Annotated in this window: 52 protein-coding genes (2 of these 52 running past the window's edge); 15 read left to right on the forward strand and 37 right to left on the reverse strand. The window is 69.8% G+C overall.

The genetic code is table 11. The features are described from left to right. The 3 genes in view from IG98_RS0116225 to IG98_RS0116235 are tightly spaced (each overlapping or abutting the next) and all read right to left on the reverse strand, a layout consistent with a single transcriptional unit that may run on beyond the window. On the reverse strand, nt 1-796 hold the 5' portion of the coding sequence (locus IG98_RS0116225; RefSeq protein WP_030912439.1) for a ferredoxin--NADP reductase. Its footprint begins 239 nt before the window's first position; the window shows 796 of its 1035 coding nt (coding positions 1-796); it begins with the start codon at nt 794-796; its stop codon lies off the left edge, out of view. Continuing rightward, complete coding sequence (locus IG98_RS0116230; RefSeq protein WP_030912442.1) at nt 793-2481, reverse strand: FAD-binding protein; 1689 nt, start codon at nt 2479-2481, stop codon at nt 793-795. Before IG98_RS0116230 ends, IG98_RS0116225 begins: the two co-directional genes overlap by 4 nt. Then, the gene (locus IG98_RS0116235) at nt 2478-3347 is read right to left on the reverse strand and encodes an alpha/beta fold hydrolase (RefSeq protein WP_030912445.1); all 870 of its coding nucleotides are present in this window, start codon (nt 3345-3347) and stop codon (nt 2478-2480) included. Before IG98_RS0116235 ends, IG98_RS0116230 begins: the two co-directional genes overlap by 4 nt. A 250-nt stretch (nt 3348-3597) precedes the next feature. Between IG98_RS0116235 and IG98_RS0116240 the strand changes: the two genes are divergently transcribed. After that, entirely contained in the window at nt 3598-4194 is a 597-nt protein-coding gene (locus IG98_RS0116240; protein ID WP_030912447.1) for a flavin reductase family protein, read from the forward strand. A 16-nt stretch (nt 4195-4210) separates the two neighbouring features. Here the strand turns inward: IG98_RS0116240 and IG98_RS0116245 are convergent, their stop codons facing one another. After that, a complete protein-coding gene (locus IG98_RS0116245) occupies nt 4211-5101 on the reverse strand; it encodes an IclR family transcriptional regulator (protein WP_030912449.1) in 891 nt (296 codons plus the stop codon). Nucleotides 5102-5602: 501 nt separating this feature from the next. Between IG98_RS0116245 and IG98_RS46930 the strand changes: the two genes are divergently transcribed. The 3 genes from IG98_RS46930 to IG98_RS0116260 all read left to right on the forward strand — a co-directional run bounded on the left by IG98_RS46930 (nt 5603) and on the right by IG98_RS0116260 (nt 8566). Continuing rightward, nucleotides 5603-6799 (forward strand): pentapeptide repeat-containing protein, encoded by a 1197-nt coding sequence (locus IG98_RS46930; RefSeq protein ID WP_051752203.1) that lies wholly within the window; start codon nt 5603-5605, stop codon nt 6797-6799. 118 nt (nt 6800-6917) lie between these two features. Beyond that, the gene (locus IG98_RS0116255) at nt 6918-7433 is read left to right on the forward strand and encodes a SigE family RNA polymerase sigma factor (RefSeq protein WP_030912453.1); all 516 of its coding nucleotides are present in this window, start codon (nt 6918-6920) and stop codon (nt 7431-7433) included. Continuing rightward, nucleotides 7430-8566: a hypothetical protein gene (locus IG98_RS0116260; protein WP_030912456.1), complete on the forward strand. Its 1137-nt coding sequence runs from the start codon at nt 7430-7432 to the stop codon at nt 8564-8566. The genes IG98_RS0116255 and IG98_RS0116260 overlap by 4 nt, the downstream gene beginning before the upstream one ends. 30 nt (nt 8567-8596) lie before the next feature. On the opposite strand, the gene IG98_RS0116265 is transcribed toward IG98_RS0116260, so the two are convergent. Together IG98_RS0116265 and IG98_RS0116270 are read right to left on the reverse strand one after the other, a co-directional pair. After that, nucleotides 8597-9904 carry a hypothetical protein gene (locus IG98_RS0116265; protein WP_051752204.1) on the reverse strand — a complete coding sequence of 436 codons (1308 nt, stop codon included), beginning with the start codon at nt 9902-9904 and terminating at the stop codon, nt 8597-8599. A 158-nt stretch (nt 9905-10062) separates the two neighbouring features. Next, nucleotides 10063-11457 carry an NAD(P)H-quinone dehydrogenase gene (locus IG98_RS0116270; protein WP_030912461.1) on the reverse strand — a complete coding sequence of 465 codons (1395 nt, stop codon included), beginning with the start codon at nt 11455-11457 and terminating at the stop codon, nt 10063-10065. A 153-nt stretch (nt 11458-11610) separates the two neighbouring features. Between IG98_RS0116270 and IG98_RS0116275 the strand changes: the two genes are divergently transcribed. Further along, entirely contained in the window at nt 11611-12063 is a 453-nt protein-coding gene (locus IG98_RS0116275; protein ID WP_030912463.1) for a gamma-glutamylcyclotransferase family protein, read from the forward strand. A 67-nt stretch (nt 12064-12130) separates the two neighbouring features. Here the strand turns inward: IG98_RS0116275 and IG98_RS0116280 are convergent, their stop codons facing one another. Together IG98_RS0116280 and ccmA are read right to left on the reverse strand one after the other, a co-directional pair. Then, nucleotides 12131-13714, reverse strand: a complete 1584-nt coding sequence (locus tag IG98_RS0116280; RefSeq protein WP_051752205.1) for a DUF6297 family protein — start codon at nt 13712-13714, stop codon at nt 12131-12133. Beyond that, nucleotides 13711-14337 carry a heme ABC exporter ATP-binding protein CcmA gene (gene ccmA, locus IG98_RS0116285; protein ID WP_037970587.1) on the reverse strand — a complete coding sequence of 209 codons (627 nt, stop codon included), beginning with the start codon at nt 14335-14337 and terminating at the stop codon, nt 13711-13713. Before ccmA ends, IG98_RS0116280 begins: the two co-directional genes overlap by 4 nt. Before the next feature lie 702 nt (nt 14338-15039). Between ccmA and IG98_RS0116290 the strand changes: the two genes are divergently transcribed. From IG98_RS0116290 to IG98_RS0116305, 4 genes are all read left to right on the forward strand, one after another. Next, nucleotides 15040-16380 carry a glycoside hydrolase family 43 protein gene (locus IG98_RS0116290; protein WP_030912469.1) on the forward strand — a complete coding sequence of 447 codons (1341 nt, stop codon included), beginning with the start codon at nt 15040-15042 and terminating at the stop codon, nt 16378-16380. Nucleotides 16381-16398: 18 nt separating this feature from the next. Next, the gene (locus tag IG98_RS0116295; RefSeq protein WP_030912471.1) at nt 16399-17778 is read left to right on the forward strand and encodes a glycoside hydrolase family 43 protein; all 1380 of its coding nucleotides are present in this window, start codon (nt 16399-16401) and stop codon (nt 17776-17778) included. Nucleotides 17779-17881: 103 nt separating this feature from the next. Continuing rightward, nucleotides 17882-18685, forward strand: a complete 804-nt coding sequence (locus IG98_RS0116300) for a purine-nucleoside phosphorylase (protein WP_030912479.1) — start codon at nt 17882-17884, stop codon at nt 18683-18685. A 270-nt stretch (nt 18686-18955) separates the two neighbouring features. Beyond that, the gene (locus IG98_RS0116305) at nt 18956-20599 is read left to right on the forward strand and encodes a phospho-sugar mutase (RefSeq protein WP_030912484.1); all 1644 of its coding nucleotides are present in this window, start codon (nt 18956-18958) and stop codon (nt 20597-20599) included. Between the two features lie 96 nt (nt 20600-20695). On the opposite strand, the gene IG98_RS46935 is transcribed toward IG98_RS0116305, so the two are convergent. From IG98_RS46935 to IG98_RS0116370, 12 genes are all read right to left on the reverse strand, one after another. Then, nucleotides 20696-21379, reverse strand: coding sequence for a PH domain-containing protein (locus tag IG98_RS46935; RefSeq protein ID WP_051752207.1), 684 nt, complete (start codon nt 21377-21379; stop codon nt 20696-20698). Between the two features lie 33 nt (nt 21380-21412). Further along, nucleotides 21413-22492: an adenosine deaminase gene (locus tag IG98_RS0116315; RefSeq protein WP_030912490.1), complete on the reverse strand. Its 1080-nt coding sequence runs from the start codon at nt 22490-22492 to the stop codon at nt 21413-21415. A gap of 113 nt (nt 22493-22605) precedes the next feature. Further along, nucleotides 22606-22959: a cupin domain-containing protein gene (locus IG98_RS0116320; protein ID WP_030912492.1), complete on the reverse strand. Its 354-nt coding sequence runs from the start codon at nt 22957-22959 to the stop codon at nt 22606-22608. Nucleotides 22960-22994: 35 nt separating this feature from the next. Next, nucleotides 22995-23588 carry an AMIN-like domain-containing (lipo)protein gene (locus tag IG98_RS0116325; protein WP_030912497.1) on the reverse strand — a complete coding sequence of 198 codons (594 nt, stop codon included), beginning with the start codon at nt 23586-23588 and terminating at the stop codon, nt 22995-22997. 429 nt (nt 23589-24017) lie between these two features. Continuing rightward, the gene (locus IG98_RS0116335) at nt 24018-24308 is read right to left on the reverse strand and encodes a hypothetical protein (RefSeq protein WP_030912498.1); all 291 of its coding nucleotides are present in this window, start codon (nt 24306-24308) and stop codon (nt 24018-24020) included. A gap of 365 nt (nt 24309-24673) precedes the next feature. Next, nucleotides 24674-25954, reverse strand: coding sequence for a thymidine phosphorylase (locus IG98_RS0116340; protein WP_030912499.1), 1281 nt, complete (start codon nt 25952-25954; stop codon nt 24674-24676). Nucleotides 25955-25956: 2 nt separating this feature from the next. Then, nucleotides 25957-26355: a cytidine deaminase gene (locus IG98_RS0116345; RefSeq protein ID WP_037970518.1), complete on the reverse strand. Its 399-nt coding sequence runs from the start codon at nt 26353-26355 to the stop codon at nt 25957-25959. Then, entirely contained in the window at nt 26355-27644 is a 1290-nt protein-coding gene (locus IG98_RS0116350) for an ABC transporter permease (protein WP_030912509.1), read from the reverse strand. The genes IG98_RS0116345 and IG98_RS0116350 overlap by 1 nt, the downstream gene beginning before the upstream one ends. Next, nucleotides 27641-28780: an ABC transporter permease gene (locus IG98_RS0116355; protein ID WP_030912511.1), complete on the reverse strand. Its 1140-nt coding sequence runs from the start codon at nt 28778-28780 to the stop codon at nt 27641-27643. Before IG98_RS0116355 ends, IG98_RS0116350 begins: the two co-directional genes overlap by 4 nt. Next, nucleotides 28777-30327 (reverse strand): ABC transporter ATP-binding protein, encoded by a 1551-nt coding sequence (locus tag IG98_RS0116360; RefSeq protein ID WP_030912514.1) that lies wholly within the window; start codon nt 30325-30327, stop codon nt 28777-28779. The genes IG98_RS0116355 and IG98_RS0116360 overlap by 4 nt, the downstream gene beginning before the upstream one ends. Before the next feature lie 126 nt (nt 30328-30453). Continuing rightward, nucleotides 30454-31521 carry a BMP family lipoprotein gene (locus tag IG98_RS0116365; protein ID WP_211264001.1) on the reverse strand — a complete coding sequence of 356 codons (1068 nt, stop codon included), beginning with the start codon at nt 31519-31521 and terminating at the stop codon, nt 30454-30456. 345 nt (nt 31522-31866) lie between these two features. Next, a complete protein-coding gene (locus IG98_RS0116370) occupies nt 31867-33108 on the reverse strand; it encodes a M20 family metallopeptidase (RefSeq protein WP_030912519.1) in 1242 nt (413 codons plus the stop codon). Nucleotides 33109-33642: 534 nt separating this feature from the next. Here IG98_RS0116370 and IG98_RS0116375 point away from each other — a divergent pair. Next, on the forward strand, nt 33643-35040 hold the full coding sequence (locus IG98_RS0116375; protein WP_245651585.1) for a peptide ligase PGM1-related protein: 1398 nt from the start codon (nt 33643-33645) through the stop codon (nt 35038-35040). On the opposite strand, the gene IG98_RS0116380 is transcribed toward IG98_RS0116375, so the two are convergent. Continuing rightward, the gene (locus tag IG98_RS0116380; RefSeq protein WP_030912524.1) at nt 34999-35217 is read right to left on the reverse strand and encodes an SCO4848 family membrane protein; all 219 of its coding nucleotides are present in this window, start codon (nt 35215-35217) and stop codon (nt 34999-35001) included. The two genes, IG98_RS0116375 and IG98_RS0116380, sit on opposite strands and share 42 nt — an antisense overlap. An 87-nt stretch (nt 35218-35304) precedes the next feature. On the opposite strand from IG98_RS0116380, the gene IG98_RS0116385 reads away from it, so the two are divergent. Further along, on the forward strand, nt 35305-36519 hold the full coding sequence (locus IG98_RS0116385) for a D-alanyl-D-alanine carboxypeptidase family protein (protein ID WP_037970521.1): 1215 nt from the start codon (nt 35305-35307) through the stop codon (nt 36517-36519). 27 nt (nt 36520-36546) lie between these two features. Here the strand turns inward: IG98_RS0116385 and IG98_RS0116390 are convergent, their stop codons facing one another. The 5 genes from IG98_RS0116390 to IG98_RS0116410 all read right to left on the reverse strand — a co-directional run bounded on the left by IG98_RS0116390 (nt 36547) and on the right by IG98_RS0116410 (nt 41510). Further along, the gene (locus IG98_RS0116390) at nt 36547-37677 is read right to left on the reverse strand and encodes a hypothetical protein (RefSeq protein WP_030912528.1); all 1131 of its coding nucleotides are present in this window, start codon (nt 37675-37677) and stop codon (nt 36547-36549) included. Between the two features lie 64 nt (nt 37678-37741). Then, a complete protein-coding gene (locus IG98_RS0116395) occupies nt 37742-38095 on the reverse strand; it encodes a PadR family transcriptional regulator (protein ID WP_245651586.1) in 354 nt (117 codons plus the stop codon). 75 nt (nt 38096-38170) lie between these two features. Next, nucleotides 38171-39091 (reverse strand): YihY/virulence factor BrkB family protein, encoded by a 921-nt coding sequence (locus IG98_RS0116400; protein ID WP_051752217.1) that lies wholly within the window; start codon nt 39089-39091, stop codon nt 38171-38173. Between the two features lie 86 nt (nt 39092-39177). Further along, on the reverse strand, nt 39178-40182 hold the full coding sequence (trpS, locus tag IG98_RS0116405) for a tryptophan--tRNA ligase (protein ID WP_211264002.1): 1005 nt from the start codon (nt 40180-40182) through the stop codon (nt 39178-39180). Between the two features lie 14 nt (nt 40183-40196). Continuing rightward, nucleotides 40197-41510 (reverse strand): hemolysin family protein, encoded by a 1314-nt coding sequence (locus IG98_RS0116410; RefSeq protein ID WP_030912537.1) that lies wholly within the window; start codon nt 41508-41510, stop codon nt 40197-40199. A gap of 121 nt (nt 41511-41631) precedes the next feature. On the opposite strand from IG98_RS0116410, the gene galE reads away from it, so the two are divergent. After that, the gene (gene galE / locus IG98_RS0116415) at nt 41632-42591 is read left to right on the forward strand and encodes a UDP-glucose 4-epimerase GalE (RefSeq protein ID WP_030912539.1); all 960 of its coding nucleotides are present in this window, start codon (nt 41632-41634) and stop codon (nt 42589-42591) included. Between the two features lie 47 nt (nt 42592-42638). Here galE and IG98_RS0116420 read toward each other — a convergent pair whose 3' ends face one another. The 4 genes from IG98_RS0116420 to IG98_RS46940 form a co-directional block, all read right to left on the reverse strand. Continuing rightward, on the reverse strand, nt 42639-43478 hold the full coding sequence (locus IG98_RS0116420; RefSeq protein ID WP_030912541.1) for a DUF11 domain-containing protein: 840 nt from the start codon (nt 43476-43478) through the stop codon (nt 42639-42641). A gap of 168 nt (nt 43479-43646) precedes the next feature. Beyond that, nucleotides 43647-44624 (reverse strand): malate dehydrogenase, encoded by a 978-nt coding sequence (locus IG98_RS0116425; RefSeq protein ID WP_030912545.1) that lies wholly within the window; start codon nt 44622-44624, stop codon nt 43647-43649. Between the two features lie 41 nt (nt 44625-44665). After that, on the reverse strand, nt 44666-44800 hold the full coding sequence (locus tag IG98_RS54300; RefSeq protein ID WP_281178486.1) for a hypothetical protein: 135 nt from the start codon (nt 44798-44800) through the stop codon (nt 44666-44668). A 9-nt stretch (nt 44801-44809) separates the two neighbouring features. After that, entirely contained in the window at nt 44810-47098 is a 2289-nt protein-coding gene (locus IG98_RS46940; RefSeq protein WP_051752219.1) for a protein kinase domain-containing protein, read from the reverse strand. Between the two features lie 244 nt (nt 47099-47342). Here IG98_RS46940 and IG98_RS50555 point away from each other — a divergent pair, with 244 nt between their 5' ends. Beyond that, complete coding sequence (locus IG98_RS50555; RefSeq protein WP_030912551.1) at nt 47343-48902, forward strand: sigma factor-like helix-turn-helix DNA-binding protein; 1560 nt, start codon at nt 47343-47345, stop codon at nt 48900-48902. A 169-nt stretch (nt 48903-49071) separates the two neighbouring features. On the opposite strand, the gene IG98_RS0116440 is transcribed toward IG98_RS50555, so the two are convergent. From IG98_RS0116440 to IG98_RS0116450, 3 genes are all read right to left on the reverse strand, one after another. Next, nucleotides 49072-50286 carry an NADP-dependent isocitrate dehydrogenase gene (locus IG98_RS0116440; protein WP_030912555.1) on the reverse strand — a complete coding sequence of 405 codons (1215 nt, stop codon included), beginning with the start codon at nt 50284-50286 and terminating at the stop codon, nt 49072-49074. A 113-nt stretch (nt 50287-50399) separates the two neighbouring features. Continuing rightward, the gene (locus IG98_RS0116445) at nt 50400-50690 is read right to left on the reverse strand and encodes a DUF3017 domain-containing protein (RefSeq protein WP_030912558.1); all 291 of its coding nucleotides are present in this window, start codon (nt 50688-50690) and stop codon (nt 50400-50402) included. 34 nt (nt 50691-50724) lie between these two features. Continuing rightward, complete coding sequence (locus IG98_RS0116450) at nt 50725-51846, reverse strand: citrate/2-methylcitrate synthase (RefSeq protein WP_030912561.1); 1122 nt, start codon at nt 51844-51846, stop codon at nt 50725-50727. A 181-nt stretch (nt 51847-52027) separates the two neighbouring features. Between IG98_RS0116450 and IG98_RS0116455 the strand changes: the two genes are divergently transcribed. Then, nucleotides 52028-52681 (forward strand): FHA domain-containing protein, encoded by a 654-nt coding sequence (locus IG98_RS0116455; protein ID WP_037970528.1) that lies wholly within the window; start codon nt 52028-52030, stop codon nt 52679-52681. Between the two features lie 174 nt (nt 52682-52855). On the opposite strand, the gene IG98_RS0116460 is transcribed toward IG98_RS0116455, so the two are convergent. The 4 genes from IG98_RS0116460 to purN form a co-directional block, all read right to left on the reverse strand. After that, the gene (locus IG98_RS0116460; RefSeq protein ID WP_030912569.1) at nt 52856-53716 is read right to left on the reverse strand and encodes a bifunctional methylenetetrahydrofolate dehydrogenase/methenyltetrahydrofolate cyclohydrolase; all 861 of its coding nucleotides are present in this window, start codon (nt 53714-53716) and stop codon (nt 52856-52858) included. A gap of 13 nt (nt 53717-53729) precedes the next feature. Further along, nucleotides 53730-53912, reverse strand: coding sequence for a hypothetical protein (locus tag IG98_RS0116465; RefSeq protein ID WP_030912572.1), 183 nt, complete (start codon nt 53910-53912; stop codon nt 53730-53732). A gap of 151 nt (nt 53913-54063) precedes the next feature. Beyond that, entirely contained in the window at nt 54064-55608 is a 1545-nt protein-coding gene (purH, locus tag IG98_RS0116470) for a bifunctional phosphoribosylaminoimidazolecarboxamide formyltransferase/IMP cyclohydrolase (RefSeq protein ID WP_030912575.1), read from the reverse strand. Nucleotides 55609-55653: 45 nt separating this feature from the next. Further along, nucleotides 55654-56241: a phosphoribosylglycinamide formyltransferase gene (gene purN / locus IG98_RS0116475; protein ID WP_245651587.1), complete on the reverse strand. Its 588-nt coding sequence runs from the start codon at nt 56239-56241 to the stop codon at nt 55654-55656. A gap of 112 nt (nt 56242-56353) precedes the next feature. On the opposite strand from purN, the gene IG98_RS0116480 reads away from it, so the two are divergent. After that, nucleotides 56354-56744, forward strand: the 5' portion of a protein-coding gene (locus IG98_RS0116480) for a hypothetical protein (protein ID WP_030912579.1). The gene runs 20 nt beyond the window's last position; the window shows 391 of its 411 coding nt (coding positions 1-391); it begins with the start codon at nt 56354-56356; the stop codon falls past the right edge of the window.

Below are 56744 nucleotides of genomic sequence, written 5' to 3' on the forward strand. Positions count from 1 at the left end.
TCTTCTCACCGTCCAGCTCGATCTCGACCGTGCTGCCGGGGCCCGAGGAGTCGACCGCGACACCGGGCCCGGCGAAGGGGTCGGTGGCCAGCGATTCGAAACGCTCGACGTTGATCCGCCGCCTCGGGACACCCAGATCGGCGAGGACCTTCACGGCGAGGTCCATGAACGGGCCGGGGCCGCAGACGAACGCCTCCCGGTCGGTGTACGGCCGGGTCAGCGCGGCCAGGCCGGCCACGCTGGGCAGGCCCTGCACCGACTCCAGCCAGTGGACGACGGTCAGCCGCTCACCGTACTCGGCGGTCAGCGCGACCAGTTCGTCGCGGAAGATCACCGAGTTCTCGTCGCGGTTGGCGTACAGGAGGGAGACGGCGCCGGCGCCTCCGCGCAGGCACGATTTGAGGATCGACATGACCGGTGTGATGCCGCTGCCGCCGGCGAGCAACAGCAGGTCCTCGTCGAGCGAGGCGGGGACGAACGTGCCCGCCGGCCGCAGCACCTCCAGCACGTCCCCTTCGGTGACGTGATCGCAGATCCAGTTCGACCCGTAGCCGCCCCGGGTGCGCTTCACCGTCACCTTGAGCTTCTCGTCGCACACCGGTGAGCTGCTCAGGGAGTAGCAGCGCGCCGCGCCCTCCGGGCGGGTGGTGGGCACCCGGATGGTGAGGAACTGGCCTGGCCGGTAGCCGAACCGGGTGTGGTCTCCATCGGCGGGCTCCAGCACCAGCGAGTGCGCGTCGGAGGTCTCCCGGATGACCTCGACGACCCGCGCCTTCAGCGGTCCCGGCTGGGTCATGCTCCCCACTCCTCCCTGGTCACGGAAACAGCCGGCTGGAGTCGCCCCGCCGCGTGCCGGGCGGCGATGTACCCGAAGACGATCGAGGGGCCGATGGTGGCGCCGGGACCCGCGTACTCGTTGCCCATGACCGATGCGGAGGTGTTCCCGGTGGCGTACAGCCCTTCGATCACCGAGTCGTCGGGGCGCAGCACCCGGCTGTGCTCGTCGCAGACCAGCCCGCCCTTGGTGCCGAGGTCGCCGGCCTCGACGCGGAAGGCGTAGTACGGCGCCTTGTCGATCACGTCGAGGTTCGGATTCCTCAGCGTGGGATCACCGTAGTAACGGTCGTAGGCACTGTCGCCCCGGCCGAAGTCCTCGTCCTTGCCGGCCCTGGCGAACCGGTTGAAGCGCTCGACGGTCTCGGTCAGCGCGTCGGCGGGCATGCCGACCTTCACCGCCAGCTCGGCGAGCGTGTCGGCGCGGAACGCCACGCCCTGCTCGTAGAACGCCTCCGGTATCGGCATCCCGGGAAGGATCTGCGCGAACGGGTACCGTGCCCGGGCCTTGGCGTCCATCACGAACCACACGGGCACGTGCCCGCCGGCCAGCTGGTCGTGCACGAAGTTGACGTACGGGGCGGACTCGTTGGTGAACCGCCGCCCCTGCTGCGACACGATGACCGACGGCGGGATGCACCGCTCGGACACCAGCGGGATGGTCGCCCCCGCCGGGTGCCGTACGGCCGGCATCCACCAGGCGTCGTCCATCAGGTCGAGGGCCGCACCGAGCCGCTCTCCCGCCAGGATGCCGTCGCCGGTGTTCTCCGTGGCGCCCATGCCGAAGTCGGTTCGGCCGCCACCGGGCAGGTACTTGTCGCGCATTTCCTGGTTGTGGTCGAAACCACCGGTCGCCAGCAGCACCCCGTACCTGCCGCGGATCCGGACGGTCTTCCCGTCGCGCCGAGCGACGATGCCGGTGACGGCGCCGCTTTCGTCGGTGACGAGTTCGGTCATCGGCGTCCGCAGCCACAACGGGATCCGCGCGTCCTTCAGCGCCATCCGCAGCCGGGCGACGAGCGCGCGCCCGCCGGTGGACATGTGGCGGCGGCGGAACAGGTTCGACGAGACCCGCCAGGCGGCGACGATCGACGCCCGGCGACCGCTCCAGGTGCGCTTGACCATGGCCAGGTCGTGGTAGTCCTTGCTGGTGACCCACAGGCCCAGCGGGCCCTTCATGCCGTTGGGGCGCTGGTACTTCTCGTCCTCGCCGAGCTTTCGGGTGTCGAACGGGATCGGCTCGATCGACCGGCCCAGCGGCCTGCCGCCTTCGAACTCGGGGTGGTAGTCGGCGTAACCCCTGGTCCAGAAGAACCGGATCCACCTGCTCCTGCCGAGCAGTTCCATCGCGGCCGGGCCGTTGTCCACGAACGCGTCGAGCCGGGCCGCGGGGACCCTGCGCTCGGTCAGCAGATCAAGGTAGCGGCGGATGGACTCGCGGCTGTCGTCGTGCCCCTCGGCCCGCAGGGTGGGATTGTTGGGGATCCAGATGCCGCCACCGGAAATCCCGGTGCTGCCGCCGAACGCCGCGCCCTTCTCGACCACCACCGCGGACAGGCCGCTGTCGTGCGCGGTCAGCGCCGCCGTCATGCCACCGCCGCCGCTGCCCACGATGACCAGGTCGAACTCGTGGTCCCACCCACTCACCGCTCATCCTTCCTACTGAGGAAGGCCAGCACGACGCTCTCCCAGGCGGCTTTCTGCTCGATCATCACCCAGTGACCGCAGTCGGAGAAGATGTGCACCTCGACGTCGGGGATGGTCCGCATCGGCAGGATCGCCATGTCGACCGGGCTGACCCGGTCGTCGCGGCCCCAGGTGATCAGCGTCTTGGCCTTGATCTTGTGCAGCATCGCCCAGTACGGCGGGGTGTCCGAGGCCGCGGCGGCCGCGGCGCCGGCGGCGAACGCCGCCTTGCCGTACATCTGGCGGGCCCCTGCCAGGGTGGCCGGTTCGGTGGCCAGCGCCCAGCGCTCCTCGATCAGCTCCTCGGTGACCAGGGAGCGGTCGTAGACCATGGAGTCCAGCCACTGGATGAGCCGTTCCCTGGTGGGCTCCTCGGTGAAGTCCATGAGCAGCCTGATGCCCTCACCGGGGCCCGGGCTGAACAGGTTCTTGCCGATGCCGCCGATGGTGACCAGCCGGCGCACCCGGTCGGGGTAGGCCATCGCCACCTGGGCGCCGATGGCTCCACCCATGGAGTTCCCGATCACGTCGGCCTGCTGGAGCCCGAGCCCGTCGAGGAAGCGGGTCACCGCCGTCCGCCCTCCCACCATGGGATGTTCGCCGGTGGGGTCGCTCACCCCGAAACCGGGGAACTCCAGGATCAGGCAGCGGAAGTGCTCCGCCAGGACCGCGAGGTTGCCGCGGAAGTTCCGCCATCCGGTGACCCCGGGCCCCGAGCCGTGCAGAAGCAGCAGCGGCGGGCCCTCGCCGGCTTCGTGGTAGCGCAGTACACCCTGGTCGGTCGCAAGTTCCCGCGCCGTCGACTCATAGGTCAGCTCGGTAAGCATTCATCCGTCCCGTTCATCGCGGAGTATCGGCTTCGGGGAAGGTAGCCCGCGAGGGCCGGCGAGCGGGTCGTTCCTCCCGATGAGTGAGACCCGGCCCACCTCCGCCCGGGATCGGCCGGGACACCGGGCCGCGCCCCGTACCCCTTCCGCTCAGCGGGATCCGGCCCCGGTGAAGCCCGCCGGAGGTCCGTAACTTCGTTGCCCGAAGCCGCCGACGGGGCGGCGCCCGACGTTACCCGAGGTGAACCGCATGACAGCCGAGCCCTCACTCACTCCGGACTCCACCGGTGTGGCTCCGCCCGATCCCGCGGAAATGCGGCAGGCGATGGGCATGTTCGCGAGCGGCGTGACGGTCATCACCGGCATCGACGGCGGAGAGCCGGTGGGATTCGCGTGCCAGGCGTTCGCGTCGGTGTCCCTCGAACCGCCGCTGATCCTTTTCTGCGCCGACCACAGCAGCCGCACCTGGCCGAGGATCAGGAAGTCCCGGAGGTTCAGCGTGAACGTGCTGGGCGAAGGGCAGTCCGACCTCTGCAGCCGGTTCGGCTCCAGCAAGGGCAGGAAGTACGACGGGCTCGGCTGGGAGCTGTCCCGGTGGGGCACTCCGGCGCTGCGCGACGTGCTCCTGCGCGTCCACGCCGAGGTCGCCGACGTGCACGTCGCAGGGGATCACGATGTGGTGATCGGCCGGGTGCTGGAGGTGGAGCGGGACGCCGAGCGGCGTCCCATGGTGTTCTTCCGTGGGCGGTTCGGCATCGACCATGAGACGGACGCCGAACAGGCGCTGTTCGCTCCCGGTCTGTGGGGCTGGGCGGATCAGTGGGACTGGGATCGGGCTTGGGAATGACGCCGGGCCGTGCGGATCACAGCCAGCCGTCGTTCCCGCCCATGGTGAGCAATCGGTTCATGGTCTCCGTCGACCAGTTGCGGTCCGGCACCCGGGCGGCTTGACGGGATCGCCCCCGCTGGTTGTCCAGGTCAGGGAAGAGGGCAAGTGAGGCCTGCCGTGCCGCGTCGACCACCAGCGGGGCAACGTTCTCCAGCGGCATGCGGGTGTCGCCGACGAGAGAGATGCTCGCCACCGGGCCCTCGTGGCCTCGGATCGCCGCGGCAGCACACGAGATGCTGGGGACGTTCTCGCCCCGTTCGAAGGCCAGCCCCTGGCGCTGCCGGATGCGATTCAGCTCCTGGTGCAGGGTGCCGATGTCGCCGATGGTGCGGCTGGTGAGCCGGCTGACCTTGCCTCCGACCAGTTCCTCGACCCGCTCGGGCTCCAGCCAGGCGAGGATCGCCTTGCCCAGCGCGGTGGAGTGCGCCGGGGCACGGCCGCCGACCCGGGAGGGCACGGACAGGGCGAACCGCCCGCCGGCCTTGTCCAGGTAGAAGACCTCCGAGCCGTCCAGGACCGCCAGGTGGACGACCATCCTGGTTCTCATCTGCAGGTCGTGCAGCAGCGGCGCGGCGGCCTCTCGGATCTCGCCGTGGCTGCCGTCACCCCCGCCGATTCCTAGCGCCCGCTTGCCCAGGCTGTAGCCGAAGGACGAGTGCTCCAGCCAGTTCAGTCGTACGAGTTGGTCAAGGATGCGATGCGCCGTCGAGCGCGGCAGATGAGTGCACCGAGCCACGTCCTCCAGGGTGAGATGGGTGAAACGGCCGTCGAACGCGTCGATGATCAGCGTCATCCGCTCGACCATCGACGGCGGGAGCTCTCGCCGCGCGGGCGCGGCCTGGCCAAGCTCAGAGAGAGCGGTCATCACATCTCCCCAAAACTGAAATAAATTCTTGTTTCGGAATGTAGCAACGAGACGGGCAACAGGGAAGAGATGGAGAAAGATCACCGAATGATACTTTTTGTTCGGTTCGTCCCATGGGACACGAGAGCCCGCCCCCTCTACTCCGGGAAGATTTCCGCGAGGAGCTCCGGGGTGCGAGAAGCCGCTCGCCACGCCGCGGAGCGTGGCAGCGCGCCGAATCAGATTCATGCCATATGTAACATGTAGCTAATAAGTGCGTCAACGGACACAACACCGTCATATCTCCGCAACAAACCTGTGTAAGCCAGCCCCGCGCTTGAGCCTCTCAGCAGCGTGTTTGGCTGAGACGGACCCCGGAGCGCCCCACTGATGGCAGCCCAGCCGGGCCGCCCCCGTTGGCTACGACACGACGAACATCTGCGATGAAAGGTGCAAGCGGGCATCTAGCGGAATGCAATGATCCACTGACACGATCGGGGCCGCTGCAAAGGAGGCTTCCCCGTGCGTCGTCCCATCCCCCTGGCCCTCGCTGTCGCGATCTTCGCGCTGTCGGGGACGGTGATCTCACCCGCCCAGGCCTCGGCCGGGCCGTGCAGGCCCGGTCAGGGTGCCAACCTGCGGGGAAGGGACTTCACCAGAGGCGCCCCGCTCCCCGCCGACCTGCGCTGCGCCAACCTGACCGGGGCGAAGCTGAACGGCGTGGAGCTCATCCAGAAGGACCTCACCGGAGCGATCCTGCGCGGCGCCTCGCTCAAGCAGGCCAATCTCACCCAGGCCCGGCTGAAGTACGCCGACCTGCGGGGTGCCGACCTCACCGAGGCCGAGCTGGGCCAGATGCACGCCGACCACGCCGACCTGCGGGACGCGATCCTGGTCGACGCGGAGGCCGGGCAGGCGGAGTTCCCCTACGCGGATCTGACCGGGGCGAAGCTGACCAGGGCCGAGCTGACCCAGGTCAACTTCACCGCCGCCAAGCTGATCGACGCCGACCTCGACGAGAGCACCCCCGGTCAGCTCAAGGCCCGCAAGGCCGACTTCACTCGGGCCAAGCTCCGCGAGGCGAAACTGAGCCAGTCGAACCTGCGCAACGCGACGTTCAAGTACGCCGACGTGAGCGAGGCCGAGTTCACCCAGGCGGAGCTGGACGGCGCCGACTTCACCGGCGCGCTGGTCCAGGGGGCGTCCTTCATCCAGGCCGACGACGTCGATCTCACCGGCGCCAAGGGCACCCCCACGGGCCTGACCGTCCCGCGGCCGACCTCGTTGCCCACCTCCCAGCCCGAGGATGCGGAGGAGGCGGACACTCCACAGGCGGAACCCGCGCGAAGCGTCGGTCCGTCCGTGGGGCTCGTCATGGTCGTGCTCAGCGCGGTGGGCCTGGCACTGACCGTGGTGGCCTGGGGCGTCAGCGCCCAGCAACGGACCCGCCGCGCCGCGCGGTTCGCCGTGGTGCGGCGCGGCGCCGAGGAGGACATCACCCGGCTGGGCGAGGAGATCGACCAGCTCGACTACGAGTTCCAGGTCAGCGGACGTGGCGGCATGACCGCCGACCACGACTGGCGGCACGCCCTCGACGCCTACGAGGCCGCCAAGCAGGCCCTGTCGATCGCCCGCCGTGAGGAGGAACTGCACTTCGTGGCCCGCGCCGTCCAGGACGGCAGAGCCGCCCTCGCCCGCCTCCGCTCCCGCGTCCGCTGACACCGTCCGGCAGGACGGCGGCAATCGGGAGCGCGCGGCGGTCGCCGTACGCCGGGGTGCTCCGGAGATTCCGGCATCCGCTTCCAACCTTCGGCCCCTCGGCGGAGTTGTTTAGTGCATGGACCGCTATGAGGGGTTCCAGGAGTTCGTGCATGCCCGTCAGCAGTCGTTGATGCGGACCGCCTACCTTCTCACTGGAAACGCCCACCTTGCCGAAGACCTGCTGCAGACGGTCCTCACCAGGGTCGCCTCCCGCTGGCCCAAGCTCGCCCGGAACGGCAACATCGAGGCATACGCCCGCAAGGCGCTGGTCAACCAGCACCTGTCGTGGCGCAGGCGAAAACATGTCGAGCTGCCGAGCGCCGCGTTGCCCGAACACGGCCGGTCGCACGACGAGTCGACCGTACGCCGCCTGGCCCTGCGCCAGGCGCTCGGCAGGCTGACCCCGCGCCAGCGGACGGTGCTCGTCCTGCGCTTCTTCGAGGATCGCACCGAACACGAGACCGCCCAGCTCATGGGCTGCTCGCTCGGCACGGTCAAGAGCCAGACCCACCACGCCCTGTCGCGCCTGCGCGTCCTGGCTCCCGAACTGGCCGATTTGCTCGCCGACGTACCGACGGAGGTGCACCGATGAACCTGCTCCGCGACGAACTGCACCGGATCGCCGACGAGGCCCCCCAGATCGATCTGGCCGACCGTGCCCTCAAGGGGGCCAAGCGCGGGCGGGCCATCACCATGGCACTGGCCGTGGTCATCGCCGTGGCGGTGCTGACGGGCGGTATGGTCACCGTGGTCAACGGCGGTCTACGCGGCGAAAGACCCGTCGTGCTGACGCCTGTCCCCGCGGTCGCCCCCGTGTTGCCGAAGAAGGACATCGGACCGCTGGCCCGCGCCTACACCTACTTCTGCCCGCCTCCCACGATCGACGATACGGACTGTGTCGACGGCCAGTGGCGGGTGGTCACCGCTTCCGGCATGACCTACAAGCTCACCGCCGCACTGGGCCTCAAGAACACGAACAAGAAGGTCCTGCTCGGTCCGGTGGCGATCACGCAGAACGGCCGGCGGATCGCCTACTACAGCGAGAAACAGCAGACCTTCGAGGTACGCGACCTGCGGAGTGGCCGAATCTGGAAGGCACCGTTCACGATCTCCAAGAATGAGCTCGCCGGTGAGAACTTCCTACGCCTGTCTCCCAACGGTCTACACCTGCTCTATGCGAACTTTGGCGGCAGATCCAAGCCGTACAGCGTCCTGGTCGACGTGGCGGAAGGCAAGACGACCACGTTGAACGGCACCTGGCTCCCGGTGAGCGTCGACGACGACGGCGGCTCGGTCACGCAGGTGATGCCGTACGACGGAACCACCCGGATCCGGGTCCTGGGAAACGAGCCGCTCACCATCAAGGAGGCCACCCACAGCTTCAGCGCCCTCGGCCCGGACGGGCGCACCCTGGCCAGAATCGGCTCGACCCGGAACCGCGATGCCAAGCCGGAGCTCAGGCGCCCTCGGACGATCGTCACGATCGATGCCATCGGCGGTCACGAAAACCCCGAGGTGCCGATCCAGGGAATTCCGGAAGAGCTGGTCCCCTCCTACCTGGGCGGCTGGGTGGGCGACACCGAGGTGACTCTGCTCGCCGTACCCGAACTTTCCGGTTCGGGCACGCCGGCGCTGTACGTGCTGGACGTCCACACCGGCAGGACCAGACAGCTGCGAACCCTGGACTCCGAGACCTCCGGTGTCCTGCCGGGAATGGTCGGGTAGACCGGAAGGCGCATGGATCGGCGACTCCCGTCAGGTGCCCGAACCGGGGCCCCGCGGATCGGGGTCACCCGGCGCTCCGCGGCCGAGTCGACGGCGTCGTACCAGGGCGGGCAGCCACGGTGCGACGCCGAGGACGGCCAGCAGCGACAGCAGCGGTATCCGCCACCACCACGAGATGCTCGCCGGTGGCGGGGGCGGTGTGGGCGTCACCCACGGCCGTGCGGTCTTCGACCAGGCCAGGAACGCGTCGCCGATCGGGAGCAGGCCGAAGGCGTACCGCTTGGTCCACGGGGTGTCGAGCGGCAGACCGGCCAGTTCGCCGTAGCCGGCCAGCGCCTCGGCGAGCGGTGCGTCACCGTGGACCTGGGCGGCGCCGAGGGTGACCGCGGTGGCCGACAGGCTCACCCCGAGCGGGAGCGGCCCCGAGTCGACGTCGGCCGGACCGTCCAGGCCGTCGGGGTACTCCCGTACGGCGGGTCCGAGGCCGAGCGGCGAGACGACGTAGGCGTCCCGGAAGCGCAGGTACTGCTCGGCGGCGAAGGCCGGGTCGATGTCGATGAGGAAACGGTGGATGACGCTCTGCGAGGTGCCCCTGGCCACCTCGGCGACCTCGCCGGTGTCGGGGTCGGCCCGGTGCGGGAGCAGCCCGGTGCGCGGATCGAGCCGCCGGCGTACCTCCCGCAGCCACCGCTCGGTGGTCTGGGCGAACCGGGCCGGCAGCAGCGTGTCGTGCAGCCGCAGCGACGCCATCGCCACGGTCGAGTCGACCGGCCACGCCTGACCCGGGTAGGCCGTCAGGTACGGCGACGCCGAGGCGTCGAACGCCGCGCCGAGTTCGGCGGAGTCGTCGGCGAACCGGCGCAGCTCGCCCGGATCACGCCGCCCGGCCGGTTGCAGGCTCAGCACCTGACCGCGCAGCCAGTTGCTCCAGCCCCGGTAGAAGACGCCGTACGAGGGGGTGAGGTCCGGGCTGAACGGTTCGCGGCCGGCTGGTGACTCCAGCCGCTCCAGCGCCCACCGCGCCTCCCGGAGCGCCACCGCCCGCTCGCCCGCCGGTTCTCTGATGCCGATCTCGGCCCAGCTCAGGCCGTACAGCGCGTGCAGGAAGAAGTACCCCTCGGGGAACAGCCGCTGTGCCTCGTCACCGGCCCCGCCCTCCAGCGCGGCGCGCAGGAACGTCAGCTGCCGCCGGACCCCGGCCGGTTCACCGGCCGTCCCCGCGGTGGCGGGCACGACCAGCCGCACCGCCCCCACCAGCGCGCAGACACCGACCACGACGGCGACCAGCCGACGCGCCCGGCCCAGCACCCGACGCGTCGTTGACCGCGGCTTGGACATCCACCGATCTTAGTCCGGCACCCGGTCGCACAGCCGGAACGGCGGAAGCGCCGACGCCTCGAACGGAGCGGGATCCGACGTACACCACATGCGTGATCGGCTCGGTGGATCCACCATCGCGGAGTCGTGGACGGCGTACGCCGCGTCCCGGTGGCCGGTCAGATGCCGCTGGGGGTCATGGGCTGCATGAGGCGGCGGGCGGCCTCGGTGACGGAGCCGGACAGGGAGGGGTAGACCGCGAAGGTGTGCGCGACCTGGTCGACGGTCAGGCGCTGCTGCACGGCCACCGAGACCGCCAGGATCAGCTCCGAGGCGCGGGGGGCAACCACCACGCCGCCGAGGACGATGCCGGTGTGCGGGCGGCAGAACAGCTTCACGAAGCCGTCGTTGAAGCCCTGCATCTTGGCGCGGGCGTTGGTGGCCAGCGGCAGCTTGACGATGTTGGCCTCGATCTCGCCGGCCTCGATCGCCCGCTCGGCGATGCCCACGGCGGCGATCTCGGGGTCGGTGAAGATGGCGGAGGCCACGGTGGCCAGGCGGAGCGGCTGCACGGCCTCGCCGAGGGCGTGCCAGACGGCGATCCGGCCCTGCATGGCGGCGACCGAGGCGAGCATCAGGACTCCGGTGCAGTCTCCGGCCGCGTAGACGCCGGGGGCGGAGGTGCGGGAGACCTTGTCGACCTGGATGAAACCGCCCCGGTCGAGGGTGACCCCGGCCTCCTCAAGACCGATCCCGGCGGTGTTGGGGACCATGCCGACGGTCATCAGGCAGTGGCTGCCCTCGGCGGTCCTGCCGTCCTCCAGCGTGACGACCACGCCGTCCGCGGTGCGCTTGACGGATTCGGCGCGGGAGCGGCCCATGACGTTCATGCCGCGGCGGCGGTAGACCTCTTCGAGGACCTCGGCGGCGTCGGCGTCCTCGTTGGGCATCATCCGGTCACGGGAGGAGACGAGCGTGACCTCCGAGCCCAGCGAGCGGTAGGCGCCCGCGAACTCGGCGCCGGTGACGCCGGAGCCGACCACGATGAGGTGCTCGGGCAGCTCCTCCAGGTCGTACAGCTGCCGCCAGGTGAGGATGCGCTCGCCGTCGGGCTCGGCGCCGGTCAGGATGCGCGGGGTGGCGCCGGTCGCCACGATGACGACGTCGGCGCGGATCGTCCGGTCCCCGGCCCTGACCACCTGCGGGTCGACCAGCCGCCCCGGTGCCTTGATCACCTCGACGCCCTCGGCGGCCAGTCGCGCGGCGATGTCGGCGGACTGCGCCTTGGCGAGCTCCTTGACGCGCCTGTTGACCAGCGGCATGTCGGCGATGACGCCGCCGACGTCCCCGTCGGGACCGCCGGTGAAGTGCACGCCGAGCATGCTGGCGTCGAGAAGCGCCTGCTTGCGTACGGAGGTGGCGATCAGTGTCTTGGAGGGCACGCAGTCGGTGAGCACGCAGGCCCCCCCGGGGCCGTCCTGTTCGACGACGGTGACCTGGGCCCCCAATTGGGCGGCGACCAGCGCGGCCTCGTATCCACCGGGTCCGCCACCAATGATCACTATCCTCGTCACGTACCCCATTCTCCCGCATGGCGCGACCGGCCATCGCTCGGCATCCCTCTCAAAGCACGAAAGTCCCCCAAAACCGTCGTAATTCCACGAGACATCGGCGTGGCTTCGAGGCTGGGTGAGCGTCTCGCGGATCTTCGATTAGTGTTGGCCAACGTGCCTGTCTACGCCGCTTACGGCAGCAACATGGACCCGAAGCAGATGGCCCAGCGGGCCCCGCACTCCCCGATCAGGGGGACGGGCTGGCTCCAGGGCTGGCGTCTGACCTTCGGCGGGAACGATCTCGGCTGGGAGGGCGCCCTCGCCTCCATCGTCGAGGACGCCGCAGAGCAGGTCTTCGTGGTCCTCTATGACGTGCCCGAGTGGGACGAGAGCTCCCTCGACCAGTGGGAGGGCGCGGCTCGCGGCCTCTACCACAAGGTCAAACTCCGGGTGCAGACCATGGAGGGCGAGGTCGTGGCCTGGTTCTACGTGCTCGACGGCTACGAGGGCGGGCTGCCCTCGGCCCGCTATCTCGGCATCCTGGCCGAGGCGGCCGAGCGCGCGGGCGCCCCCGACGACTACGTCAAGGAACTGCGCGGCCGCCCCTGCACCTCCCTGGGCGGCTAGGCCCGTTTTCCGCATGTGCCGCATCGTTGCAGGTCAGCAGCTATATCTGATCCAATGCCGCGGGTAATCACCCCAGGTCGATCGGGGTCACGTACCCGAGGCGGGCCGGGTCGGCCGCGGCTCTCCTCGCGCGCAGCAGGAACGCGGTCAGCACGGCCACCCCGGACAGCGCCTGCGCGGCCACCAGGGCGCCGAGGGCGGTCGGCCCGACGGCCGGCGCCAGTAGCGCAGGGGCGCAGCCGAGCGCGGCGATGTCCACGCCGGTCATCGCCCAGACGAGCGGGCCCACGGGTATGGCGCCCCCCGGGGTGTCGATGACCGGCATCGAGTGATCGACGAAACCCCGCCGGGCCATCCGCAGGGCTCCGGCGGCCAGGGCGGGCGCGGACAGCGGGCCGAACAGCCACCACGGGCCGGCGGGCAGGGCACCCATCGCGGTCAGTCCGGCCAGGGCGAGGGTGAGCCAGGCGGCGCTCAGCAGCATCGGCAGCAGCGCCCGTGCGGTGAGCGCCGCACGGGCGCCCACGCCGAAGAGCCGCGCCAGACTCGGGTCCTCCTCGTCGCGGCGCGCACCCGTGGTGCACGCCACCGCGGCGGTCAGCGCTCCACCGGCCACCAGGATCATCGCGACCGGGGAGAGACCGCCTGCGGCCTGGGCGGCCAGAGCGGGCAGTGCGGTCGCCGCGAGCAGGGCGGCCAGCCGACCTGGGCGGCGCCCCAGCCTGCGCCAGTCCTGCCAGGCCAGGGCCAGCGGGGCGGACAGGGGCCGCGGGAGCCGGGGCATCGGCCCCGACAGGGACCCCGACAGCGGCGCCGGCCACGGGCGGGAGCGCAGGGTGCGCCCGCGCCAGTGACCGTCCTCGGCGATCCAGGTCAGGGCTCCGAGTTCCAGGGCCACCGTCGCGGCGGCCACCCGGCCGGCGCGGGTGGACGCGGCCAGGACGGTACGCGCGTGGACGCGCCCGAGTGCCGCCCACGCCCGCCGTACCAGAAGGGCGGTCACGGTGCCGCAGAGCGCCGCCGAGGCCGCGCCCAGCGAGACCGGCGCGTCGGCGACGGCGACCAGCAGGTGCCGCCCCGGACCGCTGCCCAGCACCGCCGCGAGCGCGGCCACGATCACGAGGACGACGAGCGCCCCCTGCAGCCACGAGTCCCACTGCGGGGACGCCTGCGCCAGCACGGCCGCCGCCATCCCGCCGACCGCCGCCGAGACTCCCAGGAGCACCGCGGTGACCAGCCGCGGCGTGAACTGATCCGGCGCACCGAGTACGGCGAGCAGCGCCAGGCCCAGTCCCACTCCGGCCAGCGAGGAGATCGCCGGCAGGATCACCGCGCTCCGTCCCAGCACGGTGCGGCGCGGGAGCGGGGAGAGCAGCAGCCAGGCGGCGTCGGCGGCCGGCAGCGCGACGGGGCCGAGCGTACGGGCGAGCGCGAGGAGGCCCGCGTAGGCCAGTGCGATCAACGCCACCCCGGCCCCGAGCCTCGACGGATCCGCCTGCCCGGCCATGGCCGCGACTACGGAGGCGACGGGCTGGGCCAGCACCGCCACCGCCATCGCGAGCCCGAACAGGGCGACGTACCGGTCCGACCAGCTCATCGGTGTCCGGCCACCCGACCGGATGAGGGCCCGCACGGCCCGGACCTCGTTCACGCGGCGGCCTCCAGCGTGATCCGGCGTGCGCGGGTGATCCGGGCGAAGTCGAGGTCGTGGGTCGCCATCACCACGGCACCACCGGCCGCCGCGTATTCGGTCAGCATGGTCGCCAGCCGCTTCCTGAACGTCGCGTCGAGTCCGCGCTCCGGCTCGTCCAGCAGCAGCAACCGGCTCGGCCGGAGCAGGGCCATCGCCAGCGACAGCCGCTGTCGCTGGCCGGTCGAGAGCGTCAGCGGTGCCATGTCCGCTCTCCCCGCCAGACCGAACACCTCCAGGGCCGTCTCGACCTCCAGACGGGACGAGCGGTGTACGGCATGCATCAGTTCCAGATGTTCCCGCACGGTCAGCCCCGGGTACCACGCCGGTTCGTCGCCGACGAGGAGGACATCGCGCCAGAAGTCCGAGTCATCCGCCGGCGGCCGATCAAGGACGCTGACCTCGCCGGACCTCGGCGGCTGGAGACCCGCGAGGCAGCGCAGCAACGTCGACTTGCCCACGCCGTTCACCCCGACCACCGCGACGATGTCACCCCGGGCGACCGTGAGGTCGACACCCCGCAGGATCGGAGTACCGCTCAACTCCACTCGCACGTCACGGACCACGATGATCGATTCAGCCACCATTTGACCCTAATCCACGACCACCGCCTCCCCCGGTGGCACGGAGGTCTCCGGGAGCGAGGCGCCGACCCGGCAGACCGGGTACGACAAAACACAAAAAGGAATGAATAAAAGTGCTTACAAATGAGCGGATGAATAGCTGAAAGGCGCGACGTCCCGATGGACGCAGCGTTCATCCGTCCACCCGGACGGCGAAAATTGTTAACGTTAACTATTTGCGGATGTGTCGGATCTGTTTCGGACTGATTTCTGTCAGCTTCGGGGAGACCTGACAGAAAGTCAAGCTTCGGCCCGCCCCATCCTCCCCGCCGACCGGCCCTGAATCCCGCACCGATCGCCGACCAGGGCGGTCACCACTTGATACACGCGTACTACCGACCGGACCAAGAGTCGGCGCAAAGGAGGGGGGCGTTTCGCCGAAGCGGCCGGCGATCCGGACGAGCCCGGTTTCGAGGACGGCCACGACCCACACCGCAGGATCGCGCGAACGAGGCCTTGACAGCAATAATGATAACGCTAACAATCAGCTCATAATTACGCGTCCAACAATTAATACGCCTTGAGGGAGCAGCGCCGCCGAAGGCCCCGCGGCTCAGGTGTCCGGTCGGTGGCAAAGACGGCGCCGCGGTTCTCCCGGCCGGCCGGGAGAACCCTCATGCCTCAGGGAGACCGGCACCGCCCCACCCCCCAGGGAGGAAGACCATGCACCGGCACAGATCGATACGGGCGACGCTGGCCGCGGTCGTGTTCGCGGCCGTCACGCTGGTGACCGGCCACACCGCGCAGGCGGCCGCCCCACCGCCCGGATCGGCGACCCGCTACACGATGACGGCGTTCACCAACACCAGCGAGTCGAACATGTACGTCTACGAGTCGCCGGACGCCACCGGGTTCCGGTTGCTCCGCGGGCCCGCGTACACCCCGCCCTCGGGACTGATCCGCGATCCGAGCATCATCCGGCACACCGACGGCCGCTACTACATCGTCTACACGACGAACTGGACCGGCAACACGATCGGCTTCGCCACCAGCACCGACCGGGTCAACTGGACCTTCCTCCGCAACCACACGATCCCGGTGGCCGGGGTGGCCAACACCTGGGCCCCCGAGTGGTTCGTCGACACCGACGGAAGCGTCAACGTCATCGTCTCCCTGTCCACCACCGGCGCCGATTTCAAGCCCTACAAGCTGACCGCCACCAACGCGGCCCTCACCTCCTGGACCCAGCCCACGGTCCTGTCCGGCATCGGGCCCAACTACATCGACACCTTCGTCGTCAAGGTGGGCGGCACCTACCACGCGTTCACCAAGCAGGAGACCAGCAAGTACATCGAGCACGCCACCGCGACCAGCCTCACCGGCCCCTACACCTTCCGCCACACCGGCAACTGGGCCGGATGGGGCAACCCGCGCGAGGGCCAGGCCCTGGTTCCCCTGGACAACGGCGGCTGGCGGATCTACTTCGACGGCTACACGGTGGGCAAGTACTTCTTCAGTGACAGCTACGACGGGTTCGCCACCTGGACGGCCCCCGCCGAGTTGCCGGGCCTGAGCGGCTTCGCCCGCCACTTCACAGTGCTGAAGGAGGTCGTCTCCGGCGGCGTCACCGTCCCCGCGGGCAAGCGCTCGCTGCGGTCGGTGAACTTCCCCGACCGCTACGTCCGCCACCTCGACCAGCTCGGCCGGATCGACCCGGTGAGCTCGTCGAGCACCGCGCAGACGAAGCAGGACGCCACCTTCACCGTGGTGCCCGGCCTCGCCGACCCGAACTGCTCCTCCTTCACCGGAGCCGACGGCCGTTACCTGCGGCACTGGGACTTCCGCATCCGCCTGGACGCGAACGACGGCTCCACGACTTTCAAGCAGGACGCCACCTTCTGCGCCAAGCCCGGCTCGGCCTCCGGTTCGGTGTCGCTGGAGTCGTACAACTACCCGGGCCGCTACCTCCGGCACTACAACTACGAGCTGCGGGTGGACCTCTACCAGAACTCGGACACCTTCCGCGCCGACAGCTCCTTCACCGTCGTCGCCCCCTGGGCCTGAGCGCGAGGGACCGAACCGATGCTCATCCGAAGAATCCTCGCCGGGCTGTCCGCCCTGGCCCTCGTCCTCACGGCCGTCTCCACGCACCCCGGGGCCGCCTCGGCGGCCACCTACTCCGCGTACGTCATGGGGTACTTCACCGAGTCGCCCAGTGGCAACGGCGCCGACTACGGGCTGCACCTCGCGGTCAGCACCGACTCGCTCAACTGGACGCCGCTGAACCAGAACAACCCGGTGGTCACCCCGGCCCAGGGCACCGGGGGGCTGCGTGACCCGTTCATCCAGCGGAAGCAGGACGGGACCTTCACGATCCTGGCCACCGACCTGAAGGGCACGGACTTCTCCCAGCAGAACCAGTACATCCACGTGTGGGACTCGGCCGACCTACGGAGCTTCACTGGCTACCGCCGGGTCAAGCTGCACTCGATGGCGACCCACTCCTGGGCGCCGGAGTCCTTCTGGGATCCGAGCCGCGGCCAGTACGCCATCATCTACTCGGCGCACAACGGCGTCCGGGACGTCATCATGGTCAACTACACGACCGACTTCGTGAACGTGGGCACGCCGCAGGTCTACTTCGATCCCGGCTTCAACATCATCGACGCCAACGTGCTGGTGGGCAACGGAACCAACTACCTGTACTACAAGAGGACGGACGGGGCGCTCTTCGGCGCCAGGTCGTCCTCGCTGAACCCGCGCAGCTTCGACGGCGGCACCTACACGAGCGGGATCGCGCACGGTGGAACCGAGGCGCCCATCGTGGTCAAGGCACTCGACAGGAACGTCTGGTACCTGTGGGGTGACACCTACACGCCGAACGGGGTGTTCTACGCCTGGCAGACCACGGACATCAACGCCAATGCCTGGTCCGCGGTGAACCAGCGTGCCTACACCCAGCCGCTGAACTCCAAGCACGCGACCATCACCCCGATCACCGCCGAGGAGAGATCGGCGCTGCTCACCAGGTGGGGGGCGCCGAGCTGGAACCGGCTGAAGTCCTACAACCTCCCCGACCGCTACGTGCGGCACGCGGACAACGTGGGCAGGATCGACACCTACCCGTTCGACCCCTACCAGGACCAGCAGTGGAGGGTGGTGCCGGGACTGGCCGACTCGGCCGGGGTCTCCTTCCAGTCCGTCAACTTCCCCAGCCGCTACCTGCGGCACTCGAACTACGCGCTGGTGACGAACGCCAACGACGGCACGGCGACTTTCAAAGCCGACGCCACCTTCTACCAGGTCTCCGGATTCGCCGACGCGAGCTGGAAGTCCTATCGGTCGTACAACTTCCCCGACCGGTACATCAGACACTCGAACTACGTGTTGCGGATCGACCCGATCAGCGGCGGCTCGTCGACGACGGACAAGCAGGACGCCACCTTCCAGCTCCTGAACTGAGCCGACGCCTGTCCATGGCCGTCCGACGGACGGTCATGGACAGGCGCACAGGAAGTGGTACGGAGCGGACGGGGTAGCACCGCCGACCGGTACGCTCGGTGAGGTGAGCAACGATCCCTATGCACTCGCCACGGACGCCGCGGACGCGCTGAGAAGCGCCGTCGGCGTGGACTCCTTCGACGTCGCGCTGGTGATGGGTTCGGGCTGGGTCCCGGCCGCCGACGCGATCGGCGAGACGGTCGCCGAGATCCCGGTGACCGACCTGCCCGGCTTCGCGCCGCCCGCCGTGGCGGGCCACGCGGGCCGGATCCGCGTCGTGCGGACCGAGTCCGGCAAGAACGTGCTGATCTTCCTCGGCCGCACCCACCTCTACGAGGGCCGCGGGGTGGAGCCGGTCGTGCACGGGGTACGGACCGCGATCAGGGCCGGGGTGGGCACGGTGGTGCTGACCAACGCCGCCGGGGGCCTGCGCCCCGAGACCCAGGAGGTCGGCGAGGCGGTGCTGATCAGTGACCACATCAACCTGACCGGTGCCAGCCCGATCACCGGCGCCACCTTCGTCGACCTCACCGACGTCTACACCCCGCGGCTGCGCGAGCTGGCCCGCGAGGCCGACCCGTCGCTGGCCGAGGGCGTCTACGTGGCCTTCCGCGGCCCGACGTACGAGACCCCGGCCGAGGTCCGGATGTGCCGCATCCTGGGCGGCGACATGGTGGGCATGTCCACGGTGCTTGAGGCGATCGCGGCCCGCGAGGGCGGCGCCGAGGTGCTCGGCATCTCCCTGGTCACCAACCCGGGCGCCGGTCTGGTGGGCGAGCCGCTCAACCACGAGGAGGTGCTGGAGGTCGGCCGCGCCACCGCCACCCGGATGGGCGGCCTGCTGGCCAGGGTCGTCGGCAAGCTGTAGGCCCCACGACCGGGACCACACGGCCCGAACTGCACGCCGGGACCACCCCGGCCAAGACCACACAGTCTGGGACCACCCCGGCCCCGGGAACCGGCCGCACCCGAGGACCGGTTCCCCTCGGGGAAACGGCTGGCTTCCACGAATCACCCTGCTTGCGAGTACGTGCCCGATGCGCTTGCTGAGCAGGCCAGAACAGAGACACCCGGCTTTCAGGAACCCCCCTGCTTGCAAGGGTTCGACCGGCGACGGGCCCAGGCCCGAGAGGTGACGATGAGCAGCGATCTCGCGGGGCCCGCCCGTTCCTGGCTGGCCCAGGACCCCGACCCCGACACGCGCGCGGAGCTGACCGAGCTGCTGGAACGCGGCGACGGCGACGCACTGCGCGAGCGGTTCGGCGCGAAGCTGGAGTTCGGCACCGCCGGGCTCCGCGGCGAGCTGGGCGCCGGCCCCAACCGGATGAACCGGGTGACGGTCATGCGCGCCGCCGCCGGTCTGGCCCGCGTCCTCGGTCCCGGCAGGCACGTCGTGATCGGCTACGACGCCCGGCACAAGTCCGACGTCTTCGCCCGTGACACCGCGGCCGTGCTCACCGGGGCCGGACTGCGCGCCTCGGTCCTCCCCGCGCCGCTGCCCACGCCCGTACTGGCCTTCGCGGTCCGCCACCTCGGCGCCGACGCGGGCGTGACGGTCACCGCGAGCCACAACCCGCCCCGCGACAACGGCTACAAGGTCTACTGGGGCGACGGCTCCCAGATCGTGCCGCCGATCGACGCGGAGATCTCCGCCGCCATCGACGCGGTCGGGCCGGTCTCCGAGCTGCCCCTCGGCTCCCCGGACGACCCCGCGTGGACCGCGCTGGACGACGGCGTGGTGACCGCCTACCTGGAGGCGGTGACCGCGCTCCCGATCGGCACCGCCCGCGGGCTGCGGGTGGCGTACACCCCGCTGCACGGCGTCGGCGGCGACACCCTGGCCAGGGCCTTCGCCGCCGCCGGGTTCGACGCGCCGGCCGTCGTCGAGGCCCAGGCCGCCCCCGACCCCGATTTCCCCACCGTCGCCTTCCCCAACCCGGAGGAGCCCGGCGCGATGGACCTCGCACTGGAGCTGGCGGAGCGGATCGGCGCCGACCTGATCCTGGCCAACGACCCCGACGCCGACCGCTGCGCGGTCGGTGTGCCGCTGCCCGGCGGCGGCTACCGGATGCTGACCGGCGACGAGGTGGGCGCCCTGCTGGGCGAGCACGTGATCGGGCAGACCTCCGGCGAGGATCGCCTGGTGGCGACCACCATCGTCTCCTCGTCCCTGCTCGGCAAGATCGCCGCCGGGTACGGGGTACGCTACGCCGAGACCCTGACCGGCTTCAAATGGATCATGAAGGCCGGCCCCGGCCTGCTCTTCGGGTACGAGGAGGCGCTGGGGTACAGCGTCGGCTCCGACCTCGGGCTGCCCGTGCACGACAAGGACGGCATCGGCGCGGCGCTGACCGTGGCCGGGATCGCCGCCGGGGCCAGGCTGGAGGGCCGGGGCCTGCTCGACCTCCTGGACGACCTGGCGCGCCGGCACGGCCTGCACGCCACGTCCCAGCTGTCGTTCCGGGTGGCCGACCTGTCGCTGATCGCCGGTGCCATGGCCCGTCTTCGGGCCACGCCACCCACCCGGCTCGCCGGCCGCGAGGTGGAGACCGCCGAGGACCTCAGCGAGGGCACGGGCGGGCTCCCGCCCACCGACGGCCTCCGCTACCACCTGTCCGGCGGCGCCCGGGTCGTCGTCCGGCCCTCGGGTACCGAACCCAAGCTCAAGTGCTACCTGGAGGTCGTGGTTCCGGTGGCCGACGAGGTCGCCGAGGCCCGGATGCGGGCGGTACGGGACCTTGACGCGCTGAAGGCCGACCTCACCAAGGCCCTCGGCCTCTGACCGCGCCCGTTCCACGGCCGGGGACGATCATGCTTCCCCGTGATCGTCCCCGGCCACACCACCTCCCCGAGCCCGGCGCCACCGCGATCGGGGCGATCAGACCAGGAAGGCCGCGACCACCAGCAGAGCGGCGACGGCCACGGCGGCCAGCGCGCTCGGTGCCCAGTTCATCCTGAGCGCACCTGTTTCGGGAGCGGTGCCGGCCTCGCTCGTCACCCCGGCCTCCGCCTCGGACCCGATCGCGTCGCTCTTCGGGGTCCCGGCGGCCGAGGCCGCCCGCCTGGCGGCCTTGGCGCGTTCGGTGATCTGCTCGGCCACCCAGTCGGCGTGCGTCTTGCCCGCCATCGCCTCGGCGGCGGCCTGCTCGGCCTTCGAACGGACCGGCTCGGTCCTGAAGCGGCCCCGCGCGAGCGCGGGCCTTCCCTTGCGCACGGCCGCCGCCCGCTCACGGGCCGAGGTCTGCGGCGCCCAGCAGCGGACCCTCCGGCCGCCGGAGGTGATCGTGACCGAGTGCGAGACCGTGACCTCGTCCACTCCGCTCCAGGGCACGAAGGCGTTCCGCAGCGGGTTGCGGACCAGCACCCCCTCCTCGGACATGACGATCATCGGGCGCAGGCAGGTGACGAAGACCAGCGCGGTCAGCACCCCCAGCACCGCCGCGGCGACCATCGAGAGACGACCGTTGTAGCGGACGACCAGATCCACCGCGTTGCCCGCGGCGAACACCATCCAGAGCCAGCCGACGACCATCGCGAAGTTGGAGCGGAACACCTGCTTCATGAGAAAAAGCTCACTTCACTCGTACGAACCCGGTCACGCCTGCCACTTGAGGCGCGCGAAGCCGGGCTTGATGACGCCGTTGATGAGCGCCAGGCGCTCGTCGAACGGCAGGAACGCGGACTTCATGGCGTTGACCGTGAACCACAGCATGTCGTCCCAGTCGTAACCGAACGCCTCCGACAGCTTGACGAACTCCTCGGAGAGGCTCGTACCGCTCATCAACCGGTTGTCCGTGTTGACGGTCACCCTGAAGTTCAGGCGGCGCAGCAGGCCGATCGGGTGCTCGGCGATGGAGGCCGCCGCGCCGGTCTGCAGGTTGGACGTCGGGCACATCTCCAGCGGGATGCGCTTGTCCCGGACGTAGGCCGCCAGGCGGCCCAGCTTGGGCTCCCCGTCGTCGGAGACGGAGATGTCGTCGATGATCCGGACGCCGTGACCGAGCCGGTCCGCGCCGCACCACTGGATCGCCTGCCAGATCGACGGCAGGCCGAAGGCCTCGCCGGCGTGGATGGTGAAGTGGGCGTTCTCCCGCTGGAGGTACTCGAAGGCGTCGAGGTGACGGGTGGGGGGGTAGCCCGCCTCCGCGCCGGCGATGTCGAACCCGACCACCCCGGCGTCGCGGTAGCGGACCGCCAGCTCGGCGATCTCCATGGACCTGGCCTGGTGACGCATCGCGGTGAGCAGGGTGCCCACCCGGATGCCCCGCCCCTCGGAACCGGCCCTGAAGCCCTCCTGGACCGCCTCGATGACCTCTTCGAGGCTCAGGCCCCTGGAGGTGTGCTGCTCGGGCGCGTAACGCACCTCGGCGTAGACGATGCCGTCGTCGGCCAGGTCCTCGGCGCACTCGGCGGCGACCCTGACCAGCGACTCGCGCGTCTGCATGACGCCGACCGTGTGGTCGAAGGTCTCCAGGTAGCGCACCAGCGAGCCGGAGTCGGAGGCCTCCCTGAACCAGGCGCGCAGGCTGTCGGCGTCGGTCGCCGGCAAGCTGTCGTAGCCCGACTCGCGGGCCAGTTCGATGATGCTCTCCGGCCGGAGCCCCCCGTCGAGGTGGTCGTGGAGCAACACCTTCGGAGCCAGGCGGATCTGCTCAAAAGTGGGTGGCTGACTCATCTACATCCTTCCAGCGGGGGAGACCTCGACTTTAGTCACGGGACGGAGTGCTTAACGTGTTCACGACCGGCCCGTCCCGGTGCCGCGGACCTGGCCGACGTCGTGCGGGACGGCTAGTCGTCGCGGTTGGCGGTCTCGGGAGAGAAGGCGGGCAGGCAGATGGCCACGTACTCGGCGCCGTCCGGCCCCGAACGGTAGCGGATCCGCTCCCCCGGCTCGCAGGTGAACACCTGCCCCGCGGCGACCTCGGTGACGCCCCCGTCGTGCTCCACGATCACCGTGCCTTTGAGCACCAGGGTGTACTCGGCGAACTCCGGGGTCTGGGCGGGCTCCTCCCAGCCCGCCGGGGCGGCCATCCGCGCGATCGAGATCCGGTCGTCGCCGCTGTTGACCAGGCCGACGTACTCGTCGATCATCTTGCCGCCCGGAACGGGAATCCGCGTCGCACTGTCGATTTTGCGTACCATCAGACCAGTCTGTCACTGGTCACGGGGTGCGCCGTTCAGTGCGCGACGTCGATGATCAGCCGGTTCGGGCTCTTCTGCTCCAGCACCCGGAACGGCGCCCTGTGGTCGAGGACGATGCCCACGCTCACCACTCCCTCGAAGTCCCCCGTCTTGACCACGCTCTGCACGTTGCCGAGCTGTGCCTGGAAGATCGGCCCGCCCGTCCAGGTCGGCTTGCCCGCCCCGGAGTGCGCGACGGCGGGGCTTATCGCCAGCTGGAGGTAGGCCCCGCCCTTGACGTCGACCCGATCGCCGGAGCCGTCCTGAACGAGCTCGGGCACCCAGCGCGCCGTGTAGCCGGGCACCTCTCCGTTCAGGTCGATCACCACCCGGTCGAACCCCTGGTGCCGGCCGAACCTGGCCCCGGTGACGGTCGGCGAGGCGACGGTGGTGCGCTCGACCTCGATCTCCTTGGTGCTCGTCGGGGGCCGTAGCCCGGCCGGCGTGGAGTTGGGCGTGGTGGTGGGCGTGATGACCACCGGGGCCGTGGCCGGGGTCCCGGAGGACGGGGGCGCGCTCTGGGTGGCCGATCCACAGCCCGCCAGCAGGAAGAGGGGGACGAGCGCGAGGGGAACGAGGGTGCGGTTCATGATGAGCCTCCTGCCCCGTTAGATGCCCGGCTCTCCGGAGAGGTTCACCCTCCGCCGTACACCTGGGCCCTGGCCCGATCGTGACAGCCTGTCGAAGGACGAGTCAAGCACCGCGATCACGACCGGACCCGCGGCGATTCGCCGCCCGGCCCGGTCCGGAGGGTCGTCAAGACCGGCGGTGCGGCACACACCACCGGGCCTCACCACCTGTCGGCGGTGAGGTCCTCGCGTGCTCGGCGAACGGCACCCCCGGAACGGCCCGGCGGGTCCCGCGCTTTCCGGTGCCATGATGTTCGGCGAAAGAACTGCCGGGTTCACCCGGCGGGTGAATCGCCTCCCTGCCATGGGTTCGATGTTCGAAACGATCGGGCCCACCTCCGCCGAGGGAAGTGAGATCAGGGAGCGGAGGAGTCACACGGGCGTTGGATATCAGCAGAGCACGACGTGCTGGTACCAGCCGACTTCGCCGAGGATGAAGGTCCGCTGCTGGCCGGCGGTGTAGGTCTTGCAGCCCGAGTCGGGTAGGGCGCCGAAATGAACGTTCAGGTTCATCGTCTTACCGCAGTTGTTCTTGATGACAATCGTGGGTTTGGTGGTATCGCGTGCCACACACGATGGCGCATAGGTTCCGTCCGCGTTCGCGGGGGTGGCGGCCAGAATGCCTCCGACCATCACACCGGCCGCGACCGCAGCCATGATTCCCGCCTTGGCCTTGCGCATCTTTCCCCTTAAATTGTCGTATCGCCATTACCGGCAATTCAGGAATTTCGCGCGTATTATCCAAAGCCGCGTCGAAAATATCATTGAATTACCATAGATAGACTAACGACAGAAAAGAAACCGACCAATACCACGCTAGATTGAAATTGCCGTAAACCTACGCGGTAGCCGTGACGACATTCAAACGGTCAGTAAGGTTCGCTCCACGGACGACTCGGCTATCCGGCGCTGCGGACCCCGCACGGCACACACCTGCGCCGTGCGGATGCGCCTTCGGCGCCGGTCAGCCGAGGTCGGTGACTTTACGCCTCGGCACCGGCCGCACGGATCCGCTCTGAGCCACGCGGTGGCCCGCTCCTACCGGGTCAGGCCGTGATGCGGTCGATCACCAGCGGGAGCAGGGCCGGGTCGGCGCTCTCCCCTACGGTGTAGGCGCCCTCCAGCGCGGCGAGCGCCCGCTCGAAGCGGAAGATCTCGTCGGCGTGCAGCGTCATCAGCGGCTGCCCCTCGCGGACCAGGTCCCCCGGCTTGGCATGCAGCACGATGCCCGCGCCGAACGACACCGGGTCCTCCTTGCGCTCCCGGCCCGCACCGAGCCGCCAGGCCGCCAGGCCCACGCCGTACGCGTCGAGCCTGGACAGCACACCGGACGCGGGCGCGGTGATCTCCATGCTCTCTGTGGCCCTGGGCAGCGGGGCGTCCGGGTCGCCGCCCTGGGCGGAGATCATCCGGCGCCAGGCGTCCATCGCCGAGCCGTCCGCGAGGGCCCGCTCGGGGTCCTTGCCCCCGGACAGGCCGGCCGCCTGGAGCATCTCCCGTGCCAGCCGTACGGTCAGCTCGACCACGTCGGCGGGGCCGCCGCCGGCGAGCACCTCGACCGACTCGGTGACCTCCAGCGCGTTGCCCACGGTCAGGCCCAGCGGCCGGTCCATGGCGGTCAGCAGCGCGACCGTGTTGACTCCGGCGTCGGTGCCCAGCGCGACCATGGTCTCGGCCAGCTCGCGGGCCCGCTCGGGGGTCTTCATGAAGGCCCCGGAGCCGACCTTGACGTCCAGCACCAGCGCGCCGGTGCCCTCGGCGATCTTCTTCGACATGATCGAGGAGGCGATCAGCGGGATCGACTCGACCGTACCGGTGACGTCGCGGAGCGCGTACAGCTTCTTGTCGGCCGGAGCGAGCCCGTCGCCCGCCGCGCAGATGACCGCGCCGGCCTTGCCGAGCACGTCGAGCATCCCCTCGTTGGACAGGGACGCCTGCCAGCCGGGGATGGACTCCAGCTTGTCCAGGGTGCCGCCGGTGTGGCCGAGCCCCCTGCCGGACAGCTGGGGCACGTACCCCCCGCACGCGGCGACCAGCGGAGCCAGCGGCAGTGTGATCTTGTCACCGACACCGCCGGTGGAGTGCTTGTCCGTGGTGGGCCCCGGCAGCGCCGACCAGTCCATCCGCGCCCCGGAACGGATCATGGCCTGGGTCCACTCGGCGATCTCCCGCCGGTTCATGCCGTTGAGCAGGATCGCCATCGCGAGCGCGGACATCTGCTCGTCGGCGACGACGCCCTTGGTATAGGCGTCGATCACCCAGTCGATCTGCTCGGCCGACAGCTCACCGCCGTCCCGCTTGGTGACGATGACGTTGATCGCGTCCATGCTCAGGCCCCCCGGCTCAGGTTCTCGGGCCCGAAGGCGTACGGCAGGATCTCCGACATCGGCTTCGGGCCGTCGATGGTCTCCAGCAGCAGCTCGGAGCCGCCGAACTCGTACAGCAGCTGGCGGCACCTGCCGCACGGCATGAGCAGTTCCTCGTGCCCGTCGACGCAGGTGAAGGCGACCAGGCGGCCACCACCCGTGGCCTGGAGCGCGGAGACCAGCCCGCACTCGGCGCACAGTCCGATGCCGTAGGAGGCGTTCTCGACGTTGCAGCCGGACACGATCCGCCCGTCGTCCACCAGGGCGGCGGCGCCGACCGGGAACTTCGAGTAGGGGGCATAGGCATGCCCCATGGCTCGCACGGCCTCGACCTTGAGCGCCGCCCAATCGATTGCCACCATCAGTGCTGTTCCCCCCGGCGGTAGCGCACGCCGTCCGCCTGGGGTGCGCGCAGGCTCTGCGAGGCCGCGGAGAGCACCAGCAGCGTCAGTACGTGCGGTGTGATGAAGACGAACTCGTTGGGCAGCTTATCGACGGTCATCCAGAGCCAGACCAGCACCACGGCGGCGAGCACGGCCGCCACCGCGGCCGTGTACTGCCTGACACCGGGCTCTCCCGCGGCCAGGCGCCTGCGGACCTCGCGGCCGGTGTAGATCAGCAGCAGCAGGGCGCCGAAGAGCAGCAGGCCGGTGACCGCCTGGGAGCTGCGGAGCTGGAGGCCGTCGGCGTAGCCGAACAGGGAGGCTCCGGCGGCGAGACCGCCGGGCCGCCAGTTACCGAAGATCATCGCTGCCAGCCCGATGAACCCCCGGCCCGCGGTCTGCCCCTCGACGTACTTGGTGGTCACGAAGACCAGGAAGACGCCGCCGAGGCCGGCCAGCGCGCCGGAGATGACCGTCGCGACGTACTTGGTCAGGTAGACGTTGACGCCCAGCGACTCCGCCGCCCACGGGTTCTCGCCACAGGAGCGCAACCGGAGTCCGAAGGAGGTGCGCCACAGGAGGAAGAACGTCAGCGGGATCAGCGCCACCGCCAGGATGACCAGGACGTTCACGTCGTGGGTGAGGCCGCGCAGGATCCCGGCCACGTCGGAGAGCAGGAACCAGTGCGTGTTCTCCAGCTTCCCGAGCAGATCGGGACCGTCGGAGAGGAGCGGCAGGCTGACGCTCGGAGCCTCCGAGGAGAGCGTGGGCGAGGAGGTGATGCCCGCGCCCTTCTCGCCCGCGGCCGTGCCCTGCGCGTACAGCACCTCGGACAGGAAGCGGGTGACGCCGGGGCCGAGAAGGTTGATCGCCACACCGCTGATGATGTGGTCGACGCCGAACGACACGGTCGCGATCGCGTGGATCAGGCCGCCGATCGCGCCGCCGGCCAGGCCGGCGAGCAGCGCCGCGGTGGCCCCCCACTGGTAACCGGCCCATCCGGCGAACCAGGTGCCGAGCACCATCATGCCTTCGAGACCGATGTTGACGATGCCCGCGCGCTCGGCCCACAGCCCGCCGAGACCGGCCAGCCCGATGGGGACGGCGAGCAGCAGGGCCGCCGAGAAGGTTCCCGAGGACGTGAGCTCGGGCGCATCCGCGATGACCCGCGCCAGGGAGAGCAGCAGGATGAGCACAGCCACCCCGACGAGCGCCAGGTGGTAGCGGCGTACGCGGCGGGCTTCCGAGGATGCCACGGACGTGGTCATGCGGCCACCTCTGCTCGCTGAGTGGTACCGAGTTGACGGGCGGCCCGCCGTTCCTCCTGGCGTATCGACATCCGGCTGGTGACCTCGTTGGCGATCACGACCATCAGCACGATCGAGCCCTGGATGATGGCGACGACGGAGGGCGGGATGTCGGCGAACTGCAGGGGCGCGGACGCGCGGTCCAGGAAGCCGAAGAGCAGCGCGGCCACCGCGATGCCGGCGGGCTTGTTCCTGCCCAGCAGCGCGACCGCGATGCCGAGGAAGCCGAGGCCGGCGGTGAAGTTCGAGCCGTAGGCGTGGGTACGGCCGAGGATCTCCGGCAGACCGATCAGGCCGGCGATCGCACCGGAGAGGACCATCGCGGAGATCACCATGCGCTTGGCGTCGACGCCGGAGGCGAGAGCGGCCGGGGGGTTCAGGCCGCTGGCCTTGACCTCGAAGCCGAACCGGGTGCGTTCGAGGACCAGCCAGATGATCACCCCGAGCAGGATCGCCACCATGAGGAAACCCCACAGGCCGCTGCGCGGAGCGGGCAGGCCGAACATCTCGAACAGGACGTTCAGGTTGGGGAACCAGGCCGATTCCGGCAGCTCGGGGGTGGACGTCGTCAGCTTCCCCGCCGTGCGTTCCCCCGCGAACGGGCCCCGGACCAGGAAGGCGGCGAGGTTGACCGCGATGTAGTTGAGCATGATCGTGGAGATCACCTCATTCACGCCCCTCGTCACCTTGAGTACGGCGGGGATGAACGCGTAGAGGCCGCCCACCAGCATCGCGACCACGATGATCAGAGTGATCTGGATCGGTCCGGGGAGCACGAACTGGGATCCCACGAAGGCGGCGACGATCGCCGCGATCCGGTACTGCCCCTCGACACCGATGTTGAAGAGGTTCATCCGGAAGCCGATCGCGACCGCGAGTCCCGCGATGAACAGCGGGACCGCGCGGTTGAGGATGAAGGTGAGGGCGTTGACCACCTCTGGCTGGGTGTCGCCGAAGTCGAACATCGCCCCCAGCGCGGTGACCGGGCTGGCTCCGGCGGCCAGGATCGCGATGCTCGAAATTCCCATGGCGAGCAGCACGGCCACCACCGCACCCGCCACGGTCAGCAGCGTGCGTTGCAGCCTCGCGGGCATCATGCCTTCTCCTCCGCGATGGCACCGGTCATGTATCCGCCGAGTTGTTCGGGGGTGACCTGGCCTGGGTCGAGGCGGGCCACCATGCGCCCGCCGTAGATGACGTGGAGGGTGTCCGACAGGCCGATCAGCTCGTCGAGGTCCGCCGAGATCAGCAGCACCGCGAGGCCGCCCGCGCGGGCGGCGCGCAGGTGGTCCCAGATGGCGGCCTGGGCGCCGACGTCCACCCCCCGGGTCGGATGGGCGGCGATGAGGAACTTCGGGTCGCCGCTCATCTCACGCCCGACGATCAGCTTCTGCTGGTTGCCGCCGGAGAGCGCCAGGGCGAGGGTGTCGATGCTCGGGGTACGGACGTCGTACTCGTGCACGATGCGCTCGGTGTCCTTGCGCGAGGCCGCGCGGTTCACCCAGATCCCCTTGCGGGCGGGCTTCCTGGTCTGGTGTCCGAGCACCCGGTTCTCCCACAGGGACGCCTCAAGAAGCAGCCCCTGGCGGTGCCGGTCCTCCGGGATGTAGCCGATGCCCGACTCGCGGCGGCGGAGCGTGGACCAGGCGGTGATGTCCTCCTCGGCGAGAAGGATCCGCCCGCCGTCGAGCGTCCGCAGGCCCATGATGGCCTCGATCAGCTCGGACTGGCCGTTGCCCTCGACCCCGGCGATGCCCAGAACCTCACCGGCGTGGACCGTGAAGCTGACATCGGATAGGAGTGGTTTGGCACCCGTTCCCTGGAGTGTCGCGTCACACACGTCGAGGACGACGCGGTCGGTGACCGTGGAGTCCCTGGTCTCCGGGGTGGGCAGCTCGCTGCCGACCATCAGCTCGGCGAGCTGCCTGGCCGTCGTGGAAGCGGGATCGACGCTGGCGACGGTGGTGCCGCGCCGGATCACCGTGATGGCGTCGGCGATGCTCAGCACCTCGTCGAGTTTGTGCGAGATGAAGATGACCGTGAAGCCGTCGGCCTTGAGTTCGCGCAGGTTGGCGAAGAGCTCCTCGACCTCCTGGGGGACGAGGACGGCCGTCGGCTCGTCGAGGATGAGGACGCGCGCTCCCCGGTACAGGACCTTGAGGATCTCCACCCGCTGCCGGTCGCCGACGCCGAGTTCCTCGACCATCCGGTCGGGGTCGACCCGCAGGCCGTGATCTCCCGCGAGCTGGACGATGCGCTTGCGCGCGCCCTTCACATCCAGGACTCCGGCCTTCGCGGGCTCGGCGCCGAGGATGATGTTCTCCAGCACCGTCAGGTTGTCGGCGAGCATGAAGTGCTGGTGCACCATTCCGATGCCGGCCGCGATCGCGTCGCCGGGGGTACGGAAGGTGACCTCCTCGCCGTTGACGTAGATCTTGCCCTCGTCGGGCCGCTGCATGCCGTACAGGATCTTCATCAGCGTGGACTTGCCCGCGCCGTTCTCGCCCACGATGGCATGCACGGAACCGGCCTCGATGACGATCCGGATGTCATGGTTGGCGACGACGCCGGGAAAGCGCTTGGTGATGCCCTCCAGCTTCACCGCGGGGGGCGTCACGGCCGGGGTGTCCGAGCTCGTCGACAATGCGTTCTCCTGAGGAGCCAACCGGCTCGCGGATCGTGATCGAGACAGGGAGAAGCCCGGGGGGTGCCCCCGGGCTCTCGGAAGTCGCTCCCCGTCCCCTTTTTTCGAGGGGTACGGGGAACGGGCTTACGGCTTCGAGGGAACGGTGATCGAACCGTCGACGATCTTCTTCTTGGCCTCGTCGACCTTGGCGGTGACGTCGTCGATGAAGCCACCGGAGGTGGACAGGCCGACGCCGTCGACCTTCAGGTCGTAGATGGCGTTGGTGCCGCCCTTGGCGCCACCCTGGAACGCCTTGATGAACTCGAACACGCCGACGTCGACCCGCTTGAGCATCGAGGTCATGATGACCTTCTTGAGGTCGGCCTCCTTGACCGTCTCGTACTGGTCGGAGTCGACGCCGATGGCCTGCTTGCCCGCGGCGGCGGCGGCCTGGAAGACACCCAGGCCGGAGTCACCGGAGGCGTGGTAGACGATGTCCGCGCCGTCCTGGTACATCTTCTCCGCGGCGATCTTGCCCTTGTCCGGGGCCTTGAAGCCGCTGAAGTCGCCGTCCGGGGTCAGGTACTTGATGTCGATCTTGACGTCCGACTTGACCGACTTGGCACCGGCCTCGAACCCGGCCTGGAACTTCTTGATCAGGTCGTTCTCGACGCCGCCGACGAACCCGAGGTGGTTCGACTTGCTCTTCTCGGCAGCCGCCACGCCCGCGAGGTAGGAGCCCTGCTCCTCGGCGAAGAGCAGACCGGTCACGTTCGGCCCGTTGGAGGCCGAGTCGACCACCGCGAACTGGAGGTCGGGGAACTCGGTGGCGACCTTCTGGATGTCCTCGCCGTAGGCGAAGCCGACACCGACGATCGGGTTGTAGCCCGCTTCGGCCAGCTGGCGGAGCAGCTCGCCGCGGTTGGAGCCGTCGGCCGCCGGGCTGAGGTCCTTGATCTCGGCGCCGAGTTCCTTCTGCGCGCGCTCCAGACCGGCGTAGGCGGAGTCGTTGAAGGACTTGTCCCCGCGACCGCCGACGTCGTAGGCCAGGCCGATCTTCAGTCCAGACGCCTGGGGTGCCTCGCTGCTCGCCCCGGAACTGGCCGCCGGGCTCGCCGTCGTATCCGTACCGCCACCACAGGCGGCCGCTGCCATGAGCATGGCACCCGCCGCGGTGACCATCGTCATCTTGCCGAACTGACTGCGGAGCAAGGTGACTCCTCCGTCCCTCTTCGCCGTACCGAATTTGTGCACGCGCGAAGGAACGCACGGCAACCCTGGACGGAATGTAGTTGGTCGGATAGAGCACTCCAAACCATCGCTCAAGTCCGCAACCTGCCTGTTACCGACCTCAAGCGAGACTGTGACCAGAACGGATCCCACTCCCGGTGCCTTTTCGAGGATTCAGGGCTTCCGAACACCTGCCAGGCGGCCTCTCCCGTCCGGGATCCGCCGTTCCGGAAACGACGGCGGCTGTGACCAAACTCTCCCGGCCCGGTAGAACACACAGCGGGCCCGGAGGGGGGACACCCCCGCCGGACCCGCGTGGTCAGCGCGTCAGCTGTCGGCCTTCAGCGCCATCAGGGCCTCGCCCGCGACGGGCCGCTGCCCCTCCCAGAGCGCGGTCAGCGCGGTCGCCGCGAGGAACCGCACCCCGACGCCGATGGCCCTCTCGTCCACGTCGAAGGTGCCCTGGTGGATGTCCGCCAGGTGCGCCGTTCCCGGCTCGCGGGTGCCGAGCCTGGCGAACGCGCCGGGGATGGACTCCAGGTACCAGCCGAAGTCCTCACCCCCCAGGCTCTGCTCCGTCGGCCCGGAGGCGCCCTCGCCGAGCACGCCCTCCGCGGCCTCGGCCAGCATCTGCACGCTGACCTTCTCGTTGACCACCGGCGGCACGCCGCGCGTGTAGTCCATCTCGGCCTCGACGCCGTACGCGCCCGCGACCGACTCCAGCAGCGACTTGATCATGTCGGGGGCCGCGTGCCAGGCCGCCTCGTCCAGGCAGCGCACGGTGCCCTCGGCGACGCCGTCGTCCGGGATGGCGTTGGCCACCGAACCCGCCTCCACCCGGCCCCAGACCAGGCTGAGCGAGGAGCGGGGGTCGACCCGGCGGGAGAGCGCGGCGGGCAGCTCGGTGAGGATCTTGGCGAGCGCGAAGACGAGGTCGGCGGTGAGGTGCGGCCTGGCGGTGTGCCCGCCGGGACCGCTCACCCGGATCGTCACCTTGTCGCAGGCCGAGGTGATGGGACCGGACTTGAGGCCGACCCTGCCGACGTCCAGCCGGGGGTCGCAGTGCAGGCCGAAGATGCGGTCGACACCGCTGATGCCACCGGAGGCCATGACCTCAAGCGCACCGCCGGGAAGCTCCTCGGCGGGCTGGAAGATCAGCCGGACCCTGCCGGGTAGCAGGCCGGCCTCGGCCTGCTGGGCGAGGAAGAGCGAGGTGCCGAGCAGGACCGCGGTGTGCACGTCGTGGCCGCAGGCGTGGCACACGCCGGGGACCGTCGAGCTGTAGGAGACGTCCTTCTCGTCCGGCACCGGCAGCGCGTCGATGTCGGCCCGCAGTGCCACGGTGGGGCCGTCACCGCTGCCGACGTCGCAGAGCAGGCCGGTGCCGCGCGGCAGCACCGAGGGGACCAGCCCGGCGGCTGTCAGGCGCTCGGCGATGCGCTGCGTCGTGCGGTATTCGGCGAACGCGAGCTCGGGATGCATGTGCAGGTCTCGACGGAAGTTGATCAATTCCTGCTCGCGACCGGCGAGGAACGTGTCGAGTTCTCCCCGCAAATTACGCCCCCGCATTGTTCACCGTCCTATTCCGCGCCGGCGGTCCTTCATCCTCGACGCACCGTGCCACTGCCCAGGATCTCGAAACCCATGAGACAGTCTCGAAAAAAAGTGATCGCCACACCGACGGGCCGGAGTGGGTCTCACGGGCCGTGTCAGCACGGGCTGGTCGACGCCGACGCGGGAGCTGCGAGCCTGTGGTCCGGGGCAGCCGTCGCATTGGCGATGACAACGACTTTATCTCGCCCCGCGAGCAACTCGCCGACATCCACGCCAAATGTTTTGCCGCCCCATACCTCACTCGTACACCTTCCCCCCCGAGAGAACCAGACGGGATGACTCATATTGACTACGGGACGGTAGTCGTGTGGGGTGACGGCCCTGCCGGAGGATGACAGCTCCGAGCCACTTCCAAACATCGCCGACCTGGCAATTTACCTGACCTTCGGTGCCGGTCATCGAACCCGGCGGAGTGATGCAAATGGGATGAATGCATGTTTCACTCCTCACATGATCGCTAACATCCCATTCGGGGAGAGGCAGTCGCGTTTGAGCATATTTGAACCGGACGAGGGCATGCTGGTGGTCCTCCCCTCGTTGTCGCTTCCCCAGGATGAACTGCGCAGGATCACCGGAGCCCTCTGCTACGAGGAACGACTGCTCTTCCTGCTCCTCACCCTGAGAGAGCCGAAGGTCGAGGTCGTCTACCTCACCTCGATGCCGGTGAACGACGCGGTCGTGGACTACTACCTGAGCTTCCTCGACGATCCGGACGAGGCCCGCACCCGGCTGCAAATGATCAGTTTGGATGATCCGGACACGCACCCGCTCAGCGAGGCGCTGCTGCGCCGCCCGGATGTGATCGAACGTGTCCGCGCCGCGCTCGGGAACCGTCGAAGGACCCGCGAGGACGGCGGCGGCGCCTGGATGGTGCCGTTCGTGGTGAGCGAGTACGAGGAACGCCTCGCCGAACTGCTCTCCCTGCCGGTGTACGGCCCGGCCACCTCCCTGGCCCACCTGGGGTCCAAGAGCGGTGGACGCGCGATCGGCGACGAGGCCGGGGTACCGACGGTCAGGGGCTTCGGCGACCTGCGTTCGCTGACCGAGGTGGAGCACGCCGCCCGCGCGATGAGCCCCACGACCAAGCTGATGGTCAAGCTCAACAACAGCTACTCGGGGCTCGGCAACGCCATCGTGACCAAGGACGACCGGCCGCTCGTCTCCTGCCCCACGAGCTTCTCCGCCGCCGACGAGAACTGGACGACGTTCGCCGAGAAGATCGCCGAGCGGGGGGCGGTGATCGAGGAGTTCATCGAGGACCGGCCGCTGCGCTCCCCCAGCGCGCTGGCCAGGATCACCCCCGGCGGCGGCTACGACGTGGTCGCCACCCACGAGCAGGTCCTCGGCGGCCCCAACGGGGATGTCTACCAGGGCTGTAGCTTCCCGGCCCGGCGGGAGTACCGCGCCGAGCTGGGCGCGTACACCGAGCGGATCGCCGGGGTCCTGGCGGACCGCGGCGTGGTGGGACTGTTCGGCGTCGACTTCTTCGCCGTCAAGACCGACGGCGGCTACCGGACGTTGCTGTGTGAGATCAACCTGCGCATCGGCGGCACCACCCACCCGCTCGGCGCCGCGATCCTGACCACCGGCGCGTCGTACGACCCCGGCACCGGCACGCTGATGCGCGACGGGCGGCCGAAGTACTACGTGGCGACGGACAACTGCGCCTCCCCCACGCTGAAGGGCCGCACTCCCGGGGAGGTCGTCAAGCTGGTCCACGACGCGGGGCTCGGCTTCGACCGCGAGAGCCGCACCGGGAACGTGCTGCACCTGCTGGGCGCGATCACGGAGTTCGGCAAGCTGGGGTTCACCAGCATCGGCGACTCCGCCGAGGAGGCCGCCGAGCTACACCGAAGAACCCTGCTCACGCTGCGACCAACCGCGTAGGCCGATCACGCCGAGCACGATCGCGAGCACGATGTTGACGGCGATCAGGATTCCGTGGACCACGTAGAAGGCCGTCGGGTGGCCGTCCGCGAGGTTGAAGCCAAGGTTGATCCATTCGAAGATCATGAAAGCGGCAAGGCCGATCAGAAAAGCGGCGATCTTTCGTGATATTTGCATGGTGTCAGTATCCCGCCGAGTGGCCCGTACCTGGTCAGGGCACCTCTAACTCTATGCGAACCGGCACGAAGCTACCCTGAGATCATCATGGGGATCAAACATCTCGCGCCCGTCGGGGTGCTGCTCGCGGCGACCACCTTTCTCGGCGCACCCGCTCAGGCCAGGACCGCGGGTGTGTCCGCGACCGGTTCTCCGGCCGGTCCACATGGCGCGGACCTCCTGAACGATCTCGGGGGGTGGCCGTCGGCCACCGGTTCGCTGGGCCCGCACGCGCGGGGCGAGAGGGAGCCGGTCGGCGGCTCCCGGCTCGGTGAGCGGGGCCTCATCGTCCCCCCGGGCGTGAAGGCCCCGCCGAAGACCGCCGCGAAGGCGTACGTGATCGCCGACGCCGAGACCGGCGCGGTACTGGCGGCCAAGGACGCCCACGGGCGCTACCTGCCCGCGAGCACGCTGAAGGCGCTGACCGCGCTCACCCTGATCCCGAAGCTGGACAAGAACCGGAGGATCAGGCCGAGCAGTCGCGCGGTGAACGAGGAGGGCAGCGCGGTCGGCCTGGTCACCAAGCCCCTCTACACCGTCGACGACCTGTTCAAGGCGCTGATGCTGGTCTCGGGCAATGACTGCGCGATGGCGCTGGCCGAGGCCAACGGCGGCCTGGCCGCGACCCTGGCGGACATGAACGCCGAGGCCAAGCGCCTGCAGGCTTTCGACACGGTGGCCAAGACCCCCAGCGGGCTGGACAAGCCCGGCCAGAGCAGCTCGGCGTACGACCTGGCGCTGATCGCCCGCGCCGGCCTAGCCAACGCCGATTTTCGGCGATATATCAGCACAAAGACTGACAAGTTCCCGGCGCCCAAGGGCTACTACGAGATCGGCAACCACAACAAGCTGCTCTGGCGCTACAAGGGCATGATCGGCGTCAAGAACGGCTGGACCTCCAAGGCCCTGGGCAGCTTCGTCGGCGCGGCCAAGCGCAACGGTCACACGATCATCGTGTCGATCATGCGCCACGACGGCTACTTCTGGGAGGAGGTCGCCGACCTGCTCGACTGGGGCTTCGCCAACCGCGGCAGGGTCGCCCCGGTCGGACAGCTGGTCGACCCGATCCCCGAACCCACCCCGCTGCCCGCTCCCCCGACCGCCTCGGCACCTCCCGCCCCCACCTCCGGCTCCGAGCGGAACCCCGCCGCGGCCGCCAGACCCGCCGACGAGGGCATCCCGATCGGCTACTACGTCCTCGGCGCCGGCCTGCTCGGCGGCCTGGTCTGGCTGGTGTACGGCCTGCGCAGGCGTTTCCGCTGAGGCGCGTTCCGCGGATCGCGACCAGGATCACCGATACGTCATCCGGGGAGGCTCTGGCGACGGGCCCCGCGCGGCGGGCAGGGCCCTGAACCCCAGGACGGCGAGCACCAGGGCGACGAGCAGGAGCGCCGCCGTCTGGCCGAGCGTGCCGAGCATGATGGTCCGGCTCACCTCGTCCGCGGCGTCGAAGCCGTGCTCGAACCTGGCGAGGCGGGCACAGAGCACCGGCACCGCCAGGATCGCCAGGGCCAGTGGCCACGAGGGCGTGCGCCAGGCGGGAGAACGGAGGTGCACGCACACGTAGCCGACGCCCGCGCCCAGGATCAGCGTGCTCGCCAGACCGAGGAGGTCGAGCCACGGCCACCACCAGGCGGGCGTGTCGGGGGACGCCACCAGCCGGAACAGCACACTGACCGCGATACCGGCGGCGAGGGGAGGGGCGAGAAGCCACAGGGGGCGGCGGGCCGGCCGGGCGTCACGGTGAAAGCCGGTCCACAGAGCCGACAGCACGACCAGCGGACTCAGCAGCCCGGCCAGTGCCTCGAACGTGCCCCCCGCCGAACTCGTCAAGACGTGGAGTTCCGGCACGAAGGCGAGGAGTGCCAGCGCCTTGGCCGTGCGCACATGGCCGAGAACGAGTGCGACGAAGGGCGCGATCCAGACGGCTCCGGCCAGGCTTCTCAGAATGTTCGCGAGCCGCTCGAACGACCCGAGGGGTCCTGCCTCCTGGGCGAGCGAGGGGTGGACGGTACCGATCACCCCGTACGTGTTCAAGGCGGCCACGATGGTCAGGACCGCGAGAAAGGCCTGGAAGAGCAGTCCCAGCAGGGCCACCAGGCGGACCGTCTCGCCCCACGAGAGGGATCTCGGCCCCGCGCCCGCGCCGCCGAGGCGGACCCGGACCGCCAGCGCGGCCACACTGGCGATCTCCGACCAGCGGGGCCGGGGTCCGTCCGCGTCGGAGACATCCGGCGAACCCTCCAGGAAGACGGAGACCATCTCCTCCTCGCGCTCGGCGCGGTAGGAGGCGGGCAGCAGGCGCAGCCAGTAGCGGTAGCGCTCCTCCAGCAGGCTCACCGGCGCACCACCCCGGCGCGGGTCACCGGCAGACCGTTGATCCGCCCCGGAGGCAGCCGGGACGTCGCTCTGCTCGTTCATCGGTGGAATCGTCCTCTCGCCGGTTCTCACGAGTTCATCAGGCGCGCCCGGAGTGCACTCGGCCTCATGCCGGCCCGCCCGCGGCGGACGGACGTCCGTGCCTGGCGCGGAGGCGGTCGACCGCGGTCCTGGCGTTCTCCGCGAGCCGGACGGCCTCGGCCTCCAGCGTCCGCGACCCCGCGTCGGTGAGCCGGTAGTAACGGCGCAGCCGCCCCTGCTGGACCTCCTCGCGGTCCAGCGCCACCAGCCCGTCGCCCGTCAGCCGGTCGAGCACGCCGTACAGCGTGCCGACCTTGAGCCGGACCCGTCCGCCGGACAGTTGCTCGACCTCCCGCACGATGCCGTAGCCGTGACACGGCGCGTCGACCAGCGCGGTGAGGATGAGGAACGCGGGCTCCGTCATCGCCCTTGTAGTCATGCCTCACAGCATATATCGGGAAGCATGATATTAGGTAGAGCGGACCGAGGGCGATGCCCGGACAGGGGCCGGCGGTCAGGTGGGGATGGCGTTGGCGGGAACCGGAGTGGGATAGGGCGGGGGGCCGAGGGAGGCCGTCGCGGTCCAGGCGGCGGCGTACATGATGACCCGGGCCGAGAGGTTGATCCACACCAGCAGGCCGACCACCACGGCGAACACCCCGTAGATGGGGTTGTTCAGGGTGTGCGCCAGGATCAGCGCCGCGAGCTGCTTGAGCAGGGCGAAGCCGACCGCGCCGAACAGGGCGCCGCACAGCAGCACCCGGAACGGCTGCCTGGAACGCCCCAGCCAGCGCAGGATGATCAGGAAGACGACGACGTCGGCGAGCACGCTGACCGCCACGCCCACCAGCCGGATCGTGACCGTGCCGACCACCGACTCCGACAGGCCCAGCCATTCGGCCACGGTCCCGCTGGCCTGGGTGGCGAAACCGCCGACCAGCACCGAGAGGACCATGGTGGTGCCGACGAGGATGAGCGCCGACAGGTCCCTGAGCTTGGCCAGGAAGAAGTTGAGCGGCGGCTCGGTGGTCATGGAGATCTCGCGCAGCGCGCCGCGCAGGGCGTCGATCGCACCGAGCCCGGCGTAGAGCAGTCCGAGCAGGCCGATGGCGCCCGCGCTCGCCCGTGAGTCGGCGATCTCCTGGATCGGCAGCTTGTCGGCGAGACCCGGCAGGTACTGGTTGATCGCCTCCCGCAGGGTCGCGGTGGCGTTGGGCCTGACGGAGAGGAAGTAGCCGAACACCGCGAAGGCCAGCGCGATGATCGGGAAGAACGACAGGAAGGCGAAGTAGCTGACCGCTCCCGCGAGCCGGTCTCCGGACTGAATCTGGTATCGCTGGACGGTCCTGACCAGATGGTCGAACCAGGGCCACCTGATCCGGGCCGCGCCCAGCACCGCTCTGAACCGTTCACGACCCGCTTGCACACGTTCCATCACACTTGCCACGTGCGCCCTCTACCCAATCGCCGCCGTCCCGATCGTGGACGGTGGCGAAAAAGCAGCCGTGCGTACCCGGAGGATCACGGGGTGGGCAGGAAGCCCACCCGGTCGCGGACCTTGGCCATGGTCTCGGCGGCCACCGCGCGGGCCCGCGCGGCCCCGACGGCGAGCATCCTGTCGAGTTCGGCCTCGTCGGCGAGCAGCTTCTCGGTCCGCTCGCGGATCGGGGTGAAGGTGTCGACCACCAGCTCGGCGACGTCCTTCTTGAAGGTGCCGTACCCCTGCCCGACGTAGCGGGCCTCCAGCTCACCGATGGGAGTCCCGCTCAGCGCGGACTGGATGCGCAGCAGGTTGGTGATGCCCGGCTTGTCGTCGTCGTCGGCGAGAACCTCGGAACCGGTGTCGGTGACCGCGCGCATGACCTTCTTGCGGAGCGGCCCCGGCTGCTCCAGCAGGTCGAGGATGCCGGCGGGCGAGGAGGAGGACTTCGACATCTTCGCCGTCGGCTCCTGGAGGTCGGTGATCTTCTCGACCCCCTTGACGATGTGCGGCTCGGGCACCGTGAAGGTCTCGCCGAAGCGGTGGTTGAAGCGCTGCGCGAGGTCGCGGGTGAGCTCCAGGTGCTGCTTCTGGTCGGCGCCGACCGGAACCTTGTTGGCCTGGTAGAGCAGGATGTCGGCGGCCTGCAGGATCGGGTAGGTGAACAGGCCCACGCTGGCCGAGCTCTCACCGTGCTTGGCCGACTTGTCCTTGAACTGGGTCATCCGCCCCGCCTCGCCCATACCGGTGAGGCAGATCAGCACCCAGGCCAGCTCGGTGTGCTCGCGGACGTGGCTCTGCACGAAGACCGTGGACCGCTCGGGGTCGAGACCGGCGGCGAAGAGCTGGGCGGCGGCGACCCTGGAGCGCCTGCGCAGCTCTTCCGGCCGGTAGTCCACCGTGATCGCGTGCAGGTCGACGACGCAGTAGAAGGCGTCGTAGCCCTCCTGCATCGCGACGTACTGCCGCACCGCGCCGAGGTAGTTTCCCAGGTGGAAGGAGTCGGCGGTGGGCTGGATTCCCGACAGGACGCGAGGGCTGGCCATAGCCACCAATTCTGTCAGCTGTCGGGAGTGGTCGGTGCCTCGGTCCGCGAAGTACTCCGTTTGATCCTGACCCTGGCGACCCGGCGGCCGTCCATGTCGGTGACCTTCAACTCGAATCCGGGGATCTCCACCCGCTCCCCGAGCGCGGGCAGGTGGCCGAGTCTCGACATGACGAACCCGCCGAGGGTCTCGTACGGGCCGTCGGCCAGGCGGATCCCGCTCTCGGCCGCCACCTCGTCGAGGTTGGCCAGCCCGTCGAGCTCGACCTCCCCCGCGGGCAGCGCGACGTGCTCGTCTGCCACGTCGTGCTCGTCGCGGATGTCGCCGATGAGTTCCTCGACCAGGTCCTCCAGGGTGACGATGCCCGCGGTGCCGCCGTACTCGTCGACCACGATCGCCAGGTGGTGTCCCTCCTTGCGCATCTCCGACAGCGTGGCCATCACCCGCTTGCTGGTGGGGACCAGCTTGACCGGGCGGATCGGCACCAGCTCGCTGATCGGCTCGATGGAGCCGGTCAGCACCGGGTCGAGCAGGTCACGGATGTGGACGAAGCCCACGATGTCATCGTAGGAGTCGCGGTAGACGGGGAAGCGGGAGTGCGGCATGGCCGCTGCCAGGATCGCCGCCTCGGCCAGCCGCGTGTCGGCGGCCATGAACTCCACCTCGGTGCGTGGCAGCATCACCTCGCGGAGCTGCCGCTTGCCCGCCGCGAAGACCTCGCCGATCAGGTGGCGCTCGTCGTCGGTGAGCTCCTGATGGCCCACCACCATCTCGCGCAGCTCCTCGGTGGAGATCTCCTCGCGGTCGGTGCCCGGGTCGCCACCGAGCAGCTTCACCACCCCGTCGGTGGACTTGGACAGCGCCCAGATGATCGGCCGCGAGAGCGCGGCCATCCTGTCGAGGAACGGCGCGACCAGCAGCGAGATCCCCTCGGCGCGCTGCCTGGCGATCCTTTTCGGCGCGAGCTCGCCGAGGACCAGCGAGGTGTACGAGATGACCAGCGTCACCACTACCAGGGCGAGCGGGTCCGCCGCGGCCTCCGGCACCCCCCAGCCCGTCATCACCGGGGTGAAGTCCCTGGCCAGGGTGTCGGCGCCCAGGGCGGCCGAGAGCATGGTCGCCACGGTGACGCCGATCTGCACCGCGGACAGGAAGCGGTTGGGGTCCCGGGCGAGCTTGGCAGCCCGCACCCCCCTGCGCCCCCGGGTGCCGAGCCGCCTGACCTGGCTCTCCCTGAGGGAGACCATGGCCATCTCGGCCGCGGCGAAGAAGCCTCCCATCAATACGAAGAGCATGACCAGGGCGATGTTCGCCAGGACGCTGTTCACGAGATCGTCTCCGTCATGGCGGTCGCCCGTTCCGGCGGTGGCCGATATTTGATGTGCCAGCATATGCTGGCGTAGAGTTACAAAAACAAACAAGTACAAACAACATCAAACAGGAGGCTCTGTGAAGCTGCTCGTCACCGGAGGCGCCGGATACATAGGCAGCGCCGTGGCGGCACAACTCGTCGAGGCGAACCACCAGGTCACCGTGCTGGACGACCTCTCCACCGGCCACGCCGACGCGGTGCCACCGGGCGCCCGCTTCGTCGAGGGGTCGATCACCGAGGCCGCCGAGGTGCTCAACGGCATCGACGGCGTGCTGCACTTCGCGGCGAAGTCCCTGGTCGGCGAGTCCGTGGAGCGGCCCGGCCTGTACTGGGCGCACAACCTCGGCGGCACCCTGGCCCTGCTCGACGCCATGCGGGGCGCCGGGGTGGGCAGGATTGTCTTCTCCTCCACCGCCGCGACGTACGGCGAGCCGGAGCGCTCCCCGATCCTGGAGACCGACCCGACCCGGCCCACCAACCCCTACGGCGCGTCCAAGCTCGCGGTCGACACCGCGCTGAGCACGTTCGCCGGGCTGTACGGCCTGGCCGCGGTGAGCCTGCGCTACTTCAACGTGGGCGGCGCCTACACCGCCGGGGACGGCAACGTCTACCGCGAGCGTCACGCCACAGAAACCCACCTGATCCCTAACATCCTCGCCGTCCCGCTCGGCGAACGCGAGTCCGTCAGCCTGTTCGGCACGGACTACCCGACCCCCGACGGCACATGCGTGCGCGACTACATCCATCTGGCCGACCTCGCCAGGGCCCACCTGCTGGCGCTGGACGCCTGCTCGCCGGGCGAGCACAAGATCTACAACCTGGGTAACGGGACCGGTTTCTCGGTCTCCGAGGTGCTGTCGGTCTGCCGCGAGGTGACCGGCCACGAGATCCCCGCGGTCGTGCGCGAGCGCCGCGCCGGTGACCCGGCCGTGCTGGTGGCCTCCTCCGAGAAGGTCCGGCGCGAGCTCGGCTGGAAGCCGGAGCACCCGTCGCTCCGTGACGTCGTCGCCGACGCCTGGGCCGCCCTGCGCGGCTGACCGGCTCCCGCCATGCCCGAGACGCGTACCGACTCGGAGTGCCACGCCTACCTCAGGCTGAAGCGGGCCGTGTTGTTGGCCGGACGGCGGTCGCCCAGCCGCAGGGAGTAGACGGTCGCCTCGGCCCGCGGCGCGTGCCCGCGGGCCACGAAGGCGAGCATGAAACTCACCCTCCTGCCCGCGCCGACCGTACGCAGCCGGCAGCCGACGTAGGCCGGATGGGAGTCGCACCGCGCGCCCCTCGCCGACATGAGGCGCGCGCCGCCGGTGTCGAAGAAGACCCCGGCGTCGTGGACACGCCGCGGCCCGCGGTTGCGCACCACCGCGGACACGGTGACCAGACGGCCCGCGCGCGCCGCGCGCGAGAGCCTGACCGCGAGGTCCGTACCGTCGTCCACCTCGGTCAGCGTCTGGGAGTGATTGTTCGTCTCGTCGTCGTCCACGACCTCGGAGGAGAGCGACGCGCTCGCCACCAGCGGGCCTCGCGCACCGGTCCTGACCACCCCGTTGATCGTCACCCCACCGGTCTGCCCGGCGGGGACGTCCTTCGTCGCGGCGCAGACCACCTCACCGGCGGTGGCACCGGGAAGGCACTCGGCGACGTTGACCCCGATCACCTCCACCCCGTCGGGCAGCCGGACCGTGAGCAGCGGCAGCACCGCGTCTCCGGGGCCGGCGTTGCGCACCTCGGCACGGTAGGTCAGCGGCTGTCCCGGTTGCGCGCGCTTCGGAGAGACGGTCAGCCGCACCGACAGGTCGGCACCGCCCCAGCCCTCGTCGTCGGGCGAGGCCGACGCCGCCCGGGGTACCGTCGCGAGCACGAGACAGATCACCCCTGCGACGATCCGTACCGCGACGTGCTCCCTGAACAGCGATCCCCCGACCATAAGTGATCATTGAACGCCGGGGCACCCCGCCCCGCGATGATCGACACGCCGTCTTTTCCCTTCGCCGCCCGTGCTCTCCGGGAGCCGGACGTACTCCGGTGAGCCGAGACGCGAAGGGGGCCCCGGTTCACCGGGGCCCCCTTCGTGCGCTGACGGGTAAACGCTCACTCAGATGAGACCGAGCTCACGCACCGCGGAACGCTCCTCCTCAAGCTCGCGCACCGTGGCGTCGATCCGCTCACGGGAGAAGGCGTCGATCTCCAGGCCCTGGACGATCTCCCACTTGCCGTCGCGCGAGACGACCGGGAAGGAGGAGATGAGCCCCTCGGGCACGCCGTACGAGCCGTCGGAGGGGATCGCGGCCGAGGTCCACTCGGCGCCGTTGACCCAGTCGAAGACGTGGTCGATCGCCGCGTTGGCGGCGGAGGCGGCCGAGGACGCGCCACGGGCCTCGATGATCGCGGCGCCGCGCTTGGCGACGGTGGGGATGAAGGTGTCGCGCAGCCAGGCCTCGTCGACCAGCTCGGCGGCGATCTTGCCACCGACCTCGGCGTGGAAGAGGTCGGGGTACTGAGTAGCGGAGTGGTTGCCCCAGATGGTCATCTTCTTGATCTCGCTGACCGGGACCTGGAGCTTGGCGGCGAGCTGGGAGAGCGCGCGGTTGTGGTCGAGGCGGGTCATCGCGGTGAAGCGCTCGGCCGGGACGTCCGGGGCGTGCTGCTGGGCGATGAGCGCGTTGGTGTTGGCCGGGTTGCCGACCACCAGCACACGGATGTCGTCCGCCGCGTTGTCGTTGATCGCCTTGCCCTGCGGGCCGAAGATGCCGCCGTTGGCCTGGAGGAGGTCTCCGCGCTCCATGCCCTTGGTCCGGGGGCGGGCACCGACCAGGAGGGCGACGCTGGTGCCGTCGAACGCCGCGTTCGCGTCGTCGGTGACCTCGATGCCGCTCAGCAGCGGGAACGCGCAGTCGTCGAGCTCCATCGCGGTGCCCTCGGCGGCCTTGACCGCCTGCGGGATCTCCAGGAGGCTCAGCTTGACCGGGACGTCGGCGCCCAGCAGCTGGCCCGAGGCGATGCGGAAAAGCAGCGCGTAGCCGATCTGACCGGCGGCGCCGGTGACGGTGACCTTTACGGGAGTCTGGGCCATGACCTTCCCCCACTCGAAGGATGAATTGTGACGCTCGGATGTTACCCGTCCACGCCGGACGACCATCCGGCGAGTGCCCCATCCGGCTTCCGCGCGGCGGGATCGGTGCGGCGGGCGCCCTGGCGGGCGTGGCCGCGCCGGCGGATGGTCTTCGAGCCCTGTCCGGCTCCCTCCATGCCGAAACCCTAGGCGCAGGTGGCCATGGCGGGGCGGGCGTTCTCCCGTCCGGGGAACTCGACCCTGGAGAAGTGCTCGTCGAGCAGCCTGCGGACCGTACCGTCCCTGTAGAGGGCGGCGATCGCCCCCCTGACGGCCTCGCAGGTGCGCCTGTCGCCCTTCTTGAGGGCCACCGCGTAACGCTCGTCGGTGAGCTTGAGGCCGAGCAGCTTGTAGCGGATATTCTCCCGGTTGCCGAAGCCGGCCAGCAGCAGGTCGTCGCCGGGAATCGCGTCGATCTCACCGGCCCGCAGCTTGTCGACGCACTCGGAGTAGGTCTGGGCGGGGACCAGGGTGAGCCGCTCGACCACGCCCTGGATCACCGCCACGGAGACACTCGCGGCCGGCTGACACATCCGGCTGCCCTCCAGGCCCTTCACGGTCACGATCGGCGAACCGTCCTTGACGAGGGCGTCGACGTGGGCGAGATAGTAGGGCCCCGCGAAGGTGACGTCGTCGGTGTCGTTGATCGAGTAGGTCGCCAGGACCAGGTCGATGTCACCGTTCGCCAGCAACCTCGGCCGCTCCGCGCGGGTGGTGGACCTGAAGGTGACGCCGCTCTCCGGCACTCCAAGCGCCTTGGCGATCTCAAGGGCCATGTCGATCTCGAAGCCGCCCCACTTCCCACCGTTGTTCAGCGCGATGCCGGGCAGGAAGTCGCGCACGCCGATGGTGAGCCTGCCCGTCTTGGCGGCCTTGTCGACCACCGAGGTGTACGAGGGCCGACCGGTCTCGGCCGGCTCCGGCCCGCCCTGGGAGACGGTCCTCGGCCACCAGCGGACCGCGGCGAACGCCGCCCCCGCGAGCAGCAGCACGGCCACCCCGATGGCGATCCAGCGCCTCCCACCCGGGCGCCGCGGCGCCTCCAGCCCGCCGACCCGGGTCGTGGACATCTGCCAGTTGGGCGGCGGCACCTCCCCCGCCTGTTCCGGGGAGGTCACGCTGTCGCCGTATCCGGGAGACGAGGGGTACTCCCGGTAGCCGGGAGAGGACGGGTGCTCCTGGTAGCTCGACGGGCGGCGCTCCGGAGAGTGGTGGCCGGGGTGGGACGGGCTCTCCACGGGATCGCGCGAGGACCGGAAGTCGCCCCGGCCGGAGGTCTCACGGCGTTCGCCCTGATCCGGCCGTCCGGTCCGGCCCCCCTGCCCCTCCGTACCGGCGCTCTCCTGGCCGGGGCGGAACGGCGGGGCCTGGGCGGGATCTCCCATCCGGAACCCGGTGGACGGAAGGACCGGCTCACCCGGAGCGTTCGTCCGGTGAGTCGGGGTACGCATGAGGCTGGTCGCGTCGTCGTCGGGAACCGGACCTTTGGTCCGGGGCCGAGGCTGGTCGCGGCCCCGGTCACGAGCTTGGGACTCGTCGCGCTTCTGGGTGCGGGAGCGGAGCTCGTCGGGGGCGGCGACCTTGGCGCCCTGGGTGAGGATCGCGGGCGAGGCGTTCACCGTCTCGGGGTGGCCGAGCATCCTGAGCAGGATCTGGTCCGCCGAAGGCCGGTCGGCGGGTGACTTGGCCAGCGCCGAGGTGACCACACCGCGCAGCGGCTGCGGCAGCGAGCCGAGATCGACCTCGTGGTTGAGGATGCGGTTGAGCACCACGGCGATCGACCTCCCTTCGAAGATCGTCTCGCCGGTCGCGGCGAACGCGACGGTCGCCCCCCAGGCGAAGACGTCGGTGTGCGGCCCGACCTCGGAGCCGGAGATCTGCTCGGGCGCCATGTAGGCGGGGGTGCCGATGGCCCGGCTGGTGATCGTGCCGGTGGAGTCGAGGATGCGGGCGATGCCGAAGTCGACGACCCTCGGGCCGTCGGCGGCGATGAGCACGTTGTCCGGTTTGAAATCGCGGTGCACGATCGCGGCGTGGTGGATCGCGGTGAGCGCGGTGGCGGTGCCGATCGCCAGCCGCTGCAGCGCGACGCCCCTCAGGGGGCCGTCGGTCTCCACCACCTCGCGCAGCGACCTGCCCTCGATGTACTCGCTCGCGATGTAGGGAGTGTCGCCTTCGAGGTCGGCGTCCAGAACTCCCGCCGTGCAGAAGGACGCGACCCGCTGGGCCGCCCGCGCCTCCCTGGCGAACCTGGACCTGGCGGTGGCGTCGCCGGAGAACTTCACGTGCAGCAGCTTGATCGCCGCCCGCTCCCCCGCGGCGTTGATTCCGAGGTAGACGATGCCCTGCCCGCCCTCACCGATCTTCCCGACGACACGGAACGGCCCGAGCTGGCGCGGCTCTCCCGCTTCCAGTGGCGCGATCTCCGACATCATCGTCCCCACGGTCTCGTAATCTCCGACGTGGCAAACTTTACGGCGCCATGCCCCATACCCTCCCTTTGTTATCTCGACGTGACCTCAGTTTTCCTACAACGTGGCCATGTCCGTAGCCCCCGTCATGGTGAGATGCCAGACACATTTACTCCCCAATCTCCGACATTCACCCCAATCTGGCGCTCCAGCCGCTTAGATCGCTACCGTTGTACGTCCCTCAGGCAAGCCGGAGCAAAAAACTTCCATGCGCCGATATATCGGTTATCGCGAGTTCGTGCAGCGCGATCAGCGTTCCCTCGTCGGCACCGCCCTTCTTCTCACCGGCAGCCACGAGCAGGCCATCCGCCTCACCCTGCGCTCCTTCCACACGGTCGCCCTCTCCTGGCCGCCACCGGTGTGGGAGAACCCCACCACGCATGCCCAGATCGCGCTCTACCGCCGCTTCCTGGCGCGGCCGAGCTCCGCCGGGTCGACGGCCCTGGTGCGGCTGCCTCCCCGGCAGCGCCTCCTCGCCGTCGCCTGCCTGCACGACGGCAGGAGCCACGCCGAGATGGCCGCCGTCCTCGGCATACCGGAGAAGACGGTGGAGGCGGAGATCACCGAGGCGATCGACACCCTCACCAAGGGTGACAAGACCCGCCTCGTCAAGAGGATGGCCACGGCGGCGGGCGAGGCGTCGGTCCCCGACCTCAGCGCCCGGTCCATACGCGCACTCAGGCGGCGTCGCAATCGGGGAGTCCTCCTCACCATGGCGGCGGCGCTGGTACCGGTCGGCCTGATCGCCGCCTTCGTCATGCTCCAGCGCGCGGAGGTGTGGAACTCGGCGTTGGGCGAGCGGAACCGGCCGCACGCCGCACAGGCCCAGGAGCCGGTACGGGCGGTCTCCAGCCCCGTGCCGAGCGCCACCCCGGCGCCGTGGCAGGCGCCGCGGACCTCCTCGGTGATCCGCTACGCGATCCCCGGGCGCTGCCCCGGCCAGGGTGGCCAGGCGGACGACACGTCCCCGGCGCGGGCCGGCGACGTGACCTGCACGGGCTGGACCCTGAAACTGGTCTCCAGCGGCTCTGAGAGCTCCACTCCCGGCCTTCCCGCCTGTGAGGGCGCAGATCCCTGCGAATCGACGTTGAGCGTCCCCGACGCCGCTCAGCGCCTCGCGCGCGGCGACGGCGGGGAACACCGTCGGCTGGCCCCCGCCATCAGCCACGACGGGCGCCGCATCGCCTACCTCAGCGCGGCGGAGCGCCGCTATGTCGCCCACGACCTCGGCAGCGGGGTGAAGCGCTACCTGTCGCCGGTTCTCGCCTCCGCCGACACCGAGAACGGCACGCTGGTGAGCGTCTCCGCCAACGGCCGCCACTTCACGGTCACGCTCGGCGAGCGGCGGCTGCGAACCGACTTCACGACCGGCGACCTGACGTCCGTGCCCGCGGAGCAGCTGCCTCCGACCGAGAAGGTCGCCGCCTGGCTCGGTAAGAGGTACGGCACCTGGGCCGACTCTCCCAGCGGTAGGTACTCCGCCGCGATCGTCGCGGGGAAGGGCGCGGACTCCCACAGCCTCCACGTCATCGACGCCGAGTCGCGGCGGGTCTTCAGGCGGCTCCCGCTCCCCGAGACGGAGCGGCCCGCCACCGCCGAGGTGGTGAGCTGGCTGGACACCCGCGAGGTGGTCGTCAGGATGAGCGCCAGGGACGGCGGCGAACCCCTCGGCCTCTTCCGGGTGGACGCCGTCACCGGACGGGCGCGTGCCCTGCCCGGCCTCCCCGCCGACGCCCCGATCGTGCTGGGGGCCGCGGTGACCCCGTGACCCCGTACGGGAAAACCCGACAAAAAGCCCCCTGCCCCGCGATCCCTCTGCAGCAAGGAAAAGAGCCGCCCGTCCTGGAGACACGGCGGCCCTGCGACCCCCTGTGACAAGGAAAGGGCCGCCGTGGGGGCGGCCCTTTCCTCGCGGTCGGGGGTTGACCCGACGCCGGTCAGACCATCTTCTTCTTCAGGTTCTCGTCCAGCGCCGCCAGGAAGTCCTGGGTGGTCAGCCACTTGGCGTCGCCACCGACCAGCAGGGCGAGGTCCTTGGTCATCTGACCGCCTTCGACGGTCTCGACGCAGACCTGCTCCAGCTTGTCCGCGAAGTCGATCACCGCGGGGGTGTTGTCGAGCTTGCCGCGGTGCTGGAGGCCCCGGGTCCACGCGAAGATCGAGGCGATCGGGTTCGTGGAGGTGGGGTTGCCCTTCTGGTGCTCACGGTAGTGACGGGTCACCGTGCCGTGGGCGGCCTCGGCCTCGACGGTCCGGCCGTCGGGGGTGAGCAGGACCGAGGTCATCAGGCCGAGGGAACCGAAGCCCTGGGCGACGGTGTCGGACTGGACGTCGCCGTCGTAGTTCTTGGCGGCCCAGACGTATCCACCCTCCCACTTGAGCGCCGCGGCGACCATATCGTCGATCAGGCGGTGCTCGTAGGTGATTCCGGCAGCCTCGAAGTCGGCCTTGAACTCGGTCTCGAAGACCTCGGCGAAGATGTCCTTGAAGCGGCCGTCGTAGGCCTTCAGGATCGTGTTCTTCGTGGAGAGGTAGACCGGGTAGCCGCGCGACAGGCCGTACCGCATGGAGGCGCGGGCGAAGTCGCGGATCGAGTCGTCCAGGTTGTACATCGCCATCGCGATGCCGGGGCCGGGGAAGTCGTAGACGTCGAGCTTGATCGGCTCCGAGCCGTCCTTGGGCGTGTAGGTGAGGGTCAGGGTGCCCTCGCCGGGGATCTTCAGGTCGGTGGCGCGGTACTGGTCGCCGAACGCGTGACGGCCGATGATGATCGGCTTGGTCCAGCCGGGGACGAGCCTCGGCACGTTGGACATGATGATCGGCTCGCGGAAGATGACTCCGCCGAGGATGTTACGGATGGTCCCGTTCGGGGACTTCCACATCTTCTTGAGGCCGAACTCCTCGACCCGAGCCTCGTCAGGAGTGATCGTGGCGCACTTGACGCCGACTCCGTACTGCTTGATCGCGTTGGCGGCGTCGATCGTCACCTGGTCGTCGGTGGCGTCGCGGTGCTCGATCCCGAGGTCGTAGTACTTCAGGTCGACGTCGAGGTAGGGAAGGATCAGCTGGTCCTTGATGAACTGCCAGATGATCCGGGTCATCTCGTCGCCGTCAAGCTCGACGACGGGGCCCTCTACCTTGATCTTGGGCATGCGTGTGGTTCCCCTTCTGAACTAAATTGGCCAGACAGTCCTTTTTGAGGCTCACTGGCCGTTGAGGCTATCGGACCGGGTCAACCGCCCTGCGGCGTACCCGGTCGTCCGACCTATCGCATCGGCATGAGAGCCGGGAATTCGAGGATCAGCCCGCCCGCCATCAGGGCGATTCCGAGAACGGCGAGGGTGAGGGCGTCCGTGGCCTTGCGGCGCACGGCGAGCCGCCCACCCCCGGCCAGCCGGGCCAGTGCCCCCAGCGTCATGACGGCGCCGAGGGCGAAACCGCCCCACTCGGGCATGTCCAGCAGCACCGCGAAGGCCATCGCGGCGACCGCGCCGGCCACCACCAGCGGATACGGTCCCCAACGTTCCTCGCTCGCGTTCACCGCTCGCGCGTTCATCGACCCACCCCCCGCTCTCGCCTCTGGTTCCGACTCATCGCTCGGCGATCGGCTTCCACTTCTGGTCCCGCTCGCCGATGTACTCGCTGTCCGGGCGGATCAGCCGGTTGTCGGCGTGCTGCTCGATGACGTGTGCGGTCCATCCTGACATGCGGCTGACCGAGAAGACCGGGGTGAACAGGTCCGTCGGGATGCCGAGGTAGTGGTAGACCGTCGCCGCGTAGAAGTCGACGTTCGGATAGAGGCCCTTGGTCTCGAAGACGACCTCCTCCATCTCCTTCGACATCCGGTAGTACGTGTCGTCACCGGATGCCTCGCCGAGTTCCCGGGACATCTGGCGCAGGTGCGTGGCGCGCGGGTCCTCGGTCTTGTAGACCCGGTGCCCGAAGCCCATGATCTTCTCGCCCGCGGCGAGCCTGTCGCGTACCGACTGGGCGACGGCGCCCGCGTCGAGCGACTCCAGGGTACGCATGACCTGCTCGTTGGCGCCGCCGTGCAGGGGGCCCTTGAGGGTGCCGATGGCCGCCACGATGGCCGAGTGCATGTCGGACAGGGTCGCGGCGCAGACCCGGGCGGCGAACGTGGAGGCGTTCATCGTGTGGTCGGCGTGCAGGACCAGGCAGGTGTCGAAGATCTCGACCTCTCGCTCACCGGGGGTACGGCCGGTGATCTGGAGGAGGAAGTTCGCCGCCACGCTCAGGGAGGGGTCCGGGGCGGGGATGACCGCACCGGTCCTGGCCGCGTGGTAGCGGGCGACGAGGAGCGGCTGCTGCGCGGTCAGCCTGGCGGCCTTGCGCAGGTTCGCCTCGGGGGCGTTGGAGTCCTTGTCCGGATCATCGCCTCCGGCCAGCGAGACCAGCGTGCGCAGCGCCTCCATCGGGGCCTGTCTCTCCGCGATCTCCGAGATGTTGGCCTCGACGAGCGTGCCAAGCGTACGCCCTCGAACCAGCTCCTCCCCGTACGCCGAGAGCTGTTCCCGGGTGGGAAGCGTGCCGTACTGCAGCAGGTGCGCGGTCTCTTCGAAGGTGGTGCGGCCGGCCAGATCGTGGATGTCGTAGCCACGATAGAAGAGGCGACCGGCCTGACCGTCGATGTCGCTGAGCGCTGTGGACGCGGCTACGACATCGGCGAGACCTTTGGTGGGCTTGTCCGCCATGAGTGTTTCCTCCGCTTATCTGTGCCCGAAGTCTACCTGTGAGCAGCGGAAACCCTCCCGAGAGGTCCAGGCCAATTTCAGGAATGATTCTCTTTCTGGCAAAGGCGATTCCCCATCACCTCGTTTGGGTAAGCCGGAGCTGTAGGAATAGTTACGGCGGGCTACCTGGGGAGGAACTGCCGTGGAGGGGCCGTTCATACGCATCGAGGACACCGGTGAGGTGGTCCCGTTGCGCCCCGAGATCACGACGATCGGACGTGGCCGTGGAGTGGACATCCGGCTGACCGATCCGAGTGTGTCCCGGCTGCACGCGGAATTCGTCCGGCGCGGACCCTACCTGTATGTCGTTGATCTGGGCCTGTCCCGCAACGGCACTCGGGTCAACGGCCGACCGATCGCACGGAGGGTGCTTGATGACGGTGACGTGGTGTCCTTCGGCGCGGCACGAGGCAGGATCGGCGGAGTGCCTCGCGAGGACTTCGCCCCGGAGGTCGAGCTCCGCCGCGCCGCGGCACCGGAGCTGACCAGGCGGGAGGTGGACGTCCTGACGTCGCTCTGCCGTCCGGCGCTGTCGGACGAGGCGTTCGTCGCACCGGCCACGGCCAGGGAGATCGCCGACGACCTGGTGGTGACGGAGGCGGCCGTCAAGCAGCACCTCCTGCGTCTCTACCAGAAGTTCCGGATCCCCGAGGGGACCAACCGGCGCACCAGGCTGGCGAACGAGGTCGTCGCCCTGGGGCTGGTGAGGCCCACCCCCGTGGTGCCCTCGCAGCGCGCGACCGGCGCCTCGGAGTCCCAGACGGCGGCCACCGCCGCGAACCGCAGGGCGTCGTAGCCGGGCCGCCCGACAGGCCGGCACCACCCTGGGTGGCCGGTCCCGCCCTGGGACCGGTCCCCCGGGGAGTCGGCCTGCCCGGTGAGGCATTCTCAGTGAGGCCAGCTCGGCGGATCCTGTCCCGTGAGACCGACCTCGTGAGACCGCCTCTGTGAGATCGGCCTGGCCGCGGGGTCAGCCCAGCTCGCGGGCGCGCCTCTCCGCGGCCTCGACCACGTTGGTGAGCAGCATGGCCCGGGTCATCGGGCCCACACCACCGGGGTTGGGGGTGAGGAAGCCCGCGACCTCCTCGACGCCGGGGGCGATGTCACCGGCGATCTTCCCGTCGACCCGGGAGACGCCGACGTCCAGCACGGCGGCGCCCGGCTTCACCATGTCCGCGGTGATCAGATGCGGCACCCCGGCCGCGGCGACGACGATGTCGGCGCGCCTGGTGTGGGCCGCGAGGTCCTGGGTGCCGGTGTGGCAGAGGGTGACCGTGGCGTTCTCCGAGCGGCGGGTCAACAGCAGGCCGAGCGAGCGGCCCACGGTGATACCGCGGCCGACCACGACGACCTCCGCCCCCTTGAGCGGCACCCCGTACTCCTGCAGGAGCACGACGATGCCGTACGGCGTGCAGGGCAGCGGCGCGTCGACCATGTGGACCAGACGGCCCAGGTTGGCCGGGTGGAGACCGTCGGCGTCCTTCGCCGGGTCCATCCGCTCGATCAGCGCCTGCGTGTCGAGGTGACGGGGCAGCGGGAGCTGGACGATGTAGCCGGTGCACTCCTCGGAGGCGTTGAGCTCGTCGACGACCGCCTCGACCTCGGCCTGGGTGGCGTTCTCCGGCAGGTCCCTGCGGAGGGAGGAGATGCCGACCTCCGCGCAGTCGCGGTGCTTGCCCGCCACGTAGATCTGGCTGCCCGGGTCCTCTCCCACCAGAACCGTGCCGAGCCCGGGGACGATGCCCCGCTCCTTCAGCGCGGCCACCCGCACCGTGAGGTCCGCCTTGATCTTTGCCGCTGTGGCCTTGCCGTCGAGAATCCGCGCACTCATACCGCTAACCCTCTCACGAGGACGAACCGCGCTCCGCTTCCCTCCGCTCGATGATCCTGCGGGTGAAGGGGATCCACTCCACGACCCGCCCGCCGAGGTAGGCCGCGCCGAGCGCGATGATGATCATCATCAGGGGGCTGCCCCAGAAACCCTGCATGATCACGAAGGCGTGCAGGGCATGGTCGAGCAGTGGCATGAGGGATCTCCGCGGCAGGAACGAAAGGGATGCTTCAGACTAACCGCAGGCCAAACCTTTTTCGCCCAAGTAATTCTGTCTAATTGGCCACTCTCTTATCTCCCGGGTGCGGCTGCCGCACGGGTACGGCAGCCGCACCCGGGAGCGGAGATCAGTGGAAGAAGTGACGGGTACCGGTGAAGTAGAGGGTCACCCCCGCCGCCTCGGCCGCGGCGATGACCTCCTCGTCCCTGATCGAGCCGCCCGGCTCCACGACCGCCTTCACTCCCGCGTCGATGAGGATCTGCAGGCCGTCGGCGAAGGGGAAGAACGCGTCGGAGGCCGCCACGGCCCCCTGGACGCGCTCGCCCGCCCGGGAGACCGCGAGCCGCGCCGAGTCGACCCGGTTGACCTGGCCCATGCCGACGCCCACGCTCGCACCGTCCGCGGCCAGCAGGATCGCGTTGGACTTCACCGAGCGGCACGCCCTCCAGGCGAAGGCCAGGTCCGCGAGGACCTCGCCGGAGGCGGCGGGCCCCGCCTTCAGTTCCCAGGTGGACGGGTCGTCGCCCGGGGCGTCGACCCGGTCGGCGTTCTGCACCAGCAGGCCGCCGTCGATCCGGCGGAACTCCAGCGGGTTGGACGGCCCCCGCGGGCAGGCCAGCAGCCGGATGTTCTTCTTCCCGGTGAGCTGCGTCAGCGCCTCGGCCGTGTAGGAGGGGGCCACCACGACCTCGGTGAACACCTCGGCGATCTGGCGGGCCAGCTCCTCGGTAACCTCCGCGTTGACCGCGATCACGCCGCCGTACGCCGAGACGGGGTCGCAGGCGTGTGCCTTGCGGTGCGCCTCGGCGACGTCGGCGCCGACCGCGATGCCGCACGGGTTCTGGTGCTTGATGATCGCCACGGCGGGACCGTCGAAGTCCCATGCCGCCCGCCAGGCGGCGTCGGCGTCCAGGTAGTTGTTGTAGGACATCTCCTTGCCGTGCAGCTGCTCGGAGTCCGCCAGGCCGGCTTTCCCGCTGGAGTAAAGAGCCGCGCCCTGGTGCGGGTTCTCGCCGTAGCGCAGCGGTGACTTGAGCTCCCAGGCCGCGCCCAGGTAACCCGGCCACACGCCATCCTCGGCCGCGTAGACGTCCGCGAACCAGGTGGCCACCGCGGTGTCGTAGGCGGCGGTGTGCGCGTACGCGGCGGCGGCCAGACGGCGGCGCTCGGTGAGGGTGAAGCCGCCCGCGGCGACCGCGGCGAGCACGTCACCGTAGGAGGCCGGGTCGACCACGACCGCGGCGGTGCCGTGGTTCTTGGCCCCGGCCCGGATCATCGCGGGACCGCCGATGTCGATCTGCTCCACGCACTCGGCGTCGGAGGCGCCCGAGGCCACGGTCTCCTGGAACGGGTAGAGGTTGACCACCACCAGCTCGAACGGCTCGATCTCCAGCTCTTCGAGCTGCTTGACGTGGGAGGGGTTGCCGCCGTCGGCCAGCAGGCCGGCGTGCACGCGCGGGTGCAGCGTCTTGACCCGGCCGTCGAGGCACTCGGGGAAGCCGGTCAGCGACTCGACGGGAGTGACGGGGACGCCGAAAGAGGTGATCTTCGCGGCGGTGCCCCCGGTGGAGACGATCTCCACACCCGCGGCGTCGAGCCCACGGGCCAACTCCTCCAGCCCGCTCTTGTCATACACCGCGATCAACGCGCGCCGGATGGCGATGCGGGTCACTTCGTGCTCCTCCTGGTTGGTTCCGGTTTCTCCGGGGCGCCCGGCTCATCCACCGGGTCGTCCGAATCGAACAGTCCTGCCGGTGACGGTCCAGCCCTCGCGGGCCATCCGGCCGACGGTGTCGACGAGCAGATGACGCTCGACGGACTTGATGCGCTCGTGCAGTGCCGCCTCGTCGTCGTCGTCCAGCACGGGCACGGCCTCCTGGGCGATGATCGGCCCGGTGTCGACGCCCGCGTCGGCGAGCATCACGGTGCAGCCGGTGACGCGCACGCCGTACGAGAGCGCGTCACGCACACCGTGCGCCCCCGGGAAGGAGGGCAGCAGCGCGGGATGGGTGTTGAGGACCGGGAAGGCCTCCAACGTCGGCTTGCCGAGAATCCTCATGAACCCCGCGCAGACCACGAGGTCCGGCCGGTACGCCGCGATGCGGGCGGCGAGCGCCCGATCCCAGTCCTCGCGGGTGGGGTGGTCGGCCACCCTCTCCACGAAGGTCGGCACCCCCGCGCGCTGCGCACGGGCCAGCCCCTCGACACCGCCGCGATCGGCGCCCACCGCCACCACACTGGCGCCGTAGGTCTCGTCTGCAACAGCGTCCAGAAGGGCCTGTAGGTTGGTTCCAGAACCGGACACGAGGACCACAAGCCGAACGGCCTGGGATGACACCGACGCACTCCATTCGGACGGGGACTCACGCCGCTGCAAGGGTATCGGCCTGTCCGAACGAACGATGCAAGGAGGTCAGGTGACACTGCCGGTCCAGGTACGGCCCACCGAGAGCGCCGGGCGAAGGGCCCTGTGGCTCGCGGTCACCGCGGTGGTGATGACGTTGCTGCTCCCCCTCGCGGGACTCGCCATGGCGATTTTCGCTCTTGTCACCTCAATCCGTGCGATCCCCGCGCTGCGTTCCGTCCCCAAACCTGTCGGCACCGCCGTGGCGGGCATCGTGCTCTCCGCCGGGGCGCTGCTGGTGTCGACCGGGGTGACCGCGATGCAGTTCTACTTCGGCGACGAGCTGAGCGCCTACACCGAGTGCGGTAAGGGAGCGGGCACCGTCTCGGCGCAGAACGAGTGCGTGGAGCGGCTTGAGCGGGCCATGGAGAAGAAGATGCCCTTCGTCCAGCCCGGCCAGCTGC

This window comes from Streptosporangium amethystogenes (assembly GCF_000721075.1).
Taxonomy (GTDB): Bacteria; Actinomycetota; Actinomycetes; order Streptosporangiales; family Streptosporangiaceae; genus Streptosporangium; species Streptosporangium amethystogenes.

Excerpts from the sequence above, each read along its gene's own strand:
- IG98_RS0116245 (WP_030912449.1), bottom strand. The coding sequence starts at position 5,101 with ATGACCGCTCTCTCTGAGCTTGGCCAGGCCGCGCCCGCGCGGCGAGAG.
- IG98_RS0116395 (WP_245651586.1), bottom strand. The coding sequence starts at position 38,095 with ATGACTACAAGGGCGATGACGGAGCCCGCGTTCCTCATCCTCACCGCG.
- IG98_RS0116440 (WP_030912555.1), bottom strand. The coding sequence starts at position 50,286 with ATGCCCAAGATCAAGGTAGAGGGCCCCGTCGTCGAGCTTGACGGCGAC.
- IG98_RS0116370 (WP_030912519.1), bottom strand. The coding sequence starts at position 33,108 with ATGCGGGGGCGTAATTTGCGGGGAGAACTCGACACGTTCCTCGCCGGT.
- IG98_RS54300 (WP_281178486.1), bottom strand. The coding sequence starts at position 44,800 with ATGGAGGGAGCCGGACAGGGCTCGAAGACCATCCGCCGGCGCGGCCAC.
- IG98_RS0116345 (WP_037970518.1), bottom strand. The coding sequence starts at position 26,355 with ATGGTGGCAATCGATTGGGCGGCGCTCAAGGTCGAGGCCGTGCGAGCC.
- IG98_RS0116340 (WP_030912499.1), bottom strand. The coding sequence starts at position 25,954 with ATGGACGCGATCAACGTCATCGTCACCAAGCGGGACGGCGGTGAGCTG.
- IG98_RS0116390 (WP_030912528.1), bottom strand. The coding sequence starts at position 37,677 with ATGAACGAGCAGAGCGACGTCCCGGCTGCCTCCGGGGCGGATCAACGG.
- IG98_RS0116265 (WP_051752204.1), bottom strand. The coding sequence starts at position 9,904 with ATGTCCAAGCCGCGGTCAACGACGCGTCGGGTGCTGGGCCGGGCGCGT.
- IG98_RS46935 (WP_051752207.1), bottom strand. The coding sequence starts at position 21,379 with ATGAAGCAGGTGTTCCGCTCCAACTTCGCGATGGTCGTCGGCTGGCTC.
- IG98_RS0116315 (WP_030912490.1), bottom strand. The coding sequence starts at position 22,492 with ATGAGTCAGCCACCCACTTTTGAGCAGATCCGCCTGGCTCCGAAGGTG.
- IG98_RS0116425 (WP_030912545.1), bottom strand. The coding sequence starts at position 44,624 with ATGGCCCAGACTCCCGTAAAGGTCACCGTCACCGGCGCCGCCGGTCAG.
- IG98_RS0116320 (WP_030912492.1), bottom strand. The coding sequence starts at position 22,959 with ATGGTACGCAAAATCGACAGTGCGACGCGGATTCCCGTTCCGGGCGGC.
- IG98_RS46940 (WP_051752219.1), bottom strand. The coding sequence starts at position 47,098 with ATGATGTCGGAGATCGCGCCACTGGAAGCGGGAGAGCCGCGCCAGCTC.
- trpS (WP_211264002.1), bottom strand. The coding sequence starts at position 40,182 with ATGGCCAGCCCTCGCGTCCTGTCGGGAATCCAGCCCACCGCCGACTCC.
- IG98_RS50555 (WP_030912551.1), top strand. The coding sequence starts at position 47,343 with ATGCGCCGATATATCGGTTATCGCGAGTTCGTGCAGCGCGATCAGCGT.
- IG98_RS0116465 (WP_030912572.1), bottom strand. The coding sequence starts at position 53,912 with ATGCCACTGCTCGACCATGCCCTGCACGCCTTCGTGATCATGCAGGGT.
- IG98_RS0116240 (WP_030912447.1), top strand. The coding sequence starts at position 3,598 with ATGACAGCCGAGCCCTCACTCACTCCGGACTCCACCGGTGTGGCTCCG.
- IG98_RS0116255 (WP_030912453.1), top strand. The coding sequence starts at position 6,918 with ATGGACCGCTATGAGGGGTTCCAGGAGTTCGTGCATGCCCGTCAGCAG.
- IG98_RS0116235 (WP_030912445.1), bottom strand. The coding sequence starts at position 3,347 with ATGCTTACCGAGCTGACCTATGAGTCGACGGCGCGGGAACTTGCGACC.
- IG98_RS0116295 (WP_030912471.1), top strand. The coding sequence starts at position 16,399 with ATGCTCATCCGAAGAATCCTCGCCGGGCTGTCCGCCCTGGCCCTCGTC.
- IG98_RS0116400 (WP_051752217.1), bottom strand. The coding sequence starts at position 39,091 with ATGGAACGTGTGCAAGCGGGTCGTGAACGGTTCAGAGCGGTGCTGGGC.
- IG98_RS0116385 (WP_037970521.1), top strand. The coding sequence starts at position 35,305 with ATGGGGATCAAACATCTCGCGCCCGTCGGGGTGCTGCTCGCGGCGACC.
- IG98_RS0116445 (WP_030912558.1), bottom strand. The coding sequence starts at position 50,690 with ATGAACGCGCGAGCGGTGAACGCGAGCGAGGAACGTTGGGGACCGTAT.
- IG98_RS0116460 (WP_030912569.1), bottom strand. The coding sequence starts at position 53,716 with ATGAGTGCGCGGATTCTCGACGGCAAGGCCACAGCGGCAAAGATCAAG.
- IG98_RS0116260 (WP_030912456.1), top strand. The coding sequence starts at position 7,430 with ATGAACCTGCTCCGCGACGAACTGCACCGGATCGCCGACGAGGCCCCC.
- IG98_RS0116380 (WP_030912524.1), bottom strand. The coding sequence starts at position 35,217 with ATGCAAATATCACGAAAGATCGCCGCTTTTCTGATCGGCCTTGCCGCT.
- IG98_RS0116290 (WP_030912469.1), top strand. The coding sequence starts at position 15,040 with ATGCACCGGCACAGATCGATACGGGCGACGCTGGCCGCGGTCGTGTTC.
- IG98_RS0116450 (WP_030912561.1), bottom strand. The coding sequence starts at position 51,846 with ATGGCGGACAAGCCCACCAAAGGTCTCGCCGATGTCGTAGCCGCGTCC.
- IG98_RS0116420 (WP_030912541.1), bottom strand. The coding sequence starts at position 43,478 with ATGGTCGGGGGATCGCTGTTCAGGGAGCACGTCGCGGTACGGATCGTC.
- IG98_RS0116305 (WP_030912484.1), top strand. The coding sequence starts at position 18,956 with ATGAGCAGCGATCTCGCGGGGCCCGCCCGTTCCTGGCTGGCCCAGGAC.
- IG98_RS0116350 (WP_030912509.1), bottom strand. The coding sequence starts at position 27,644 with ATGACCACGTCCGTGGCATCCTCGGAAGCCCGCCGCGTACGCCGCTAC.
- IG98_RS0116335 (WP_030912498.1), bottom strand. The coding sequence starts at position 24,308 with ATGCGCAAGGCCAAGGCGGGAATCATGGCTGCGGTCGCGGCCGGTGTG.
- IG98_RS0116325 (WP_030912497.1), bottom strand. The coding sequence starts at position 23,588 with ATGAACCGCACCCTCGTTCCCCTCGCGCTCGTCCCCCTCTTCCTGCTG.
- IG98_RS0116355 (WP_030912511.1), bottom strand. The coding sequence starts at position 28,780 with ATGATGCCCGCGAGGCTGCAACGCACGCTGCTGACCGTGGCGGGTGCG.